The following is a 57,061-nucleotide window of genomic DNA, read 5'->3' as shown; positions in this document are numbered from 1 at the left end:
GGCACGCTGGACGCATCCGGTCCGCTGGACGATGACGGGCGCTTTGCCTATCGCCTCAACGTCGTGGGTGAGGGTGGCGATACCTTTCGCGATCACGTTGAAACCGAACGCTACGGTGTGGCGCCGGTCCTGAGCTGGCAGGTCAATGACGCCACTCGCATCACCTTCGAAGGCGACTTCATGCGCAACAATGCGCCGCTGGACCGTGGCCTGACGCGTTATCCCGCGCAGACCCGCACGGCCTCCCGTGACACGTTCTTCGGCGAGAAAGACGTGGGCAAGCTGCACAATGACAACAATATGGCGCAGATCCGCTTCGACCACGACCTGAGCGCCGACTGGAAACTGGGCGGTGGCATCCAGATCCTCGACGGCTCGCTCAAGGGGGATGCCATCGAAGCCAACGGTCTGGCAGCTGACGGGCGCACGCTGGGACGCAATTTCAACTACCGCAAGCTTGAGTGGACTGACCGTGACGTGCAGTTGAACGTTACCGGGCATTTCGCCACTGGCGCGTTCGACCACACGTTGCTGGCAGGCGTCGAGTACGAAGACTACGACTATAAGTCGATCATCCGACGTTCCAGTGGCGCGGTTAACGCGTACACCATCGACATTTTCGATCCGGTTTACGGAAAGGTCCGTCCTGCGCTGACCCGAACCACGACTGACGATAAGGAAAACCTCAAGACCTACGCGGCCTTCGTACAGGATCAGGTGGCGCTGACCGAGCGCATGAAGTTGCTCGCCGGCGTGCGCTTCGAGCGGTTCGAGCATGACTACGACACCTTTGGCGTCGGCGTGCCGTTCACCAACAGCGATAACGCCGTGACCCCGCGTCTCGGCCTGACCTATGACCTGACCGATACCGTGGCGGTCTACGCCAACACCGCGCGCTCCTTCAAGCCCAATACCGGCGCGAGCCGTCTGGGTGGCGGCTTCAAGTCGGAAGAAGGCAAATCCTATGAGGTGGGCGTCAAGTGGGAAGCCCTGGATCGCCGGTTGAGCGTCGATGCCGCCCTGTATCAGATCGAGAAGCAGAATGTGCTGACCACCGACCCGATCGATTCCACCTTCAGCGTGGCGGCGGGAGAAGTGCGCAGTCGCGGCCTGGACCTGAATGTGGTTGGCAATCTGACCCCTGAATGGCGTGTCATGGGCAGCTATGCCTACGTCGATGCGCAGGTCACCAAGGACAACACCCTGCGCTCCGGCACCCGTCTGCTGAATATCCCGGAGCAGACATTCAGCCTGCTGAACGTCTATGAGTTCCAGGATGGCGTGCTGCGTGGTCTGGGCCTGGGGGCAGGCGGTCGTTATGTCGATCAGCGTGCGGGACAGACCGCCAATACCGCGTTCTCGATGGACAGCTACACGGTGTTCGATCTGCTGGCCTTCTATAAGGTCAACGAGCACGTGAAGCTCAATCTCGATGTGAAGAACGTCTTCGACAAGGATTATGAAGAAGGTGCTTTCGGCAACGTGTATGCCTATCCGGGTGCCCCGCGGACGGTGCAGGTCGGAATCGCCTACACCCTTTAAGCATCAGGCAGTCGCGATCAGGGGAACACCCGGATCGGCGACCCCGCGTGCCAGGCCTGGATGTTTTCGATCATCCGGTCATAGAAGGTCTGGTAGTTGTTCTCGGTGACGTAGCCGATATGCGGGGTCGCCAGCACGTTGTCCAGCGTGCGGAACGGGTGGTTTTCCGGCAGTGGCTCGACATCGAACACGTCAAGAGCGGCACCGGCAATCCTGCGCTGTTGCAAGGTCTCGATCATCGCCGCTTCGTCGATGATGGGGCCGCGCGACGTGTTGACGATGAACGCGCCGGGCTTCATCCGGCCCAGCGCTTCAGCATCCACCAGCCCTCGGCTGCGATCGCTGAGCACAAGATGCACCGACAGCACATCGGACTGCTCGAACAGCGCCTGTTTACTGACATAAGTCACCCCACATTCGGCGGCCGCCTCGGGTGTCAGATTCTGGCTCCAGGCGATGACCTTCATGCCGAACGCCTGACCGTAGCGGGCAATCCACTTGCCGATACTGCCCAGCCCCAGAATGCCCAGCGTCTTGCCGTGCAGGTCGTTGCCCAGCCCGACTTGCCAGTGACCGGCGCGCAATGAATTGGCTTCGGCCACCAGATTGCGAGTGATGCCCATGATCAGCGCCCAGGTCAATTCCGGCGCTGCATGTTTATAGCTGTCGGTGCCGCACACCGTGATGTTCAATCGTTTGGCCGCCGCGACATCGATGGCGGCATTGCGCATGCCGCCGGTGGTCAACAGTTTCAGGCGTGGCAACTGGCTGAGCAGTGCTTCGTCGAACAGGGTTCGTTCGCGCATCACGCAGATCACATCGAAGTCCCGGAGGCGCTGGACCATGACGGCGGTATCGGCAGGGAACTCATGCAGGAAGCTGACTTCGCCAATAGAGCGTAGCGGCGACCAGTCCACAACATTGCTGGCCACGTTCTGCCAGTCATCAAGCACTGCAATGGTCGATCGAGTCATGGGTAAGGGTCTCTCTGGGCAGATTCGGGGAAAGAAAGCGGCTAGTCGAACAGGCTGGCCGCGATATTGATCGAGAACCCCAGAATAGCCGTGTTGAACACAAAACAGATCAGCGACTGGGACAGCACGATCCGGCGCATCTGGCGGGTCGCTACGCCCACATCCGATGTCTGTACCGCGACGCTCAAGGTGAACGAGAAATACAGAAAGTCCCAGTAATCCGGGTGCTTTTCTCCGCCAGCGAACAAGAGGGCAGGCTCTTTCCCGGTGGACGTATAAAACAGGCGCGCATAGTGCAGGCTGAACACCACTCCGATCATCAGCCATGAACCAATGACGGTGACCCCGGTGAAGGCGTGGTGCAGCAATTGTGCGTGAGGCGAAAGGCCTTTGGTGCCTGCTATCTCAACAATAATGGCAGCCAGGCTGGCGAGCGCTGCGATGGACACGGTCATCAGGATCGTGCCAGCGTTCTCATCCTCCATCATCGCGATGCGCTGCACATCACTTGCGTTACTGTGCAGGGTGCGGATGAACATCAGGATCAGATAGAGCCAGACGCCCAGATCCCAGCCAATGAGCAGGTTCTGGGTCAGCGTGGTATCGGGCAGTGCCCAGGCGGAAGCGGTTCCGCAGAATAAGCCCGCCAACGCGGCAATGGTCAGGCGAGGGTGGGTATGAACGATATGGCGCATGCGGGCTAGTCGTTACTGATTGTTGCAAGACAGTATCACGAGGCAATGCGAAGCGAGAAAAAACGGCGCGCAAGGGGGTTGCGCGCCGTGTGCCAACGGTGTGGCGAGTGTTCTCGAAGCAGGCGAGCGCGGCTTAGCGCACCAGGCAAGGCTGCTTGTTGTTGAACGTCCAGTCCGGAATCAGGAACTGCATGGCGACGGCGTCGTTGCGCGCACCCAGGCCCATGCCTTTGTACAGTTCGTGTGCCTTGGCCAGTTGATCCATGTCCAGTTCCACACCCAGCCCCGGTTTTTTCGGTACGTCGACTTTGCCCCCGACAATCTGCAGCGGTGCCTTGGTCAGTCGCTGGCCGTCCTGCCAGATCCAGTGAGTGTCGATGGCTGTGATGTTGCCCGGCGCAGCCGCGGCCACATGGGTGAACATCGCCAGCGAAATGTCGAAGTGGTTGTTGGAATGCGAGCCCCAGGTCAGGCCCCATTCATTGCACATCTGCGCGACGCGCACCGAACCCTGCATGGTCCAGAAGTGCGGATCGGCCAGCGGGATGTCCACCGACTGCAACTGAATCGCGTGACCCATCTCGCGCCAATCGGTGGCGATCATGTTGGTGGCCGTCTTCAGGCCCGTGGCACGTCGAAATTCGGCCATCACTTCGCGACCGGAGAAACCGTTCTCCGCACCGCATGGGTCTTCGGCGTACGCCAGCACATGATGCTGATCGCGGCACAGGCGGATGGCTTCCTTGAGCGACCAGGCGCCGTTCGGGTCCAGGGTGATGCGGGCGTCGGGGAAGCGTTCGGCCAGAGCCGTGACCGCTTCGATTTCCTCGTCGCCACGCAGTACGCCGCCCTTGAGTTTGAAGTCCTGAAAACCATAACGCTGGTGCGCGGCTTCAGCCAGGCGTACCACAGCATCAGGGGTCAAAGCGACTTCGTGGCGCAGGCGGAACCAGTCGTTATCGGCATCCGGTTCGCTGCGATAGGCCAGAATGGTCTTGTGCTGATCGCCCACGTAGAACAGATAACCCAGCATTTCCACCTGATCGCGCTGCTGACCCTCACCCAGCAAGGCGGCGACGGGCACGTCTAGATGTTGGCCGAGCAGGTCGAGCAGGGCGGCTTCCAGTGCGGTAACCGCGTGAATGGTGATACGCAGGTCGAAGGTCTGCTGACCACGGCCACCCGAGTCACGTTCGGCGAAGGCCTTGCGCACGTCATTGAGGATCTTCTGATACGTGCCGATGCTGCTGCCGACCACCAGCGCACGGGCGTCTTCCAGAGTCTGGCGGATCAGGTCGCCGCCCGGCACTTCGCCGACGCCGGTGTTTCCGGCGTTGTCCTTGAGAATGACGATGTTGCGGGTGAAGTAGGGGCCGTGCGCGCCGCTGAGGTTGAGCAGCATGTCGTCATGGCCGGCTACCGGCACGACCTGCATCTCGGTGATGACAGGCGCCTTGGCAGTGACGTTGGCGTGTTGAGCGTTCATGGTGAAATCCTGTGCGAAATTGTTGTTGGAATGAGCGTCAGTGAGTCGCGGGCGTCTGCACGGCGGCGACCGGCGTCGCGCCGGGCTTTGGCTTATTGCGGGCGGCAAAGACGATGACTGCGGCAACCAGCGACGTGACGGTCAAGCCGTACAGGCCGCCCTGAATCGAGCCGGTGTGCTCTTCCAGCAGGCCGAAGGTTGTCGGCGCCACAAAACCACCGAGGTTGCCGACCGAGTTGATCAGCGCGATCACCGCAGCGGCGATTCGGGCATCCAGATAAGCCTGGGGAATCGGCCAGAACAGTGACGAAGCCGACTTGAAGCCCAGCGCCGCAAAGCAGATGGCGACAAACGCAAAGATCGGGCTGCCGGTGGTGGACATGAACATGCCCGCCGCGGCAATCAGCAGTGCTGCAGCAACCCACGCCTGCTGACGCTTCCATTTCGCCGACAGCGTGGCGAAGGCGTACATGCCGATGATCGACAACAGCCAGGGGATCGAGTTGAACATGCCTACTTCGAAATCGGTCAGGCTGCCCATCTTTCTGATGATGCTCGGCAGCCAGAAGGTCGCTGCGTAGATGGTCAGTTGAATAAAGAAGTAGATCAGGCAGAACAGGATGATCTGGCCGTCCTTGAGCAGTTTGCCGATGGACGCCTTGACCGGCGTGGCGGCTTCGCGAGCGGCCTGTTCGGCGTCGATGGCGTTGACCAGTGCGTCCTGTTCTTCACGGGTCAGCCACTTGGCATCGTGCGGTTTGGAATCCAGCCAGAACCAGACGAAGAAACACAGGCCCACCGAGAACATGCCTTCGATGAAGTACATCCACTGCCAACCTTTCATGCCGAACCCGGTGATCTGCAACAGCAGGCCGGACAAGGGGCCTGAAATCAGTGAAGCGATGGCCGAACCGCTGAGGAAGATGGCAATCGCCTTGCCACGCTCAACGCCCGGCAGCCAGCGGGTGAAGTAGTAGATCACGCCCGGAAAGAAGCCGGCCTCGGCCACGCCCAGCAGAAAGCGCAGGATATAGAAGTGGGTTTCGTTCTGGATGAAAGCCATGCCGGCAGCGACCAGGCCCCAGGTGAGCATGATCCGCGTCAGCCAGATTCGGGCGCCGACTTTTTGCAGCAGGATGTTGGAAGGCACTTCGAACAACGCGTAACCGATGAAGAACAGCCCGGCGCCCAGGCCGTAGGCCGCAGCACCGATGCCCAGATCGTGCTCCATGTGCGAACGCACGAAGCCGATGTTCACCCGGTCGATGTAGTTGACGATAAACATGATGACGAAAAGCGGCAGGACATGACGTTTGACTTTCGATACGGCTGAACTCAAGACCGAATCTGCGCCGTTGGCCATCCCGGAATTGGATGTGCTCACAGTTGAATCTCCCACTCGTTGTTTTTATGCGGGTATGTGCGAGGTGTGTCCCTCGCATTGTCGGTCATCATACAAGTTGGGTGCGCTTGCGCAAGCCCCTACGATAGTCTGATTACGATTAATTCTTGCGTTCGACCACGAAAGGTTTCCGTCGTTTGTCGTCGATTTTATTCAGCCTTTCCTGAGTAAAAGCCAGGTAAATAAAGGGTTTTACGCGAAGGGTGAGTGCCGGTGGCCGTTACTGGGCAGTATTTTTCTCGCGGATCGCTTCATAAAAAGGCGGACAGAATGACAGGCGAAACTTTGACAAGATCGATTCACTTGTAATACAAGTCAGACAAGTTCTGTTGGTCCTGAAACTCAAGCCCCATGCGCCTTTGTCGGCCATGCCGCTGCGTTACGGGTTCACCAGGCGGCGCACAATCAGACAAGCGACAGACAACTTCAGGACAACCTTCATGCAAGAGCCCGCCAGCACCGCGCCCAAACGCCGTCAGCACAGCCTGGCCACCGATCTGGTCACCGAACTGAGTCAGCGCATTCTGCTGGGCAAGATTGCGCCGGGTGAGAAGCTGCCATCGGAAAACCGGATTGTCCGTGAGCACGGGGTCAGTCGTACCGTGGTCCGCGAGGCGATTTCCAAGTTGCAGGCGTCGGGGCTGGTGGTCACTCACCATGGTATCGGCACCTTTGTGCTGGAGCGCGGCGACCAGACGGGGTTACGCCTGAAAGTCGAAACCGTGTCACGGGTGCGCGACATCATCGAGTTGCGCATCGGTCTTGAAACCCAAGCCGTGGCGCTGGCAGCAGTGCGCCGTACGGAAGAGCAACTGGCAGCCATGCGTCAGGCACTGGACGATTATCAGGACCTGCTGGCCAACGACGACAGTTGCGTCGAGGCGGACAAGCGCTTTCACATGCTGATTGCCGAAGCGACCGGCAATCCGTATTTCATGGAAATCATGCAGCATCTGGGCAGTGCGATCATTCCGCGCAGCCGCATTGCCTCAAGCGAGCGGGCTGGCAATAATCTGGCGCATCAGGGCTATCTGGCCAATCTGGAACACGAAGCGCTGCTCAGCGCCATCCGCCGCAAGGACCCGGACGCGGCGCGTGCAGCGATGTGGACCCATTTGAGCAACAGCCGCGAGCGTCTGGTGCCGCAGGATTAGTCCTCGTCTGCATGCCTGAGCACGCGCAGCATCAGTTGCGTCTGCCACTCGAAATAGGGATTGAAGGTCAGTCGCGAGTGGATCTTGCCCGGCTCACGGTATCCCCAATCCGAGTACCAGACCGGCTCGCCTGCCATGCATTTCGCGGTGTTCTCGTCGGTCTGGCCATTCCAGCAGATCCGCTGCGTGCCGTTGACGCCGTACAGCGGGTTGTCCGGGGAAAACAGCAGGCCCATGTGCGAGAAACGGCTGATGCGGTATTCCGGCAGGTAATCGCTACGCACCTCGACCCGTGAAGTGCGCGCAGCCTTGGCGGGCAGGTCGCCGTACCAGATCAGGCGGCTGTCCGGGTGGCTGAAGCGTTCGTTGAAGGTGTCCAGTACGTAGGCGGTGTCCAGCACCGAGTCGTGCTGGGCGATGGCAATGAATACCGGTTTGTCGTATTTACGTTTGAGCAGGCGATTCTGGGCCAGTGCGCTGCTGCGGTAAAACTGGGCGAACCCGTTGGTAGGCACGTTCATGTAACGCAGCGGCGTCTGCATCGGCCGCAGACCCTCCTTGGGGGCTGCAAGCAGCCATGGCCTTGCCCAGCCGATCCAGGGGGTCAGCCAGGCGTAACCGCTGTCGGAGCGAAAGGCGGGGGAGAACAGCAACAGTCCGGCAATGTCATCATGGTCGTAGGCATAGTCCAGCACCAGATTGGCGCCAGTGGAAAAACCGCCCAGATACACGTTGGGCACTTCCTTGCCGAGCAGGTTTGCCTGCTCGCGAACCACCTGCTGCCATTGCTCCAGCGTCACGTCGAGCATGTCTTCGGGTTTGGTCCCGTGACCGGGCAGCAGCACGGTGCGGACGATAAATCCCTGATCGGCGAGTCGCTGGCCTACGTCGTGAAATGACCAGGGTGAGTCACCCAGGCCGTGCACCATCAGCACCCCGCCTTTGAGAGCGCCGCTCGGTGTCCACTGCTGTGGCGCATTCCAGTTCAGTTCGGCCTCATGGTCTGACGTCTGGAAGGTGCGCTGGGAGCGGATCAGCTCGCGGGTCTGCTGACGGTAATCCTCGAAGCGTCTGGTGGGGTCCTCACTCTCGGCCATTGATGTGCAGGCTGAAAGCGTGAGCAGGGACAGCAGGCTGGCGAGTCGCGATCTGATCAAGTTCTGGAAGCCTTCTTGCGGGGTTGATTGGGGCATGCAGCTTTGATGAGGAGGATGCTCAGCGCTCACCGTTATACACACGTCTGCCAAACACTGATCGTGCCCACCGCTCTGCGTGGGCATGCATCGCGTGACGCTCTGCGTCACCTTCGAGCGCGGACGGCGTTCCCACGCCGCAGCGTGGGAACGATCAAAAAGCTTACCCGTGGGAGGGCGGCGGCTGGCTGCCTGGGCACTATGCCATGCGCATCGCGCTCATCAGCCGTTTCAGGCACACTCGCTGCCTCAATAACTTCAACAAAATGTATCTGCATGCCTACTCACTCCAAGCCCTTCGTGGCACCGGGAGTTCTTCATGTTTGCGCTTGATCGGGACCTGGCTCAGGACATCGTCGACCGCGCCATGGCGATTCTGCCCTATAACGTCAATGTCATGGACTATCTGGGGATCATCATTGGCAGCGGTGATGCCGAGCGTCTGTGCACTCGACACGAAGGCGCTCAACGGGTGCTCGCCAACAGCCAGGTCTTCGAAATCGATTCCCGGGCTGCCCTGCACCTGGGCGGAGTGAAGCCTGGCGTCAATCTGCCGCTGATGCTCGATCATAAACTGGTCGGCGTGCTCGGTATCACTGGCGAGCCGGACGACGTCCGCGTCTACGGCGAATTGGTGAAGATGACCGCTGAAATGCTCATGGAGCAACGTCGTCAACAGGCTGACCGCCAATGGCGCCTGCAGCGAAGCGAGGATCTGCTGGCGCGGCTGTTGCTGCCCGATTGCCCCGAAAGCCTGGTCGACGAAGCCCGTCAACTGGGACTGCAGCCGCAATTGCCCCGCCAGGCGGTGCTGATTCAGTTGGGGGTGCAGGCCTCTGCGGCCAGCCAGATTGCCGGATGGCTGGGCTCACGCTATGCCGACAGTTGGCTCGTGCTGCGTGAGCCGACCTTGCTTTACTGGTGCCGCGCGGTAGGCAAGGATCGCGACGATGCCGCTTTACTCAAGCAATTCGAGGAGCATCACTGGCCAGTCATGCGCATGGCCACGGTAGAGCCTTCGACGGACCTGCCCGAGTTGCGCCACGCCTGCGCGGCAGCGCGAGACCTGCTGGATTATGCTGCTCAGGCCCACCCGAAACAGCGCCTGGTGCGGCTGGCGGATCATCGTCTGCCCGTGCTGTTCTGGCGTCATCGGCATGACTGGCTGGCGTCCGAAGTCGCCGAGCCCGTGGGCCGTTTGCATAATCAGGGGCAGTTGCTCGAAACCCTGTGCAGTTGGTTCGATCACAGCGGCGAAAGCCAGGCCTGCGCCGATGCGTTGGGTATCCATCGCAACAGCCTGCGCTACCGATTGGAAAAGATCGCTGAGCTGACCGGCTGCGACCCCTACAAGACCGTTGACCTGCTGCGTCTTTATCTAGGGGTGCAGATGACTCCGCGACAGGGCTGAAACCAGGTTTTGTTCAAATGCCCGATCAGCACGCCGAATCGTTGTGCGCCGGGCAGGCGGCAAAGCGGGGCAGGGATGAGAACATCCGGTCACGGACATGGAGAACAACAATGAAAATAGTCATCGCCCCCGATTCCTTCAAAGACAGTCTCAGTGCCCAGGCCGTCGCCAACGCAATCGCCAGTGGCCTGGCTGAAGTCTGGCCCGATGCCGAACTCGTCAAGTGCCCCATGGCCGATGGTGGTGAAGGCACCATTGAAGCCTTGCTGGACGCCTGCAAGGGTCAATGGATGAGCGCACAGGTCAGCGGCCCGTTGGGCGACCGCGTCGAGGCTCACTGGGGCTGGTTGGCGCAGAGCCGCACCGCGATTATCGAGATGGCCATGGCCAGCGGTCTGCAACTGCTTACCCTCACGCAACGCGATGCCTGCCTGACCAGCACCGCAGGTACTGGTCAGTTGATCTCGGCCGCACTGGACGCCGGTGCGCAGCGGGTCATTCTGGCCATCGGTGGCAGTGCAACCAACGATGGCGGCAGCGGCATGATCTCGGCATTGGGGGCGCGTTTTCTCGACCGTGACGATCGGCCATTGCCGGGCGGCGGCCTGGCCCTGGCCGATCTGGCGCGTATCGACCTGAGCGGTCTGGACCCAAGGCTGGCAGGCGTGCACGTTGAAATTGCAGCCGACGTCGATAACCCGCTCTGCGGTCCCAATGGCGCATCGCATATCTTCGGTCCGCAAAAGGGGGCGTCGCCCGATCAGGTGCTGGCGCTGGATGCCGCGCTGGCGCATTTTGCCGACCATTCGGCCCGAACGTTGGGGCACGACCTGCGTGACAGTCCCGGCAGCGGTGCGGCGGGCGGCATGGGTTTCGCCGCCAAGGCCTATCTGAATGCATCGTTTCGTGCCGGGGTCGAGGTGGTGGCAGACCTGACGGGTCTTGAGCAGGCACTGCGCGGTGCCGATCTGGCGATCACGGGCGAAGGCCGTTTCGACGCCCAGACCTTGCGCGGCAAGACGCCTCTGGGCGTTGCCCGGGTTGCCCAACGCCAACAAGTGCCGGTCATCGTGCTGGCCGGAACGCTGGGCGAAGGCTACGAGCAGCTTTATCAGCACGGCATCAGCGCCGCATTCGCGTTGACCAGCGGCCCCATGGACCTCGAAAAGGCCTGCCGCGAAGCGCCTCGCCTGCTGCATGAGCGGGCGCGGGACGTGGCGCGGGTGTGGCAGTTGGCGGCCTCGAAATGACGCTTGGCGTCAGTGCAACTGCCCACCACGTCTTCGACGTAGCGCTGTCGCGCGTCAGACACCGGGCGTCGTGGAAGCGAACCGGGCGGCAATCCGACGATTGAATCGACGTGTGGGTTGTGCAAGTCGGTATCAAGTGCATGGAAGCAGGCAGGCATCCCGCCGTGTCGAGCGTGTTCATCCGTCGGACCGGAAGTAGAAAATGAAATGATGGCCGATGACCTAAAGAACTGTCCGACAATGTCGATATGCTTGGCGGTTGTCTGACAACCAATGATGCCCACACTGCCTTTCCAAATATAAAGAGCCCTGGCCATGAATTTACGCAAACTCACGATCGCCCGCCGTGCGGGTCTGGGTTTTACCCTGATATCCCTGTTGGTCGCGTTGCTGGGCTGGTTTGCACTGGTGCAGATGTCTGCCATCCGTGAGAGCGAGGTGGCCGTTGAAACCAACTGGGTGCCGAGCATGCGGGTGGTCAACGAAGTGCGGGAAATCATGCTGCGCATTCGCACCATCTCCCTGCGTATGGCACTGGACACAGACCCTGCAAGCATCTCCACCTACCGTGGCCAGATGGACGTGCGCCTGGGCGACTTGGCCAAGAAACTCGATATTCTCAACGGTTTTGTCGACACGCCGGAAGAGAAGGTCCTCGCCGATCAGTTTCTGGTCACCATGGGCCAATACCGTACCGCGCTGGATCAATCTTTCGTGCTGGCTTCTCAAGGCGACAGCAAGGGACTGAACAAGCTGTTGCTGGCCGACATGAAGCAGATCGTCGACGGTTCCGGGAAGCAACTCAATGACCTGGCTGATTTTTATGTCACCAAGGTCGATGCGGAGGGCAAGGCGGCCGAGGCTCAGTACAAGGCGTCGCGCAGCATCGTTCTGGCGTTTGTCGTACTCGCCGCGCTGGGTACCATTGGTCTGGCGCTGTGGTTGACCCGTAGCATCGTCGGCCCGCTGCAGCGCGCCGTCAGTGCCGCCGAGCATGTGGCTCAGGGCGATCTGACCCAGAACATCGCGGTCGATGGCAACGATGAGGTCACTCGCTTGCTGCGGGCACTGGAGCAGATGCAGGGCAATCTGCGCGAAGCGCTGCGCCACATCGGCAGCTCCGCCGGTCAACTGGCGTCCGCCGCCACCGAACTGAACTCGGTCACCGAGGACAGCTATCGCGGGTTGAACCAGCAAAACGCCGAAATCGATCAGGCCGCCACCGCCATCAACGAAATGACGTCGGCAGTTGAAGAAGTGGCCCGCAATGCAGTGTCCACCTCAGACGCGTCCAGCCACTCCAGTTCGTCGGCGCAGGCCGGGCAGAGCCGGGTGATCGAGACGGTTCAGTCGATCCAGACCCTGACCGAAAACGTCCAGGCCACGTCGGTTCTGGTGCAGAACCTGGCGGATCAGTCTCAGGACATCGGCAAGGTGCTGGATGTGATCCGTTCGATCGCCGAGCAAACCAACCTGCTGGCGCTCAACGCCGCCATCGAAGCGGCGCGCGCCGGGGAATCGGGTCGTGGTTTCGCCGTGGTGGCGGATGAAGTGCGGGCGCTGGCGCATCGTACCCAGCAGTCGACGCTGGAAATCGACTCCATGGTCAACGCCATGCGCAGCGGCTCGGCCCAGGCGCTGGAGTCCATGAACACCAGCCGCGACCGCGCCAGCTCCACGCTGTCGCTGGCCAAGGGGGCAGGCGAATCGTTGAGCGAAATCACCTCGTCCATTAACCAGATCTCGGAGCGCAACCTGGTGATTGCCAGCGCCGCCGAAGAACAGGCCCAGGTCTCGCGTGAAGTGGACCGCAACATCGTCAACATCCGTGACCTGTCCATGCAGTCGACCCAGGGCGCCAATCAGATCAGTGCTTCGAGCCACGAACTGTCGCGTCTGGCCGCTGATCTGAACCAGGTGGTGGCTCGCTTCAAGGTCTGAAAAGCCGACATCGACAAGGCCTGAGCGCGCTTGCCGCCAACCGGCCGGGCGCGCATTATTGCACCCGGTCGCGAAGACCACCGTGCAGGTATGTCTATCGATGGAGGCTGCTCAGCGTCATGAACAATAACAAACAAACCTTCAGCAGTTGGCTGCGCTCGCCAGCCCATCATCAATGGCTGTCCCAGGAAGGCAGTCGCCTGCTGGCCTTTGCCAAGGCTGCGAAACTGCAGAACGGTTTCGGCAGCCTTGATGACTACGGCCGTCTGATGGTGGGAGCCACCGCCGAAACCATGAACACCGCACGCATGACGCACTGCTTCTCCATGGCCCACGTGCAGGGCATTCCCGGTTGCGCCGCACTGGTGGATCACGGCGTCGCTGCGCTCAGCGGTTCATTGCGCGACGCCGAGCATGGCGGCTGGTTCAGCGCGGCGCTCGAAGACGGTGGAACCACCGACAAGCAAGCCTATCTGCATGCTTTCGTCGCACTGGCGGCCAGTTCGGCGGTGGTGGCCGGAAGGCCCGGTGCGCAGGCACTGCTGTCGGATGCGATTCAGATCATCAACACGTATTTCTGGGACGAGGCCGAGGGCGCGATGCGCGAGTCCTTCGCCCGTGACTGGAGCGGCGAAGAAGCGTACCGCGGCGCCAACAGCAACATGCACAGCACCGAGGCGTTTCTTGCCCTGGCCGACGTGACGGGTGACGCGCTCTGGCTGGATCGTGCATTGAGCATCGTGGAGCGTGTGATTCATCAGCACGCAGGCGCCAACGACTTTCAGGTCATTGAACACTTCACTCAGGACTGGACGCCACTGCCGGATTACAACCGTGAGAATCCTGCCGATGGCTTCCGTCCTTTCGGCACCACGCCGGGCCACGCGTTCGAATGGGCGCGTCTGGTGCTGCACCTTGAGTCAGCGCGCCGTGATGCCGGGCGCTCCAGTCCCGAGTGGATGCTCGAGGACGCCCGTCAGTTGTTCGCCAACGCCTGTCGCTATGGCTGGGACGTCGACGGTGCGCCGGGTATCGTCTATACGCTGGACTGGGAGAACAGGCCGGTGGTTCGCCATCGTCTGCACTGGACGCACTGCGAAGCGGCTGCGGCTGCCGCGTCATTGCTGCAACGGACCGGCGAGCAGCAGTACGAAGACTGGTATCGGGTTTTCTGGGAATTCAACGAAACGCTGTTCATCGATTACGAACACGGCAGCTGGCGTCATGAGTTGAATGAACAGAATATTCCCAGCGAAGACATCTGGCCCGGCAAGCCCGACCTGTATCACGCGTATCAGGCCACGCTGCTGCCGGTATTGCCGTTGTCGCCAAGCCTGGCCAGTGCACTGGCGGGGCTGGACTGAGGCCGCGTCTGAAACCTCAGTGTAACGCTGCGCGCTTGTCGGTCAGGCGGATGATCTGTCTGGCCAGAAAGCTGCCGGTGAGGATCACGCCGAACAGGCGCAAGGTCTGCATGGCCAGCACGAAGCCGACATCGGCGTGGGTGTCGATGGCGATGATCGCCATGGTGTCCAGGCCGCCGGGGCTGGTGGCCAGGTAAACCGAAAGGTAGTCCTTGCCCATCATCATGGCGATCAACCACGCGGACAGGGCGCACAGTACGATCAGCACCAGCGAGGCCAGAATCATCATCGGCATACGCCGCCAGACATACAGTACGGTGGGGCGGTCGAAACGCAGGCCGACGTAGCAGCCAATTGCTCCGTAGCCCAGTGGCAGCAGCCATTGCGGGATGGTGATCTGCAGCATGCCACTCAATTGCAGCGCGCCGCCCAGTATCAAGGGCATCAGCAAGGCACCGGCAGGCAACTTCGAGCCCAGCAGGACGCCGACCACGATGACCGCAAGACTCAGGCCCAGATCCAGCACGCTGGAGCCTTGCAGCAACACTTGGTTGCCGTGCGCCTCAGTGCCGCTGCTCGATGCGCCCATGAAATGGCTGACCAGCGCGCCGATCACGACCACACAGACCACCCGCACATACTGCATCGTCGCGACGACCCGCGAATCGGCACCGTAGTCCTCGGACATGGCGACCATTGCCGAAGCGGCGCCCGGCGATGTGCCCCAGGCTGCTGTGCTGCTCGGTATGCCGGCGAAACGCACCAGCAACAGGCCGACGGCGGCGCTCAGCACGACGGTCAGCAGCGTGGCCAGCAACATCACATGCCAGGACTCGAGGGCGGTCATCAGCACGCTGACGGACATGGCGTGCGCAATCAACACACCCACTGTGCCCTGGCCGAATTGAAAGAGTCGTTTGTTCATGCGAATCGTGGCGCCCGACACACCGAAACCGATAGCGACCAGCATCGGCCCGAGAAACATCGCCGCAGGCATGTTGATCAGTTTCAGCAGTTGGCCGGCACTGCCAGCGAGAAGGATCAGACCCAGCCACTGAGCCGGCGGGGAAAGGGCGGGAAGAGACAGACTGTAAGCACGTTGCAAGAAGATTCTCCCTGTTGTTGCGAGTGTTGCGGGTTGATCTACAGGCACGCTGCCCTGATCAAGTACGACAAGTATCGACATCACAACCCATCAAGTCTATTTTCTAATAATCATGAATTGATAACTTTGGTTGATAGATATGGACCTGCGCGATCTGACGTATTTCGAAACCATCGCCGAACTGGGCCACTTGGGCCGGGCGGCTGAAAAGCTCAACCGCAGCCAGCCCGCGCTGACCAAAAGCATTCAGCGACTGGAAGAGTCGTTCGGCACCAGACTGTTTCAGCGAGACGGTCGGCGTATCAAACTGACCCCGGTGGGCGAACTGCTACAGGCGCGGGGCAAGGAGCTGCAACAGAGCATCGCCCAGACCCAGCGCGAGGTACGGGATTTTGCCAGCGGCATGGTGGGCAACATCCGCGTCGGCTGCGCGGCCACCATGGCTGAACACCTGATGCCGAAGCTAACCTCGGCCTTGTTGCAACGCACGCCGGACGTGACCTTCAAACTGGTGATCGGTCAGGACGACCTGCTGCGCGAATCGCTACGTTCGGGGCAGTTGGACATGATCATCTGCGCGCTGGCGCCGGACAGCGAAGGCGTCACCAGCTTTGCGGTGCTTGAGGACGAAGCGGTGGTCATCGCCAGCAAACAGCACCCGATCTTCAAGAGCACACCTCTGCAAATGAGCGACCTGTGCGCCTTTCGCTGGGTGTTGCCACCGGTCAGCGTGTCGTCGCGCAAATGGCTGGATGCGACCTTTGCCGCGCACGGCTTGCCGTTGCCCACGGTGCAGATCGAAGCGAATTCGATCTCGCTGTTGCCCAACCTCATCGCCCAGAGCAACCTGTTGAGCTTCGTCGCCCGTGAGTCGCTGGAGTTCGGCAAGACCATGCAGCACCTGCGCGAGGTGCCGCTGGAACAGACCACCATGAAGCGCACCATCGGCGTCACCCTGCGCAGCGGTGGCTACCTGTCGCCGGCCGCGCAGGGCATGCTGCAGATGCTGCGCGACAATGGCGGAGACTTTCTGGTGTGGGCCTGAATATCTCGGCTTCGGGTGCTGGTTTTTGGACGCCGCTGGGTTAGTCTTTGGTGATGCGGACACCTGGAGTGTGTCCGATTCGTTGACGACTCACAGGAGCATCCAGATGATACAGACGTCTTCACATGCACAGATTTACGCGACACGAGACACCCATCACTTCGGCGGCGACCAGTCACCCCTGAACGACGCAGACGCCGATGAAGACAGCGATCCCGAGGCCTATCTCGATCTGGACATCCTCGGTCTGGACGACTTCGTCGACGCAGACAAGCTCGACCCGATCGTGACGGGTGATATCGGATCTTCCACATTGGGATGAATGGTTCGGTGCTGGCCGGACGATGTAGGCGAATGTGACGCGTGGCGTCACGGGCGGCATGCCTGCGCTCCAGAAACACCGCCGATCCCCGTTACCGCTTGCTCAAATACAACGCCAGCGCCTCAGCCCCAAGCTCCACCGTTGAGCTGCTTCCGGCCCAGCTGCAGGCGAGCATCAGGTTGCGGGGCAAGGCGAAGTCCTCCACTGAAAAGCCGTTATCGTCGAATCCGTGCTTGTCGTGCGGCACCAGATCCCGCAGCGAATCCACCGGCTCGAAATACGCCCACACCGGCTTGTCGAGCGCCACCGCCATCCCCACTTCGAAGGCGGTGCCTGAATCCGGCTCCAGACCTCGAAACACGTTCAGATTGGCGAGCACGGCAGTGCAGCGCTGAATCATCGCCACATTCATCGCATAGATCTGCTGCGCGGTTTCATGAGGAGACAGGCCGGGCGTCACTTCGTTATCGAACGGAAACAAACCCTCCAGGCCATGTGCGGTACACAGCGCTTTCAGGTAACGGCCGTGCTCGATGGCGTCCGGACGGAACACGTCGAAACCTGCGAGATAAACCAGAGGTGCCTGCATTACGGTCGCTCCGCCATTGGGAAAATCGCATTGATTCTACGGTGGGCAGTACGCTGAATGAAGAGCGCCATTGATCGGCCCGCATGTAGACAGTGGCTTTTTGGGCTGGCATCTGTACGGATAGCCAGTATCCTTGACCAGTCTGTTCACCGAACCTGTGACCGTTGGCCTTGAATACTTCACCTCTCGACAATCCGTTTTATTACCTGGAAAACTTTCGCCAGGTGCTGGACTGGATCGCGCAGCGTTACGACGACCTGCTCGACGAATCGGAGCGCCAGTTCATCGAGGCGTTTGCCGGGCTGCCGGTGGCCGCTCAGGGCTTGCTGGTGCGAATGGTCATGCGCAAGGGCACCTTGTTTCGGGCGAGCAAGCTGAGCTACGACGAAATAGGTGACCCGATCGAAAGTGCAGGCCCGCTGATTGAATTGGGATGGGTCGATGACCGTCCTGCGCTGGGTCTGGATGAGCTCTTCCAGTTGCTGCGCAAGGATGAGTTGAGCCAGTGCTTCAAGGCGCACGGCGTGAAGAGTGCCGAGCGCAAGGAGCTATGGTTCGACCGCCTGCAGCCACTCTATACAGAGTCCCGATCCCTTGATCTGTGGCATGCCTCGTTACCGGACGCCGTGTTTTCTCTGAAGGTCATGCCGTTGTGCGACCGTCTGCGATTGTTGTATTTCGGCAATCTCTATCAGGAATGGTCCGAATTCGTGCTGGCCGATCTGGGTATCTATCGCTACGAGAAAGTCGAGTTTTCCATGGATTCCCGGGCAATCACGACGCGGGAAGATATCGAGGTCTGCCTGCAATTGCATGCTTGCCGCGAAGCACTGGAAACCAGTCTTGCGCTGCATGATCTGGCTGAGCAGACCATTGCCATTCACTGCCGCAGTCCCTGGCTGCAGATACGTCGCGCCAAGCTGCTGTTTCGCATCGGTCAACAGGCCGAGCGACTGCAGGACTGGCTGCTGGCGCTGTCTGTTTACCGGCAGTCCAGCTACCCTGGTGCCCGCTCGCGACAGATCCGGGTGCTGGAGCGTAATGAACAATACGCCGAGGCCATGGCGCTGTTGCAACAGGCCCGGCTGGCGCCGGAAAACGATGCTGAGGTTCAGCATCTGGCGCGTGTGTTGCCACGCCTGCAGCGCAAGCTGGGCCTGGCAGCCGAACGCCGTCGTGCGGCGAGGGTGGTCGAGCGCATGGACGTGCAAGTCACGCCGTTGCCTGGCTGCAGTGTCGAATACCTGATCCGCGAACACTTGCAGCAAGAGGGCGGCGAGGTGCATTACGTCGAGAACACGCTGATCAATTCCCTCTTCGGACTGTTGTGCTGGTCGGCGATTTTCTCACCCTTGCCGGGTGCTTTTTTCCATCCGTTTCACAGCGCCCCGAGCGATCTTTACAGCCCGGATTTCTACGAGCGCCGTGCCCACCTGTTCGACGGCTGTCTAGCCCAGCTCGAATCCGATGCATACCGCGCCACCATCCTTGAGAACTTCCTCGGCAAACATGGCTTGCAATCGCCCTTCGTGTTCTGGGGCGCGCTGACGCCCGACTTGCTGGAGCAGGCGCTGGCTTGCCTGCCCGCCGAGCATCTACGCCACTGGTTTCGTCGTCTGCTGCAGGATATCAAGGCCAATCGCACAGGAATGCCGGACCTTATCCAGTTTTTCCCTGAGCAGCGCGGTTACCGGATGATCGAAGTGAAAGGGCCCGGGGACCGCTTGCAGGACAATCAGTTGCGTTGGCTGGATTTCTGTGCGGAGCATGGGATGCCGGTGCATGTGTGCTATGTGAAATGGACGCTGGAAAGGGCCGAGGGAGGAGATGAGACGCAGGGGATGTTGCAGGAAAGCTGTATTCAAGCCTGAAAAAAAGAGGAGGCGAGGCGGTCCTTGAGGGTGCTTGGGACGGGCCGCCGCGCTGCGCTTATGTGTTCTCGATCAAGATCGGAATCACGGTGCGCTGTCGTCGTCATCGTCCTGATCGTCACCATCGGTATCCATCCCGGCCTTACCGGAATCATTCGTCTTGTCGCGCATGCCGCTGTTGTTGCCTGGCTGAGGATCCATGCCTTTGGTGCCCGGGCTGGTGCCCTGAGTGCCTGGGGTCGTGCCGTCAGTATTCTTTTCCATTCCCGTGCCCGGCACTTTTGGGCCGCTGCTGTCAGGATTGGTCGGCCCGGTCGAGCCTGCGAGTACGCCTGCACTGACGCTGCCCAGCAGCGCTGCAAGGGTCAATGCGCCTACTGTTTTCAGGTTCATTTCTGCGATTTCCTGTGAGTGTGGTCCGTACATTGATTGAGCGCGCGACGAGGGCGCTGGTGCCAGTCGGCCGACCAGTGGCAGGGGAGATTCCCGGCCACTGTCATTCGGATAATCAGTTGACCTTTGGCTTCTCGGTCACGCCGCTCTTGTCGTGCGTACCGTGGGTGCCTTTGTCATGGGTCATGGTGCCAGAGCCGTTTTTCATCGACTTGTTGGTCTGCTCACCTTGTTGTGTGCCTTTGGTGTTGGACGAGTTGCGATCTGCCGGCGCCGAATTGGTACCTGGCAGCTTGGTCGCGTTGTCGTTGACGGGATTGGCAGGCGTTGGCGAGGTTTCAGCAAAGGCAGCACCCGATGCAACGGCCATCAGGCCAGCGAGGGTCAGGGCAGTCAGTTTGGTCTTGATCATGATGCGTACTCCAATTTTTTTAAGATACCCCTGTTGGTCATTGGCCACTTGCCATAGGTGCCAGCGATCCCGACGAACGGTAGCACAATGATTATGCCCAGATTTAATACCACCCCTTTATTAATGTCTCCGAATTGTTCTCCAATGGGTGGGAGAGAAGCGAGTAAACAGGGAGTGAAGTACGCAGTTTTCAGTCGATCTGGTTATAAGCATTCGCCGCTCGGAAAACCTGAGCTTCTAAAACGGCACATTTTTTTACACTTTTATAACGGTGATAGCTTTGAGCCATATTGTGATGAGTGGCACATGGCTAGCCATTGAATCAGCCCCTTTGAGGCCCGGAAACATTGAGCGCGGAGAATTTTCAATAAAAAAAGAGTGTAGGAAATTGACCATAAAAAGCGACGTCATTCGAGGCTGCTCGACGGATTGTCATTAAACAGAAACATTTGAGCGTTTAAATCCGCCTCGGGCCTCCTCAAGTGGGCCACCACACAATCCCCTGGACTGAGGTATTACCGTGATTCTGCTGACTAAAAAACGCTTGTCGCTTCTGATCGCTTCGCTGTGCCTGAGCGGTGTAGCGCACGCGACTGATGTAACCGGCGCTGGTTCGAGTTTCGTCTTCCCGGTCATTTCCAAATGGTCCCAGGACTACAGCAAAACTGCCGACAACCGCATCAACTACCAGTCGATCGGTTCGGGCGGCGGTATTGCCCAGATCAAGGCTGCTACCGTCGATTTCGGTGCTTCTGACGCCCCGATGTCCGCCGAAGACCTGCAGGCTGCCGGCCTGGGCCAATTCCCCAGCGTCATTGGCGGTATTGTGCCGATCATCAACGTGGAAGGCATCGAAAGCGGCAAGCTGAAACTGGATGGCGAAACCCTGGCCAAGATCTTCATGGGCACGGTCAAGAAGTGGAACGACCCTGCAATCGTCGCTCTGAACCCTGGCGTGACGCTGCCTGACACCGCAATCACGGTCGTTCACCGTTCGGACGGCTCGGGCACCACTTACAACTTCACCAACTACCTCAGCAAAGCCAGCGCCGAGTGGAACGAGAAGCTGAAGTTCGGTTCGACTGTGCAGTGGCCAGCAGGCGTGGGCGGCAAGGGTAACGAAGGTGTTTCGGCTTACGTGAAGCAGATCAAAGGTTCGATCGGCTACGTTGAATACTCCTACGCTGTAACCAACAAGTTGTCCTACACCCAGCTGAAAAACGCTGCCGGCAAGTTCATCGCGCCGACCGCCAAGTCGTTCGCTGCTGCTGCCGACACCGCTGACTGGGCAAACGCCAAGGACTTCGGTCTGATCATGACCAACGCTCCTGGTGAAGAAGCATGGCCGATCACTGCCACTACCTGGATCATCATGTACAAGAAGGCCAAGAACGCAGAGAAGAGCGCAGCGGCTTTCGACTTCTTCAAGTGGTCTCTCGAAAACGGTCAGAAGCAGGCTGCAGAGCTGGATTACGTTGCCTTGCCGAAATCGCTGGTCGATCGCGTAGAAAACTACTGGAAAGCTGAATTCACCAAGTAAGTGATTCAAGCTTGTACGACCCCTGTCATCGGCCGCGATATCGGTCTGATGGCGGGGGCTTTTCCTTGCGAGTGGACTCAACATGACTGAAAACACCCAATACCTGTCCGCTGCCGTCAAAGCTGTCGAGACCGAAGGCGAGAAACGCGCCAGACGGGATCATCGCCATGACCTGTGGTTCAAGCGTTCATTGCAGGCCGCAGCCATGCTGGTGCTTGCTTTGCTGGGTTGTATTGCCCTGTCGACCCTCTGGGGTGGCAGTCTGGCATTCCAGACTTTCGGGTTTGGCTTTCTGACCAGTACCGAGTGGGATGTGAACGCCGGCAAGTTCGGCGCGCTGGTTCCGATCTACGGCACGCTGGTGACCTCTTTTCTGGCTTTGCTGATCGCCGTTCCGGTGAGTTTCGGCATTGCAATTTTTCTGACCGAAGTAGCGCCGCCGTGGCTTCGGATGCCCATCGCCTCGGCCATCGAGCTGTTGGCAGGTATTCCGTCGATCATCTACGGCATGTGGGGGCTGTTCGTGTTCGGGCCGTTCATGGCTGAGCACATGTCACCCTGGATTACCGAAAACCTGGGCGCGCTGCCGGTGATCGGCCCGATGTTCCAAGGCCCGCCGCTGGGTATCGGCATGCTGACGGCCGGTATCGTGCTGGCAATCATGATCACGCCTTTCATCACCTCGGTGATGCAGGAAGTTTTCCGCACCGTACCTGTCGCGCTCAAGGAGTCCGCCTACGCGTTGGGTGGCACGACCTGGGAAGTGGTCTGGGACATCGTGCTGCCCTACACCCGCTCGGCGGTGGTAGGCGGTGTGTTCCTGGGGCTGGGCCGTGCACTGGGTGAAACCATGGCGGTGACCTTCGTACTGGGCAACGCTCACCAGTTCTCGGCGTCGCTGATGATGCCGAGCAGTTCCATCGCTTCGGTCATCGCCAACGAGTTCAACGAGGCCTACACCGATATTCACCGTTCCGCGCTGATCGCTCTGGGCTTCCTGTTGTTTGTGGTCACCTTCATCGTGCTGGCCCTCGCACGTCTGATGTTGTCGCGTCTGTCGCGTAAGGAGGGGTTATGAGTCAGGACCTGACGGGCAGCGAGCGCATTTACCGTGTTCGCAATATCAAGAACAAGATAGCCATGGTGCTCAGTTGCGGCGCCACGGCGTTCGGTCTGTTGTGGCTGGTCTGGATCCTGCTGACCACCATTATCAAGGGCATCGACGCCCTGAACCTGCAACTGTTTACCGGTATGACGCCTCCGCCAGGCACCGAAGGCGGTCTGGCCAATGCTTTCTACGGCAGCGTGCTGATGTCCGGCATCGGGCTGCTCATCGGTACACCAATCGGCCTGATGGCGGGTATCTGGCTGGCAGAGTTTGCGCGCTACACCAAATTGGGCAATGCGGTGCGTTTCATCAACGACATTCTGCTGTCGGCGCCGTCCATCGTGCTGGGCCTGTTCGTGTACACCGTCGTCGTTCTGCCGCTCAATGCGGTGACTGGCCATCAGGTCGGCTTCTCGGCGATTGCCGGTGCGCTGGCGCTGGCGTTGCTGGTGATCCCGGTGGTGGTGCGTACCACCGACGAAATGATGCAACTGCAGCCCTCGACCATGCGCGAAGCCGCGCTGGCGCTGGGTGTACCTCAATGGAAGCTGACCCTGCAGATCGTTCTGCGCGCCGCCAAGGCAGGTGTCGTGACCGGCGTATTGCTGGCTCTGGCACGTATCACTGGCGAAACCGCGCCGCTGCTGTTCACCGCATTCGGCAACCAGTTCTGGAGCAGCGATCTGCTCAAGCCAATCGCCAGTGTTCCGGTGGTGGTGTTCCAGTACGCAATGAGCCCGTTCGACGACTGGCACTCTCTGGCATGGGCCGGTGCGCTGGTCATGACGCTGTTCGTACTGATACTGAGTCTGCTTTCTCGCTTAATTCTTCTGCGCAATAGGGCGTCCTGATGAACAACCTTTCCCTGGCCAACGAAAAGACCAAGATTCAAGTGCGCGGTCTGGAGTTTTTCTACAACAACCAGAAGTCGCTGAAGTCCATCGACATGACCATTCCCGAGAAGCGCATCACTGCGATCATCGGCCCCTCGGGTTGCGGCAAGTCGACCCTGTTGCGTGTGTTCAACCGTATTTACGCGATGTACCCGAAACAGGAAGCGCGCGGCGAAGTGCTGCTCAATGGCGAAAACATTCTGGCGCCTGGCTACTCGATGAACCGCCTGCGCAGCCATGTCGGCATGGTGTTCCAGAAGCCGGTGCCGTTCCCGATGTCGATCTACGACAACATCGCCTACGCCATCAAACACCATGAAAAACTGTCGCGTCGTGAAATGGAGGATCGCGTCGAGCAGGCACTGCGTGGCGCCGCACTCTGGGATGAAGTGAAGGACAAGCTCAAGCAGAGCGCCACCGGTCTGTCCGGCGGTCAGCAACAGCGTCTGTGCATCGCCCGGACCATCGCGCTGCGGCCTCAGGTGCTGTTGCTGGATGAGCCGACTTCCGCCCTGGACCCGATCTCCACCGGCCGTATCGAGCAACTGATCACCGAGCTCAAAGAGCAGTTCACAGTGATCATCGTGACCCACAACATGCAGCAGGCTGCACGCTGTTCGGATTACACCGCGTTCATGTTCATGGGTGAACTGATCGAGCACGGCGACACCGACACCATCTTCACCAAGCCTTCCAAGACCCAGACCGAAGACTACATCACCGGTCGTTTCGGCTGATCAGCCAGCCAGGGCGGGCGCTTCCCGGCGCTCGCCCATGAATTCCTCGATCCTGCTGCGCAACCAGCGTTCGGCAGGGTCGTTGTCCATCACGCTCAGCCATGTCATCGACAGGTCCAGTCCCGGCGTGGGGAAGGGCAACGGTTCGTCGTACACCAGTCCCAATGCACTCATGGCACTCGCCGCGTAATCGGACAGCCCCGAAATCAGGTCGGTACCGGCCATCAGCGCGGGCAGGGTGGTGAATTGCGGCACCGATAGCACCACCTGACGCTTGCGGCCCAGCGCGGTCAGCCACTCATCGGCGAAGCTGCTTACGCTGGCGACATGCGATACCACCACGTGCGGCCGCGAACAGTACTCGTCCATCGACATAGGGCCTGACGGTTTATCGGCCCTGACCAGACGTGGCTGAACATTGCGCAGCGTCTTGCGTTTGGCGTTGGCGGGCAGTTCGCGCGTCAGGCAGACCCCGACCGTGATGTCCCCCGACATCAGGACCTCGGAAATATTCAGGTAATCGACGTGCTTGACCACAATCACTACGCCCGGCGCTTCCTCGCGGATCGCCTTGAGCATGGCGGGGAACAGACCGAATTCGACATCGTCGGACAGGCCGATGCGAAAGGTCATCTTGCTCACCGAAGGATCGAAGTCCGTGGTCAGGCTCAGCGCTGTGGACATGGCGTCCAGAGCCGGCGTCAGGTGCTTGAGGATTTCATGGGCGCGAGCGGTCGGCTCCATGCGATGGCCGACGCGAATGAACAGCGGATCGTTGAGCAGGCCGCGCAGACGGTTGAGCGCCGCGCTGATGGTTGGCTGGCCGAGAAACAGTTTTTCCGCCGCGCGAGTCACATTGCGCTCCTGCATCAGGGTCTCGAAGACCACCATCAGGTTGATATCGGCCTTGCGCAGTTCATTGCGATTCATGTGGGTTCCTTGGCATCAGACAGGTTCATCCGGATGGCGCCTGCAAGAGGATGCGCCAGTCTAGGGACGCGCCGCAGGGGACGTCCAGCATTTTGCCTCGCAGCCCGGAAACGTCTTCTTACGTTTCCGTAGGTAGGAAAAGGGCGAATCTGTTGTGGGATCTGAGGTCTACTTCCGGGGTCGGAACGCCTATGCCTGTGTGTTCCGGCACTCTCTACCCATACCCCACAGGAGGTGCCCCTATGCGGGCTGCAAAGATTGCCGGTCTGTTGATGTCAATGACGCTGCCCTGCGTGGCGCTGGCTGAAACGCCCAGTTATGGTCAGCAACTGGAAGGCTTCACCTATCCCCACCCACTCAAGAAATTCGACTTCCAGTCCCAGGGCCAGGCGTTGGAGATGGGTTACATGGATGTCGCTCCCACCGGCAAGGCCAATGGCCGAACCGCCGTGCTGATGCATGGCAAGAATTTCTGCGCTGCCACTTGGGAAGACACCATCAAGGGCTTGAGCGCCGCAGGTTATCGAGTGATTGCCCCCGACCAGATCGGTTTCTGCACCTCGACCAAGCCTGGCTATTACCAGTACAGCTTCCAGCAACTGTCGGTGAATACTCATGCGCTGCTGGAAAAGCTCGGCATCGACAAGGTGTCGGTCGTTGGTCACTCAACCGGCGGCATGCTGGCCACACGTTATGCATTGATGTACCCGAAGCAGACCGAGAAGCTGGTGATGGTCAACCCGATTGGCCTGGAAGACTGGAAAGCGCTCGGTGTGCCGTACCGCACCGTGGATCAGTGGTATGAGCGGGAACTGAAGACCACCGCCGAAGGCATTCGTGCCTACGAGCAGAAGACCTATTACGACGGGCGCTGGAAGCCTGAGTACGACAAGTGGGTGGATATGTTGGCAGGGCTGAACAAAGGTCCCGGTCAGAAAGCCGTTGCCTGGAACTCGGCGCTGATCTACGACATGATTTTTACCCAGCCGGTGTTCTACGAATTCCCGAAACTGCAGGTGCCGACTGTGCTGATGATCGGTGACGCGGACACCACTGCCATTGGCAGCGACATCGCACCGCCTGACGTGAAGGCCAAAATCGGTCAGTACAAGGTGTTGGGCAAGCAGGTCACTGAGATGATTCCGGGTGCCAGGCTGGTGGCGTTCAAGGGTATGGGCCATGCGCCACAGATGGAAGAACCGGCTGCGTTCAATAAGGCGCTGGTCGAGGCGCTTGAATAATCCCGAAGCGTGCCTGATGGATACCTATCTATGAAAGGCGGCTTGCCGGCGATGGCGTCAGTTCAGTTGCTGATGTGTTGCATCAGCAACGCATCGCCGGCAAGCCGCCTCCCATGATCCCTTGATTGCTTCAGGATCTGCCAGGCGCTTGGCGCAGGGGTCACTGGCGATCAACTCAACAGCTGTGCAAACGCCTTGTCCGCCTCCAGCACCGCAGGCAGTCCGGCGAACAGAGCATCCAGGTCGATGCCTTCCATGATGGGGCCGTCGGACGCTTTCTGCGCTTCAGGTGTGGCGCCGCCGTGGGCTTCCAGTGCATCGGATATCACGATGGCCTGAGCGACGATGCGCGGCAACGGCGCGTCATTGGGGGCTTGCATCGGCTTGGCCTGATATGCGATTGCCTCTTGGATCACTTTGGGCAGTTGCCAGCGCCGCGCCAGTTCGGTGCCCACTTCCGGGTAGCCGAAACCCAGCTGCACGGTTTCATTGGCTGCGCGTCCGGCTGTCCCGGCCTTGGTCGCGCTGTTCAGACGTTCGGCTACTTCTGGCGCGCCGGTCTGGATCAACAGCTCGCCGATGTTGTGCATCACGCCACAGGTGAAGGCGATCTCTGCATCCGCACCGCTTTGCCTGGCCAGCATCCGGCAGATTCCGGCCACCTGGAAACTCTTCAGCCAGAACGCCTTGAGGTCAAAGCTCGGCCCCGCCTTGAACGCGCCGGTCACTGCCGATGCCATCACCAGCGTGCGCAGCGTGTTGAAGCCCAGGCGCATGGCGGCGTCTTCGATACTGGATGATTCACGGGAACCCCGGAAGCGCGCCGAGTTGGCCAGACGCAGGACCTTGGCGGCAATCACCGGGTCTTTCTCGATATTGCGCGCGATGCTTTCCAGGTTGGAGGAGGGGTTGTCGAATTGCAGCATCAGGTCCTGAGCCACTTTGGGAATGCTCGGCAGACTGTGCAAATCGTCAAACAGCTTTTCAATACTCATCATGGCGGGGACCATCCTCTGGAATACGGGATGATTTGACCATAGCCAGTTTTTTCCGCTCTGCACGTTTTGCCATCATTTGTGGGAAGGGTTTCTCACCCGGTTCGAAAATAAAAATAAAAGACTCGTCAAGCCTGGCCGATATACCACCAAGGGGCTGTTCGACTGTTTCGATTCGAGTTCCAGAAACCCCTTCGAAAAAGCGGCACCGTTTCTGAAGATTGTCTGGCGATCACTGGATCGTCCTTATTGTTTATGCCGTGGAAGTACTCGCTATGATGAAAAGCCTGGGTTTCAGCAAGAAAATCCTCTTGGCCGCAGCTTTGATTGTGATTGTCGCGTTCAGTGTGTTCATTGTCATCAATGACTATCGACAGCGTCAGTCGCTGAAGTCCAGTGTTCAGTCTGAGCTGCAACAACTCGGCACGCTGACTACACAGAATATTCAGACCTGGCTGGAAAGCCGCATCCAGTTGCTTCATTCCATGTCCCAGCAGATCGCCATCGACGGCAAGGAACTGCCGCAGTTGCAGCGTGCCGTGGGGCTTTCGGTTTACAGCGATAACTTTCAACTGGGTTATTTCGGCACCACCGAAGGCGTGATGCTCTCCAACCCGTCTGCGACCCGGCCGGCCGACTACGACCCGCGCGCCCGTGGCTGGTACAAGGCGGCTCAGAATGCGACAGGCACCATCGTTACCGAGCCCTACATTGCCGCTTCGTCCGGCAAGCTGGTCATGACCATCGCGACCCCGGTCAAGATCCAGAACCAGTTGGCTGGCGTGGCCGGTGCCGACATCTCGCTGGACAGCGTCAGCAAGATCATCAACTCGTTGAACTTCAACGGTCATGGCTACGCATTTCTGGTCAGCGCCGAAGGCAAGATTCTGGTGCACCCGGACAGCAAACTGGTGTTGAAAAACATCAGCGAAGCGTACCCGACCAATACGCCGAAGATCGCTACGGGCGTCACGGAGATCGATTCCGGCAACAAGCCGGAGATCATCTCGTTTACCCCGGTGCAGGGCGTTTCCACGGCCAACTGGTATGTGGCACTGGTGCTGGAACAGGACGCCGCCTATTCGATGCTCAGCGAATTCCGCGCTTCGGCCATCACGGCGATGGTCGTGGTGGTGGTAGTGATCATACTGCTGCTGGGCCTGCTGATCCGTGTATTGATGCAGCCACTGCACCAGATGGGTCGCGCGATGCGTGATATCGCGGACGGTGAGGGTGACCTGACCAAACGTCTGGCGATCACCTCGCAGGACGAGTTCGGCGCGCTGGCGCAATCGTTCAACCACTTCGTCGAGCGCATCCACGCGTCGATTCGTGAAGTTGCCTCCACGGCCGCTCAGTTGGGTTCGGTCGCGACGCAGGTGGTGAAGGTCTCCAACGCCTCGATGAGTAACTCCGACCAGCAGGCAAACCGCACCGAGAGCGTGGCGGCGGCGATCAACGAACTGGGCGCTGCTGCTCAGGAAATCGCGCAGAACGCAGCGCGCACGTCGCAGCAGTCAAGCGATGCAAGTGGGCTGGCCGGTGACGGTCAGGCGGTCGTGCAGCAGACCATCAAGGCGATGAATGAGTTGTCCGGCAAGATCAGCGAGTCGTGCGTGAACATCGAAAGCCTGAACGACAAGACCGCCAACATCGGGCAGATTCTTGAAGTGATCACCAGCATTTCCCAGCAGACCAACCTGCTGGCACTCAACGCTGCCATTGAAGCGGCACGTGCCGGTGAAGCAGGGCGTGGTTTCGCGGTGGTCGCCGATGAAGTGCGCAACCTGGCTCACCGGACCCAGGACTCGGCGCAACAGGTCCAGAAGATGATCGAAGAGCTGCAGGTCGGTGCCCGTGATGCAGTGATCAACATGACCGAAAGCCAGCGTCAGAGCGAAGACAGCGTGGGCATCGCCAACCGCGCCGGCGAACGTCTGGGCAGCGTCACCCGCCGCATCGACGAGATCAATGGCATGAACCAGTCGGTGGCCGCCGCGACAGAAGAGCAGACCTCGGTGGTGGAATCGATCAACGTCGATATCACCCACATCAACACGCTTAACCAGCTCGGTGTCGACAACCTGCGCCAGACCCTGGAAGCCTGCAATTCGCTGGAAGAACAGGCCGCGCGCCTGCAGCAACTGGTGGGCAGTTTCCGTATCTGATAGCGGCTGGGGCATTCTCACGCTCTTGTGTGGGGATGCCTCCCGGCGTCGGGCCTGACGCGCCTGCAACGCAACCTGCGAAAAACTGTTACGGGTTCGTCATCCCCGCTTCACGTCTCTGCAACACGTCCGGTTCAGTCTGGCTGACAACCGAATACGACCTGCACCGGGTCGTAGGGCAGACCGAGACAGACCATGACTCCAGCTATCCATGTCGAAGGGTTGAACAAGAGTTTTTCCCGTAAAAGCGCGTTGGTTGGCCTTGAGTTGTCTATACAACACGGCGAGATGGTTGCGCTGATCGGAGCTTCCGGATCGGGCAAGTCCACCCTGTTGCGGCATCTGGCCGGGCTGGCGTGCTGTGATCGGGAAAACGGTGGCCGGGTCAAGGTGCTGGATCGCGAGGTACAGGCTTCAGGCCGTCTCAACCGTCATGTACGCCGTCTGCGTGCCGACATCGGTTACATCTTTCAGCAATTCAATCTGGTCAATCGCCTCAGCGTGCTCGACAACGTGCTGCTCGGCTGCCTTGGCCGCATGCCACGCTGGCGCGGCAACCTGGCGCTGTTCAACACCGAGGAAAAGCAGTTCGCGATGACGTCGCTGGAGCGTGTCGGGTTGGCCGACCTTGCCGCTCAGCGCGCTTCGACCCTGTCGGGTGGTCAGCAGCAGCGCGTGGCCATCGCCCGTGCACTGACCCAACGCGCCGAAGTCATTCTGGCTGACGAACCCATCGCCTCGCTCGACCCCGAATCCGCTCGCCGGGTCATGGAAATCCTTGCCGACATCAACCGCCGCGACGGCAAAACCGTCGTCGTCACCCTGCATCAGGTCGACTACGCAATGCGCTACTGCCCGAGAGCTGTAGCGCTGAAAGGCGGGCACATCCATTACGACGGCCAGGCGCAAGGCCTCAGCGCTACCTTTCTCGATGACCTCTACGGCGCCGAACAGGGCAGCAGCCTGATCAGTACCGGGAAAAAGCTTCGCCTCGAAAAGCCTGCGCGTCTGGTGCTGGCCAAAGTCTGAGTCTCTTTTGCCGTCAGTCCCCCTGACATCAACCGCTGTTGCACGAACCTCACTTCAGGAGTGCTTTCATGTTCAACCGTATCGGTCGCGTCCTCGCGTCTGCCGCTCTGCTGGCCACTTGCGCAATGGGCACTGCCCAGGCGGAAGAGAAGGTCATCAATTTCGGCATTATGTCCACGGAATCGTCACAGAACCTCAAAACTATCTGGCAGCCGTTTCTGGATGATATGAGCAAAAAAACCGGGCTCAAGGTCAACGCGACTTTCGCTTCGGACTACGCGGGTTTGATTCAGGGCATGCGTTTCAACAAGGTGGACGTGGCCTGGCTGGGCAACAAGGCAGCCATGGAAGCGGTCGACCGTTCCAATGGCGAAATATTCGCTCAGACCTCCGCAGCCAATGGTGCAGCCGGTTACTGGAGCCTGCTGATCGTGCGCAAGGACAGCCCGATCAATTCCGTTGAAGACATGCTCAAGAACGCCAAGACCCTGACCTTCGGCAACGGCGACCCGAACTCCACCTCCGGCTATCTGGTGCCGGGGTATTACGTATTCGCCAAGAACCATGTCGATGCCTCCACCGCATTCAAGCGCACGCTGAACTCCAGCCACGAAGTCAACGCACTCAGCGTTGCCAAGGGGCAACTGGACGTGGCGACGTTCAATACCGAGAGCTGGGACCGTCTGGCAGTCACGCAACCGGACAAGGTCGAGCAGCTGAAAGTGATCTGGAAGTCGCCGCTGATCCCGGCCGACCCGATGGTGTGGAGCAAGGCCCTGTCGGACGAAAACAAGGCGAAGATTCGCGAGTTCTTCGCCAGCTACGGCGATACCGATGAAGAAAAAACCGTCCTCAAGAACATGCAGCTGGGCAAATTCCTGAAATCCAGTGACGACCAGTTGCTGCCGATCCGCCAGCTGGAACTGTTCAAACAACGCACCGAAGTGGTGGCCAGCACCACGCTCGATGCCAAGGAAAAGGAAACGCGTCTGAAAGAAATCGACGCCGGCCTGAGCAAGCTGCAGGAGCGCATTACCGAGCTGAACCAGCAAACGGCAACCCGCACCGCAGGCTGAACAAGCGGGGCGCGAACCTTCCGTTCGTGCCCCGACGGTCGCTATCAGGACATTGATTGCTATGAATACTCACGTCGCATACGCCCAGGTCGCGGGAAAACGCACCTGGCCTCGCTACCTCGGCTGGGGGCTGTTTCTGGTCGCACTGGCCTGGGCCTGGCAAGGTGCTGAAATGAACCCGATGTCGCTGGTACGAGATTCGGGAAACATGGCGACGTTCGCCTCCGACTTCTTCCCACCGGATTTCCGCGAATGGCGCAGTTACCTCAAGGAAATGCTGGTCACGATCCAGATTGCGGTGTGGGGCACGGTGCTGGCGATCGTCTGTTCCGTTCCGCTGGGCATTCTGTGTTCCGAAAACATTACGCCGTGGTGGATTCACCTGCCGCTGCGCCGTTGCATGGACGCTTTTCGTTCCATCAATGAAATGGTGTTCGCGATGCTGTTCGTGGTCGCCGTGGGCCTTGGACCCTTCGCGGGCGTATTGGCGTTGTGGATCAGCACCACGGGGGTGCTGGCCAAACTGTTCGCCGAGGCCGTGGAAGCCATTGATCCGGGCCCTGTCGAGGGGGTGCGTGCCACCGGCGCCAGCGCATTGCAGGAAGTCATCTATGGGGTGATCCCGCAGGTCATGCCGCTGTGGATCTCCTACGCTCTATACCGTTTCGAGTCCAACGTGCGCTCGGCAACGGTGGTCGGCATGGTCGGTGCAGGGGGAATCGGGGTGATCCTCTGGGAAAACATCCGCGCCTTTGCGTTCGTCCAGACCAGCGCCGTGTTGCTGGTGATTATCGTCGTCGTCAGCGTGATCGACATTGCGTCGCAACGCTTGCGCAAGCAATTCATCTGACCGGAGAGGGGTGTCCCGATGGGCACTTTTTTTAACCATGCAGTTGTCTAGACAAATAGAGCCGTTGTACCGCGAACTGGCCGACACGCTGCGCGCCGAGCTGGGCACTTACCGGCCCGGGGACTACTTGCCTGCCGAGTTTCAACTGGCCGAGCGTTTCAGCGTCAATCGCCACACCGTTCGCCGCGCTGTCGATGAACTGGTGCGCGAAGGCAGCGTATTGCGCCGTCAGGGCAAGGGCACTCAGGTGCTGGAACGTCCGTTGATCTACCCGATGCAGGCCGACAGCGCCTACAGCCAGTCACTGTCGGCGCAGGGCATCGGGGTCGAATCGATCCTGCTGCTGTGCCGCGACTGTCAGGCCAACGCCGAGGACGCCATGCACCTGGGGCTGAGCGAGCAGGCTCCGATGATCGAACTGCGTACGCTGCGCAAACTCGATGGTCAGCCCGTGAGCCTGATTCTGCATCGATTCAGCGCCGACCACCGCGAATTGTTGGCTGATTACCCAGGTGGTTCGCTGCGCCAGTACCTGGCCGAGCGCGAACTGCCGTTGACCCGTAAACAGAGCCTGATCGGCGCCCGACTGCCGACCCGCGAAGAAGCGGCGCAGTTGTTGATGCCACGCCATATGCCCGCGCTGACGGTCTTGACCGTCTCCTGCGACCGGTCCGGTCAGCCGGTGGAACTGTCCCGTTCCACCAGCCGCAGTGACCGCTTCCACTATCAAGTGACCACCTGATGCCGAGGTTATCCATGCAATCGTCTCAGCAATCCCCTCAACCCGATCCTGAAACAGCTGCCCGCCAGCGCTGGATGGGTGTGCTCGCCCGGGCGCATGTCGATGAACACAGTCGCGAGCATATGAAGCGCCACGAAGCAGCCTTGCGCGACATCGACTACCAGATGATCCGTGCGCCGGAAATCGGTATGACGCTGGTGCGCGGGCGCATGGGCGGCACCGGTGCAGCATTCAATCTGGGCGAAATGAGTGTGACCCGTTGTGTGATCCGCTTGGCGGACGGGCGCACCGGCTATAGCTACCTGGCCGGACGCGACAAGCACCATGCTGAACTTGCCGCGCTGGCCGACGCCCATTTGCAAGGCCCTCAGCAGGCATCGTGGCTGGCTGAACTGATCGAACCCCTTGCACAGGCACACGCCCGGCGCAAGGCCGACAAAGACGCAGAAACCGCCGCGACCAAAGTGGAATTCTTTACTCTGGTCCGAGGAGAAGACTGATGAACGCCGTCCTGTTGCAACCTGCTTTCACCGACCCGGTACTCGACGCTCAGCGCAGTTTTCGCGCCGCCCTCAAGGCGCTCGCCGGCCCCGGCATTGCCCAGACCTTGAACGCTGCGCATCAGCCACCCGCGCTGTCGGGACTCGACAGCGCCAGCCACGCGCTGTGCCTGGCGCTGCTGGACCTGGACACGCCGGTCTGGCTGGCGCCGGCCTTCGACACGCCGGCGATTCGCGCCAACCTGTCATTCCACTGCGGCTGCCCGATTGTCAGCGAGCGGCAGAACGCCCGCTTCGCTCTGCTTGATGCCACGGTCGCACAGGACCTGGCCGGGTTCGACCTGGGCAACGATCGCTATCCGGATCAGTCCTGCACGCTGCTGATCCAGTTGCCAGCCCTTGAGGGCGGAGCCCCGCTGGACTGGAGTGGCCCCGGCATCGAGCACTGCAATCGGGTGGCCTTGCCGCTGGAAAAGGCATTCTGGACCGAACGGTCGGCGCGCAACGACTTCCCGCGCGGGCTCGACGTATTCTTCCTGTCGGGCAGCCGGATGCTCGGCCTGCCACGCAGCACCCGCGTGCAGGAGTGTGCCTGATGTATGTCGCCGTCAAGGGTGGCGAACAGGCCATCGATAACGCCCACCGCCTGCTCGCAAACAGGCGTCGTGGTGATACCGCCGTTGCCGAGCTGGACGTCGAGCAGATCCGCCAGCAATTGCCGCTGGCCGTGGCCCGAGTCATGACCGAAGGCTCGTTGTACGACGAGCAACTGGCCGCGCTGGCGATCAAGCAATCGGCGGGGGACCTGGTCGAAGCGATCTTCCTGCTGCGCGCCTATCGCACGACCCTCACACGTTTCTGCGCCAGTCTGCCCATCGATACTTCGAACATGCAGCTCAATCGCCGCCTGTCCGCCACGTTCAAGGACGTACCGGGCGGGCAATTGCTGGGGCCGACCTTTGATTACACCCATCGTCTGCTGGACTTCACGCTGCTGGCCGAAGGGGAGCATCCGGGGCCGAGCGTAACGCCTGACGCCGCCCTCCAGCCGTGCCCTCGGGTACTGGGTCTGTTGGCGAAAGAAGGCCTGATGAAGCCTGAAGTTGACAACGACGAGCCGATCGCCGACATCACCCGCGAGCCGCTGGAATATCCTTCCAGCCGCGCCGAACGCCTGCAGGCTCTGGCCCGGGGCGACGAGGGTTTTCTGCTGGCGCTGGGGTACTCGACCCAGCGGGGCTACGGCCGCAACCATCCGTTCGCAGGTGAGATTCGGATCGGCGAAGTGGAAGTCTGGATCGAGCCCGAGGAGCTGGGCTTTCCCATCCTCATTGGCGACATCGAAATCACCGAGTGCGAAATGATCAACCAATTCGTCGGTTCGGCCACTGTGCCTGCGCAGTTCACACGCGGTTACGGTCTGGCCTTCGGCAATGCCGAGCGCAAGGCGATGGGCATGGCGCTGGTGGATCGCTCGTTGCGTGCCCACGAGTACAACGAGGAAATCCGCTCGCCGGCCCAGCAGGAAGAGTTCGTGCTGGCCCACTGCGACAACGTCGAGGCGGCCGGTTTCGTTTCGCACTTGAAGCTGCCGCATTACGTGGACTTCCAGTCCGAGCTGGAACTGATCCGCAAACTGCGCAAACCCACCGCGCCCGGGGAGAACGAGCAATGAGCACCCTAAACCCGCCCGTCGAGCGGGACACCGCGTACAACTTCGCTTATCTGGACGAACAGACCAAGCGCATGATCCGCCGCGGCCTGCTCAAGGCCGTCGCCATTCCCGGTTATCAGGTGCCGTTTGGCGGCCGCGAAATGCCGTTGCCTTATGGCTGGGGTACTGGTGGCATGCAACTGACTGCCGCGATTCTGGGTGCCGAAGACGTGCTCAAGGTCATCGACCAAGGGGCGGACGACACCACCAACGCGGTCTCGATACGGCGCTTCTTCGCCCGTACCGCAGGCGTTGCCACCACCGAGCGCACGCCCGAAGCGACGGTGATCCAGACCCGGCACCGTATCCCTGAAACCCAGCTGCACGCCGACCAGATCATGGTCTATCAGGTACCGATTCCCGAGCCGCTGCGCTTCATCGAACCGTCCGAAACCGAGACCCGGACCATGCATGCGCTGGACGATTACGGGGTCATGCACGTCAAGCTCTACGAAGACATCGCCACCTTCGGCCACATCGCCACCAGCTACGCCTATCCGGTGATGGTCGATGAGCGCTACGTGATGGACCCGTCGCCGATTCCCAAATTCGACAACCCCAAGCTGGACATGAGCCCGGCGCTGATGCTGTTCGGTGCCGGTCGCGAGAAGCGCCTGTACGCAGTACCGCCGTTCACCCGCGTGGTGAGTCTGGACTTCGAGGACCATCCGTTCGAAGTGCAGCGTTGGGAGCATTGCTGCGCGATCTGCGGCAGCCATGATTCCTTTCTCGATGAACTGATTCTCGACGACGCGGGCACCCAGCGCTTCGTCTGCTCCGACACCGATTATTGCGCCCAGCAGGCCAGCCAGCAGGAGAACGCCCGATGATCAGTGCCATGTCGGTCAATCCGACCAACGCGCCACGCCCCGAGTTGGACGAAGCACTGCTCAGGGTCCGCGGTCTGACCCGGCTGTACGGGCCGGAAAAGGGCTGTCAGAACGTCAGTTTCGACCTGTATCCCGGTGAGGTATTGGGCATCGTCGGCGAGTCCGGCTCGGGCAAGTCTACGTTGCTGTCGGTGCTCAGCGGCCGCTCCGCACCGGAGAGTGGCGGCATCGACTATCGCAGCCAGGACGGCACATGGCTCGATCTGTACAGCGCCAGCGAGGCGCAACGGCGCACCTTGCTGCGCACAGAATGGGGCTTTGTCGAGCAGAACCCGCGTGACGGCCTGCGTATGGGCGTGTCGGCGGGGGCCAACATTGGCGAGCGTCTGATGGCTCAGGGCGTGCGTAACTACCAGCAGTTGCGCGGTGCTGCGCTGGACTGGCTGAGTCAGGTGGAAATCGATCCGCTGCGTATCGACGATCTGCCGCGCACCTTTTCCGGCGGCATGCAGCAGCGTCTGCAGATTGCTCGCAATCTGGTCTCTGGTCCCCGGCTGGTGTTCATGGACGAACCCACGGGCGGGCTGGATGTGTCGGTGCAGGCGCGCCTGCTGGACCTGCTGCGCGGTCTGGTGCGCGAGCTGGATCTGGCGGTGGTGATCGTTACCCACGATCTGGCCGTGGCCCGATTGCTGGCAGACCGGCTGATGGTGATGCGCCGCTCGCACGTGGTCGAGGCGGGGCTCACCGATCAGATCCTCGATGACCCGCAGCATCCGTATTCACAGCTGCTGGTTTCCTCGGTATTGCAGCCATGATCCGCACACAGAGATAAGCCTGATGACTACCTTGATCGAGGTCCGTGACCTCTCGAAAACCTTCACGCTGCATCAACACAACGGCGTGGTGCTTAATGTGCTTTGCGGCCTGAACTTCTCGGTGCGCAGCGGCGAGTGTCTGGTGCTGGGTGGGGCGTCCGGCACGGGCAAGAGCACCTTGTTGCGTACCTTGTATGGAAATTACCTGCCCGCCGCAGGCAGCATTCGCGTGCAGCACGACGGTGAGTGGACCGAACTGGTTGGTGCCACGCCGCGTCAGGTGCTGGAAGTGCGGCGCAGGACGCTGGGCTATGTGAGCCAGTTTCTGCGCGTCATCCCGCGCGTGTCGAGCCTTGACGTGGTCATGGAACCCGCGCTGGCCCGCGGCTGGCCGCGCGAACAGGCGAGGGCGCGAGCCGAATTGCTGCTGAGCCGTCTGAACATCGCGCCGCGTCTGTGGCCGCTGGCACCCAGTACGTTTTCCGGTGGCGAACAGCAACGCATCAACATCGCTCGCGCGTTCATGGTGCCCTGGCCAGTGCTGTTACTGGACGAGCCGACAGCTTCGCTGGATGAAGCCAATCGTCAGGTGGTGCTGGAACTGATCGACGAAGCCAAGCGCGAAGGTGCCGCGCTGATCGGTATTTTCCATGACCGCGACGCCCGCGAATCGGTGGCCAGCCGTCAACTGGACATGACCCCGGTGGACCTGACTGCCAAGGAGTTGTTGCAATGTTGAACGAACAGATTTTCACCAACGCCCGTGTGGTCACCGGTGATGCGTTGTTCTCCGGAACGGTGGTCGTGCGCGACGGCCTGATCGCCGAGGTCGATTCGGGCCGCAGTCCGTTGAGTCAGGCGCAGGACCTGCAGGGTGACTACCTGCTGCCGGGGCTGATCGAACTGCACACCGACAACCTGGAAAAGCACCTTTCGCCGCGTCCCGGTGTGGACTGGCCTTCAACGTCGGCGGTGATCAGCCACGATGCGCAGATTGTCGCGGCAGGCATCACCACGGTGTTCGACGCACTGTCGATTGGCGACATCAATCCCAAGGGCAAGCGCATGCAGCAACTGCCTTCGATGCTTGCCGCCATTGCGGCGGCAAGCGATGCAGGCCTGACCCGCGCCGAGCATCTGCTGCATTTGCGCTGCGAAGTGAGTCACCCGGACACCCTGAGCGTGTTTCGCGATCTGGTGGATCAGCCGCTGGTTAAACTGGTGTCGGTCATGGACCACGCGCCCGGCCAGCGTCAGTTCGCGCTGGAGTCCAAGTACCGCGAGTACTACATGGGCAAATACCACATGAGCAGTCAGGAGATGGACGGCTTCATCGTCGAGCAAGTGGCCAATTCCATTGAGTACGCTGATCGATATCGGCGCGCGATTGTCGAACTGTGTCTGGCGCGCGGGTTGTCCATCGCCAGTCACGATGACGCTACCATGGCGCACGTCGAGGAATCGGCGGGCTTCGGCATGAACATCGCCGAGTTCCCGACCACGCTGGAAGCGGCCCGTGGCTGTCGGCGCCTGGGCATGAGTGTGCTGATGGGTGCGCCGAACATCGTGCGCGGCGGCTCGCACTCCGGTAACGTGGCGGCCGCGTCGCTGGCCAAAGAAGGGCTACTGGATATTCTCTCCAGCGACTACTATCCGGCGAGTCTTCTGCAGTCGGCGTTCATGCTGGCCGGACAGGACAACGACTGCGGGTTGCCGCAAGCCGTGAACATGGTCAGCCGCACACCGGCACTGGCGGCCGGGCTGGCTGATCGCGGTGAAATTCGTATAGGTCTGCGTGCCGACCTGATTCAGGCGCGCAGTCACGGCAATCTGCCGGTAATCGACAAGGTCTGGCGACAAGGCAAGAGGGTATTCTGATGGCAGGCAGGTTGATCTATCTCATCGGGCCGTCCGGTTCAGGCAAGGACAGTCTGATGGACGCAGCTCGCGACACCCTGGCAGAACGCAACTGCCGGGTGGTACGTCGGGTCATCACCCGTTCCGCCGAGGCCGTGGGCGAAGCGGCGCAGGCGGTGGACGTCGAGCAGTTCGAGCACATGCGCGAGCACGGCGCGTTCGCGCTGAACTGGCAGGCCAACGGCTTGCATTACGGCATCCCGATTGTCATCGATCAGTGGCTGCTGGAAGGCCATGACGTGTTGATCAACGGTTCGAGGGCGCACCTTGAGCGCTCGCAACGCCGCTACCCCAATCTGCTGGCGGTGCTGCTGACGGTGGATCAGGACGTGCTGCGTCAGCGTCTGCTGGCGAGAGGCCGGGAAAGCCTGCCGGAGATCGAGGCGCGGCTGGACCGTAACCAGCAATTTGCCGGTGATCTGCTGGCCAGCCACCCTGGTGTCTATCCGCTGGACAATTCCGGCGAGCTGCAGCAGACGGTTGCTGCGCTGGTTCGCTATCTGGAGAAACACCCGGCGTGCGCCTGACCCTGCTGGGGACCGGCGATGCGCGGCAAGTGCCGGTTTATGGCTGTCAGTGTCCGGCCTGTCTGGCGGCACTGAGCGACAGCACATTGCGTCGTCTGCCGTGCAGCGCGCTGATTGAATTCGACGACCAGCGCTGGCTGATCGACAGCGGTTTGACCGACCTCACCGAGCGTTTCCCGCCGCGCAGCCTCAGCGGCATCCTGCAGACCCACTACCATGCCGATCACGCTCAGGGCTTATTGCACCTGCGCTGGGGGCAGGGGCTGGTGATTCCAGTGCACGGTCCGATGGACCCGGAAGGGTTGGCGGATCTGTACAAACATCCGGGCATCCTGGATTTCAGTCAGCCGTTTGCCGCTTTCGAATGCCGTTCTCTGGGCGCTTTGCATGTCACCGCAGTGCCGCTGCAGCATTCCCGGCCGACATTGGGTTACCTGCTTGAAGGTGGCGGACGACGGATTGCCTACCTTACCGACACGGTGGGTCTGCCCGAAGCAACTCACGAGTACCTGCAACGCCTGCCGCTGGACGCCCTGATCCTCGACTGCTCCCTGCCTCCGCAACCCCAGCCCCCGCGCAACCACAACGACCTGACCCTGGCGCTGCACATCATCGAACAGCTGACCCCGGCCAAAGCCGTACTGACCCACATAGGCCACACCCTGGACGCCTGGTTGTCGGAGCAGCCTCGTTCATTGCTGGACAACATTGTGATCGCTCGTGACGGGATGGTGGTTTGACTCGTTTGTGGTTTGTCTCCGGACTCGGCGCAATCTTGCTGTGAGCGCCGGGCTGTGGGAGGTGGCTTGCCAGCGATAGCGTGGGTTCAGTCACTGAATTTTCGCCTGATAAGCTGCATCGCCGGCGAGCCGCCTCCCACAGGGATTGTGTTCGTTCGTTGCTACAGGTGTCGAAAAAACCTGCCCCTTCACTTAAGAAACGATATTTAGCGTCTGCCAAGTCAGAAGCAGCGTGCGTCGGCCAAATGCATCACATTTCGTTCGCTGATCGCCCACAAATTCAACGCCATACCGTTCCAAGCCTGCAGGCGCATTTTTATCCGCTTAAAGTCTGATTTCGAGCTGAAACAGTCTGCGACAATTTGTCATTATGAACCAGTTAGTACATTCTGCGCGGCTGTAAAAATCCGACAGGTTTGAAACATGACTAGCAAACAATGCACAGGGGCGGGCGGCAGATTCTGGCTGCTCGCATTGGGGGGGCTCATCGCGCTGATCGGGCTTGGCCTGGCAGGCGGGGGTGGTTATCTGGTGGCACTGGGTGGGAGTTGGTTCTTCCTGCTCATGGGCCTGGCGATGCTGATCAGCGGTGTGTTGATTGCGAGGCGGCAGCCCAAAGGCGCGCTGATCTATGGCGCGGCGCTGATCCTGACTGCCATCTGGGCAGTCTGGGATGCCGGTCTTCATTACTGGCCGCTGGTGTCCAGGGTGCTGACTTTTGCCGTGATCGGCCTGGTGGTTGCGCTGATCTACCCGTCACTGGTTCGCGCTTCCGGCGCTCAGGCCGGACGCGGTGCTTACGGCCTGGCAGGCATTCTGGCCATGGGCGTCGTGGCGACCATCGGCTACATGTTCGTGCCGACCCACGTGGTCAGCGCCAGCAGCGTGCCGGACATTGTGCCGGTTGCTCCGGGCAGTGAGCAGAAGGACTGGGCGCACTGGGGCAATACCCCGGCGGGCAATCGTTTCGCGGCACTGGATCAGATCAACAAAGGCAACATCGACAAGCTGCAGGTCGCCTGGACCTTCCACACCGGCGATATCCCACAGAGCACCGGCGCAGGAGCCGAAGACCAGAACACGCCGTTGCAGATCGGTGACACCGTCTACACCTGCACCGCCTACGGCAAGGTCTTCGCGCTGGATGCCGACACCGGCGAGCAGCGCTGGAAATTCGATCCCAAGGGCAGTGCGCCCAACTGGCAGCGCTGCCGTGGCCTGGGCTACTTCGCAACCCCCACAGCCGAGGCGAGCGCTCAACCTGCAGCCTGCGCCAGCCGTATTTTCCTGCCGACCGGCGATGCACGCCTGATCGCGCTGGATGCCAGAACCGGCGAGGCCTGCACGGACTTCGGCACCCAAGGCGTGGTTGACTTGAAGACCGACATGGGTGAGGTCAAGGAAGGTTATTACCAGCAAACCTCGACGCCTCTGGTTGCTGGCAACGTCGTGGTGGTGGGCGGCCGTGTCGCCGATAACTTCTCCACGGGCGAACCTCCGGGCGTGGTGCGCGCCTTTGACGTGCACAGCGGTGAACTGGTCTGGGCCTGGGATCCGGGTAACCCGAATACCAGCAAGCGTCCACCGGCAGGCGAGACCTACACGCGCGGCACGCCGAACGTCTGGTCGGCCATGTCCTACGACGCAAAACTGGGCCTGATCTACCTGCCGACCGGCAACGCCACACCGGATTTCTTCGGTGGCACGCGTACCGCGGCCGATGACAAGTGGTCCTCCTCGGTCGTCGCCGTTGACGTCAATACCGGTCAGGTGCGCTGGCATTTCCAGATGACTCACCATGATCTGTGGGACTTCGATATTCCGGCTCAGCCGCTACTTTACGACATCCCGGACGGCAAGGGCGGCACTCAGCCCGCTCTGGCTCAGGTCACCAAGCAGGGCGAGATTTTCCTGTTGAACCGCGAAACCGGCGTGCCGATTTCCCGAGTCGAAGAGCGTCCGGTGCCGCAGGGCAATGTGCCGGGCGAGCGTTATTCGCCGACCCAGCCGTTCTCGGTGGACATGCCGTCGATTGGCAACCAGACCTTGAAAGAGTCCGACATGTGGGGCGCCACGGCGTTTGACCAGTTGATGTGCCGCATTGCCTTCAAAGGCATGCGCCATGAAGGGGTTTACACGCCACCCGGCATGGACCATGCGCTGCAGTTTCCAGGCTCGCTGGGCGGCATGAACTGGGGCAGCGTGTCGGTCGATCCGACCAACAGTTACATGTTCGTCAACGACATGCGCCTGGGGCTGGCCAACTACATGATCCCGCGTGACAAGATCGCTGCCGGTGCCAGCGGCATCGAGATGGGCGTCGTACCGCAGACCGGCACGCCATTTGGCGCCATGCGTCAGCGCTTCCTGTCGGCGGTGGGTATTCCGTGTCAGGCGCCGCCGTTCGGCACCATGTCGGCGATTGACCTGAAGACCAAAAAGCTGGTCTGGCAGGTGCCGGTCGGCACGGTCAAGGACACAGGACCGATGGGTATTCGTATGGGGCTGCCCATTCCGATCGGCATGCCGACCCTGGGCGCTTCGTTGTCCACGCAGTCGGGTCTGCTGTTCTTCGCGGGTACTCAGGATTTCTACCTGCGCGCCTTCGACAGTGGTAACGGCGATGAGATATGGAAGGCCCGCCTGCCAGTGGGCAGCCAGTCGGGTCCGATGACCTACGTGTCGCCGAAGACCGGCAGGCAGTACATCCTGCTCACCGCCGGTGGAGCCCGTCAGTCGCCTGATCGTGGCGATTATGTGATTGCCTACGCGTTGCCCAAGTAACCTGTGGCAGGCCCGAGAAGCCGTGGCTGCTTCTCGGGCCTTATCCGATCAAGCTCACCAGCCACATCCATAACGGCAGTGTCGCGGCCGACAGCACCGTGGTCAGGCAAATCGCCGAGCTGGTTTTCTGCACATGCGGCACGCTGCGGGCAAAGCCCAGCACGTTCACCCCGGCAGGACCTGCGGCCATCAGCACCAGTACGCCTCGCGACAAACCTTCGATACCCAGCAGCATGCACGCCAGCAATACCAGCAGCGGCATCAGGAACAGCTTGCCGACGGTAATGCCCAACGCCTGCGGGCTGGGCGTCAGTTTGAAGCTGGACAGGTTGGAGCCCAGCACAATCAAGGCGCAGGGCAGCGCCGCCTGGGCGAGCCAGGTGGTCAGGTGATCGGCCCATTCGGGCAGCGCAAGGTTCGACAGGTTGACCACGATCCCCAACAACAGGCCAATGATCAGCGGGTTGGCCAGACTGGCAAACAGTGAGCGGGAGTTGAATGGCTGATCACCGGCCATGCTGTCGTACAGGCTCTGGAAGGTGAACAGGGTCAGGCTGTGCACGGCGATGACCGTGAACAGCAACACCAGCCCTTGGTCACCGAACACACCGACCACCAATGGAATGCCGATCAGGATGTTATTGGAAAAGCTGGCGGTCAGGCCGAATGGCGTCGAGTGGGTGCCGGAGCGGTGCATGATCAGGTTGATCAGCACAAACACGATCAGGGCAGGAATGAAATACGCTGCCAGCACCCGCAGGTCGAGGCCGTCGTGCAGCGGGGCCTTGACCATCCCGGTGAACAGCACCATCGGCAGGAACAGTTTGAAGGCCAGCACGCTCAAGGCCTTGGTGCTCTCGACGGTCAGTGTCTTGCGTTTGCCCAGCACATAGCCGAGCACGATCAACAGGAAAACGGGCAGGATGGCTTGCAGAACGGCCACGGGCTCTGGCTCCTTGAGAACATGGCCGCGCAGTATGAACGAGGGTTGCAACTTTACCTATGTTCCGCTGCGGCACACATCGCCCTTCACCTGGCTCTTTACATAGATAGCCCCTTACATCGCACCGATCTCCGGCCTGGCTGTCTGCGAGCCTTCGTAGACCGGCGGGTGGGTCACGATGTGCGTCAGGTCGACAGCCGAAGCCAGCAGTTTCTGCAGATCGGGACGCGGGCGACACACGCGTGAATCTGCCGAGGTGGCCTGCTCCAGTGCATGAGCGCAGGCCATCAACGCGGCATCGCCACGGAAGCTGCCGATCAGTTGCAGGCCGAACGGCATGCCCTTGTGATCGGTACCGCAGGGCAGCGACAGCGCCGGGTTGGTGGTCAGGGTGATGGTGTAGCAGAGCGCCAGCCAGCGGTAATAGTTGTCCAGGTGCACGCCGTTGACTTCACGCAGGTACAGCTCGCTCCACGGAAATGGCGACACCGGCGTGGTGGGCGCCAGGATCAGGTCGTAACGCTCGAACTGCTTCTGAAAGCTGCGAAACAGACGACTCTGCTCGGCATGTGCCTTCACGCAATCCTGCAGCGACATGGCCGCACCCATGTCGAAATTGGCGCGGGTATTGGGGCCGAGCGCGTCGGGATCCTTGTCGTGGGCGTCCTGCAAACCGGCGACGAAGGCCTCGGCGCGCAATACGTCAAAGGTGCGATGGGCGCTGCTCAGGTTCAGATCAATGGGCTCGCAGGATTTGAACAGTGATTTCAGGGCCCCGATCTTTTCCCGGAACACTGCACGAATCTGCTCGTCCACCGCGCAGGTGCCGAAGTCTTCGCTGTAGCCAACCCGCAATTGGCTCAGATCGATGGTGCGCGATGCGAATTCATTGTCTGCCACCGCATAGCTCAGCGGATCGGAGTGCGCCAGACCGGCGCTGGCGCGCAGTTGCAGCAGCGTGTCTGCGACGTTGCGCCCCATGGGGCCGACCACCGACAGCGGCGTCCAGCCAAGCTTTTTGCGCTCGCTCGGCACCAGGCCAGGAGAAGGGCGCAGGCCGACGATGCCGCACAGTGCGGCGGGGATGCGCAATGAACCGCCGGTGTCCGAGCCGCTGCACAACGGCACCATGTCCACCGCCAGGGCTGCGGCGGAACCGCCGGACGAGCCGCCTGCATTCAGTTCGGGGTTGAACGGGTTGCCAGTCGCGCCCCACACCACGTTCCGCGTGTTTGCGCCTGCGCCCAGTTCCGGGACGTTGGTCTTGCCGACCATGATCGCCCCGGCGCTGCGCAAACGCGCTACCAACAGATTGTCCTGGCTTGGGATATTGTCGCGAAACAATTGCGAGCCGTAAGTGGTAAGGACGCCTGCGGTTTCTTCCAGGTCCTTGATGCCAATCGGCAGACCATGCAACAAGCCCAGCGGCTTGCCGTGCATCACCGCCTGTTCGGCCTGCACCGCTTCCTGCCTCGCCCGCTCGAAGCAGGTTGCGGCGAAGGCGTTGATCTTCGGGTTGAGGGCTTCGATGCGCTCGATGCTGGCGTTCAACAATTCGACCGGCGATAGCTGCTTGTTGCCGATCAGGGCACGCAGTTCGGTGGCGGATTTTTTCAGCAGGTCGGATGAGGCAGGCATGGGGTTTCCTCAAGTAATCAGGGGCGGCTCAGGGCTCGTAATGATCGTCTTCGTGCTTCGTATTCAGCGCGTATTGTTAAACCCTGCAGCGACATCGGACAGTGGGAGGCGGCTTGCCGGCGATGACGGCAGTCCATTCACTGCGATGGCGCGTCGGAAATCGCGTCGCCGGCAAGCCGCCTCCCACAGGTTATGCATCTAATCAGGTACGTCCACATCCTCAATCCGCCAGCGCCACGATGGTGGCCACCAGCGCCTGGCCGCGTGGCACGAGGGTGTCAAGTTCCAGGTATTCGCGGTCTGTATGCACTTTGCCGCCCACCGGCCCCAGTCCGCACAGGGTGGGGATGCCCAGGCTTGCGGTGAAACCCGAGTCTGCGCAGCCACCGGTGAATTCGCCGTCCACGCTGAAACCCAGCTCCGTCGCGACGCTTTGGTAGCGCCGCAACAGGTCGGTGCTGTGCTGCGCCTCCATCGGCAGGAAGGTCGTGGCCTCCAGCAGTCTGGCCGAGGTGCCGGGCAGTTCCTCTGCATCGACGATGGCCCGAATGGCTGTGAGTATGTTGTCCCACTGGCGCAGTTCGATAAAGCGTACGTCGAGTCTGGCTGTAGCGGTCGGTGCCACGGTATTGCTGGAGGTTCCGCCCGATATCAGCCCGACGTTGGTGGTGATGCCCGCCGCGTAATCGGTCAGGGCGTGCAGCTTGATCACCTTGTGTGCCAGCGCCTCAATGGCGCTGGCACCGTCGGCATGGTTGACGCCAGCGTGCGCAGCCCGGCCGCTGACTTCGATGACCAGCGTCGCGCCGCCTTTTCGGGCGCTCACCACATTACCGCTGGCCCGGCCCGGCTCGGGATTGAGCACGGCGCGGGCAGCACTGGCATGACGTTCGATGTGCTCGCGTGCACTGCCTGAGCCGATCTCTTCGTCGCCGGTATACAGAATCTGCACCGGGAACGGCAACGGACCGGCGCGCTTGAGTGCCTTGAGCGCAAAGCAGTTCAGCACCAGACCGCCTTTCATGTCGGCAACGCCGGGTCCGTAGGCCAGCTTATCGTCACGCGTATAGCCACGGGTCGCGGTCGTGCCCTTGGGGAATACCGTGTCTCGATGCCCCAGCAACAGGACCGGCTTGCCCGGCCCACCCGGCAGCTCAGCCAGCAACACATCGCCGAAACCCTCGACCGCGATGCGTTCCACGTGTATCGCGTCGGCCTGTAACTGGGCCGCAAGCAGGTCGCCGACGGCATCGACACCGGCCTTGTCGTAGCTGTTGGAGTCGGTGTCGACCAGTTGTTGCAGCAACGCCTCCATGGCGTCGAATTGCCCGGCCAGCCATTGTGTCGCCTTGAGTTGTGCCTGATTCATTGGCCTGTTTCCTGTGCCTGATGTTCGCGGGCCAGGCGTGCGCCGTCATTGCCCAGGTCCCAGAATAGCCCGGCCATGATCTGCAGGCTTTCTTTCACGACCGGGGCCAGCAAATGCTCATCGGGCGCATGTTGCGAGCACGCCGGATAGGAATGCGGAACCCACACGGTCGGCAGGCCGAGTACCTCGGCGAATACATCGTTGGGCAATGAGCCGCCCAGGTTGGGCAGCAGCGCAGGTTTTTTGCCAGTGGTTCTGCTCAGCGACTCCAGCGCCCAGCCGACCCAGGGGCTGTCCGGGGACAGGCGCGTGGCGTGCATCACGTCCATGCGTGTCTGCTTCACCTCCACCTGAGTGAAACCCTGTGCATCCAGGTGCGCCCGTACAGCCGGAATGAACGTTGTGTAGTCGCTGTCGACCACGAAGCGCATGTGGCACAGCGCGTGTGCCTTGCCGGGAATGGCATGGACCGGAGCATCTGGATTGCCGGTCTTGAAGGCCAGAACGTCCAGTGTGTTCCAGCCGAAGACTTTCTCGCTCAATGAAAGCCCCGGCTCGCCCCAGTGCGGATCGATGACCGGATCGCCCGGGCCGCCGCCGACTTCGATATCTGCCAGTGCCGTGCGTACGGCGTCGGGAATGGCAGTCGGCATCAGCCCCGCGACTTTGACCCGACCGTGTTCGTCCACGAGGCTGGCAATGGCGTTGGCCAGAATGATGCCTGGGTTGGCCAGCAATCCACCCCAGTTGCCGGAGTGATGCGCGCCGTCGCGCAAGTGCACGCTCAGCTCGAAGTTGAAAACACCACGCGAGCCGAGAAACAGTGTCGGTCGTGCCGCTGCCAGACGCGGTCCGTCAGAGGCAATGAAAATGTCGGCGGCCAGATCTTGCGCGTGCTGCTGACAAAACAGGCTCAAGCCTGGCGAACCATCTTCCTCGCCCATTTCCAGCAGCAGCTTGACGTTGAAACCCAGCCTGCCGTCCCGCGCCTTGAGCGTCTGTTCAAGCGCCGTCAGGTTAATCAGGTGCTGGCCCTTGTTGTCCGCCGTGCCCCGGCCATACCAGCGCTCGCCGCGCTCGACCACCTGCCAGGGCGACAGGCCCGGCTGCCATTGCGCATCGTAGCCGCGCACCACGTCGCCATGCCCATAGCTGAGCAGGGTGGGCAGGGATGGGTCTTCGATCCGCGTGGCAATCATCAGCGGGCCGCGCCCGGCTACCGGGTTGTCGTGAAGGCTGGCGGTGAAGCCCAGCCGCTCGACCTGCGGCGTGATGAAGTCGGTGAGGTAGCGGTACAGCTCGGACAGGCTTTCCGGTTCCTGACTCTGCGTCGGATAGGCGACGCTCTCGCCGAGCAGAGCGAAGAATGCGCCGTTGTCGAACTGTTCGGTGACGTTGTCGATGGCGTGCGAGCGGCTAGTCATGAGGGAATCAGCTCCAGGGTTTTCGGGGTGTCACGCAGATGGCAACGGACGGTTCCGCCTTCCATGCTGTCCACTGCGGGGTAATGGTTCTGACAGACGTTCATGCAACTTGGGCAGCGCGGATGAAATGCACAGCCGGAAGGCGGCGACACGGGATTGGGAAACGCACCCTGCAGACCCAGCTCGGGAATGCCCAGATGCGGGTCAGGTGTGAGCACCGAGTCCAGCAGCGCCTGGGTGTAGGGATGACCGGGCCGGGCGAACAGCGATTCGCGGCTGCGCTCTTCGACGATCCTGCCCAGGTACATCACGGCCACCCGGTCGGCCAAATGTTCGATGACCGCCAGGTTATGGCTGATCAGCAGATAGGTCAGGCCGAACTCCTGCTTGAGGTCCTGCAACAGATTCAGAATCTGCGCCTGGACCGACACGTCCAGCGCCGAGGTGGGTTCGTCGCAGATCAGCACGTCCGGGCGCATCACCAGCGCCCGCGCTATGGCTACACGCTGGCGCTGACCACCGGACAGCTGGCTGGGGTAACTGTCGATGACCCGCTTTGGCAGGCCGACCACATCCATCATGTCTTCGGTGCGTTTGCGGCGTTCTGCGGTGCTGCCGATGTCGTGCACGATCAACGGCAGTGTGACGATCTCGCGCAGGGTCTTGCGCGGGTTGAGTGACGAGTAGGGGTCCTGAAAGATAGGCTGGATGCGCCGCGCCATCTCTTTGCGATCCGTTCCCGCCAGATGCTTGCCATTGACCAGCACGTCGCCACTGCTGGGCGCCAGCAACCCCAGCAGCATCTTGGCCAGGGTGCTTTTACCACAGCCGGACTCGCCGACCAGCCCCAGGGTTTCACCGCGCATCAGGCGCAGCGAAACACCATCGACGGCCTTGAGCGTGGCCGTCGGTTTGAAGAAGCCCCGGCTGATGGTGAACTCGCGGCGGATGTCACACAGCTCCAGGGCGATGTCTTTTTTTACGCCGGTTTTCAGTGCCTGATTCATGACCGTACGCCCTCGCGATGAAACACCGGCTCTTCGCCTGATTCCGCAAACAGACAGCGGGTCATGTGGTCGTGGCCGTTGACGGCCGGGACGTCGTCGGCGCAGGCAGGAATCGCTTGCGGGCAGCGGTTGCGAAACGCACAGCCGTGCTGCTCGCCAACGAGGCTGGGCACCAGACCGGGAATCGAGCCCAGCGGCTGGCCTGGCCGAGTGCGGCCCGGAATCGGAATGCTCGCCAGCAAACCGCGTGTGTAAGGATGCTGTGGGTTTTCGAACAGTTCGACGGCCGGTGCGGTCTCGACGATCTGCCCGGCGTACATCACCGCCACCCGGTCGGCGATGCGCGCCACCAGTCCCAGATCGTGGGTGATGAAAATCACCGCCAGCCCCAGTTCCTTCTGGATATCGCGGATCAACCGCAGGATCTGCGCCTGAATGGTTACGTCCAGCGCCGTGGTGGGTTCGTCGGCGATGATCACGTCCGGCTCGCACATCAGTGCCATGGCGATGATCACCCGTTGGCGCAGACCGCCCGAAAGCTGATGCGGATACTGGCGCAAACGCTCTCCGGCGTTGCTGATGCCGACCTTTTCCAGCATCTGCGCAGCCCGCAGCAGGGCTTCCTTGCGTGACACCTTGCGATGCCGGGTCAGCACTTCGCTGAGCTGATCGCCAATGCTGTAGGCCGGATTGAGCGAGGTCATGGGTTCCTGAAAGATCATCGCCAGCCGGTTGCCGCGCAGGTCACACATCTGGCGTTCGCTCTGGCCCAGCATGTCGATGCCGTCCAGGCTCAGCCGGGTCGCGGTGCGCCGGGCCTTGCGTGGCAGCAGGTCCATGAGCGCAAGCGACGTCAGGGATTTGCCGCAGCCCGACTCGCCGACGATGCACAGCATTTCGCCGCGTTCGACCTGAAAGTCCAGACCGCGTACCGCGTGCAGCGTGTCCTGCCCCAAGGGGATATCGACACGCAGGTTTTCAACATGCAACAGCGCCATGTCCGAATCTCCTCTGTCAGTTGCGCCCGTCGGGCAGGATCAGATCACGCAGGCCGTCGCCGACCAGATTGATGCCCAGTACCAGCACCATCAGCGCGACGCCGGGAATGGCGATGACCCAGGGGGAAAAGAACATGTACGGCTTGCCTTCGGCGATCATCAGGCCCCAGGACGGAATCGGCGGTTGCACGCCGACACCAAGGAACGACAGTGCCGACTCCAGCAGGATGGCGTGGGCCATTTCCAGCGTGGCGACGACGATCAGCGCACCGACCAGGTTGGGCAGGATTTCACTGGCCAGAATGCGCAGTGTCGAGCAGCCGAGGGCCTGTGCCGAAGCGACGTATTCGGCATCGCGAATCTGCTGCACGGCGGCACGCACGACGACGGCGAAGCGGTCCCACAACAGGCAGCCGAGCAGGATGATCACCACCTTCAGCGAACCACCGATCAGTGAGGCCGAAGCCAGGGCGATCATGACCACCGGCATCGCCAGACGTGTCGTGATCAGGTAGCTGATTACAGCATCCACCTTGCCGCCGAAGTAACCGGCGAGCAGGCCCAGGATGGTGCCGATGACGCCGGAAATCAGCGCCGCCGAGAAACCGATGAACAAGGAAATACGCGCGCCATACAGCAGCCGGGACAGGTAATCGCGCCCCAGCTTGTCGGTGCCGAGTACATAGTCCCAAGTGCCGTTGGCCATCCACACCGGGGGTTTCATGCGCAGCATCACATCCTGCGTGTAAGGGTCGTAAGGCGCGAGCCACGGCGCGAACAGCGCGCCCAGCACGATGAACGTCAGCAGTACGGCACCGATGGCAAATCCACGATGGCCGAAGCTCAGGCGTAACGTGCGAAATACGCTTCTGGCGGGCGGCTGGTAATCGTTGATCACCAGTGGCGATGCGGTGGTTGTGCTCATGGAACCTCCTATCTGACGCGGATGCGCGGGTCGAGCAGTGCGTTGAGCACATCGGCCAGCAGGGTGAGGACGATGTAGATCACGGCGATCAACAGCACGACCGCTTGCACCACCGGGAAGTCGTCACGGGCAATCGCGTCCCAGGCCAGTTGGCCGATGCCTTGCAGCGAAAATACGGTTTCGATGACCACCGAGCCGCCGAGCATGAAACCGAATTCGACGGCAGCCAGCGCGACGACAGGAATCAAGGCATTGCGCAGCGCATGCTTGAACAGAACCGTGCCGGGGCGCAGGCCCTTGGCGCGTGCCGTACGGATGTAGTCGGAATTGAGCACGTCGAGCATGCCGGCGCGGGTCAGGCGCATGATGGCCGGGGTGGCGTAATAGCCCAGCGCAATGGCCGGCATCACGAAGTGCGCCCAGGTTGAATTGCCCGAGACCGGCAGCCACTTGAGCGTCACGGAGAACACCACAATCAGCATCAGCGCGAACCAGAAACTGGGCATCGCCTGACCCAGCACGGCGATGCTCAGTGCCAGCCGGTCAATCCAGGTGTCGCGTTTCACCGCCGCCAGCACGCCCAGTGGAATGGCGATCAACAGCGCGATGCTCAACGCCATGGCACCCAGCCCCAGAGTAATCGACAGGCGCGAGGCGATCAGGTTGTAGACCGATTCCTGAAAGAAGAACGAATCGCCCAGATCAAGGCGCAATACATCGCTCAGCCACTCGAAATACTGGGTGACCAGCGGCTTGTTGAGGCCGTATTGCACGCGGATCTGTTCGATCTGCTCGCTGGTGGCTTCCGGGCCGCCAATGGCAGTGGCCAGGTCGCCTGACAGGTGCAGCAGGGAAAAGCTGATCACCGAGACGGTAATCGCGACGCACAGGGCAATTCCCAGGCGGCGCAGCAGAAATCCAGACATGGCACGTGACCTTGTATCCATGGGATGACGGGGTGAGCCGCGTCAGGCGCGGTCACCCATTCAGGACGTTACTTCCAGCTCGACAAGACGAAGCGCGGCAGCTCGTCCGGGTACGGCTTGAAGTTCAGGTCCGAGACATAGGCGTAGTTCATCGAGTAGTTGAACAGCGGTGCCCAGTACGCCTGTTCGCTGATGCGCTGCAACGCCTTGCGGTAGTTGTCCTTGCGCACTTGCGGGTCCAGCGCGTTGTCGGCGGTTTGCAGCCAGCCCTGGACTTGCGGGTCCTTGATGTTGTCGTCGGGGTTGCCCTTGAACCAGGTGCCCGCCGAGGCCGACGTGTCGAGGATCGAAAACGAGCCCCAGGCCTGGAAAGACATCGGTACCTTGCCGCCGCGTTGCTGGTCACGCAGGGCGGCGTATTTCAGATAGCGCAGCTTGGCGTTGATACCGACGGCACGCAGGTTGCCGATGATTGCCTCGACATAATCACGGTCTCGGTAAGCAAAAATCTCGGTTTCAAACCCGTTTGGATAACCCGCTTCGGCCAACAGGGCCTTTGCCTTGGCCGGGTCATAGTTGTAGACCGTGGCCGCCGTGGTGTCGCAACCGAACTGGCCTGGATAGCAGGCCACCTGCAGCGGTTTGCTTTCACCGCCCACCAGTTGGGTGGCCAGACCTTCGCGGTTGATGGCGTGATTGATCGCCTGCCGTACCTTCAAGTGCTTCATTGGCGAGTCGGCCGTCGACGTACCACGTGCATCGAGGATCAGAAAACCGATGCGCATCGTGGCGCCGCTGGTGACCACCAGATTGGGCATGGCCTTGAGGTTTTCTGCCTGATCCGGCGCGACACGCCAGGTCCAGTCGATGCCGCCAGTCATCAGTTCGGCAAGTCGGGTTTCGGCATCGGCGATCACGCGAAAGTTGATATGGCTGATCTTCGGCTGACCTTGCGGGCTGTCCTTGAAGTAGTCCGGGTTCTTGTCCATTTTCACACCTTCGCCGGTGGCAATGGCGGTGACCTTGTACGGCCCGGTGCCGATGGGGTTGCGGCTGAAGCCGGCGAGACCGACCTGTTCGAAGTACTTTTTCGGAAACATCGGCACCGCGTTGGACAGGTACTCCAGTGCAGGCGGGAAGGGCTTCTTCAGGTGCAGACGGACGCTGTAGTCACCGAGTTTTTCGGCACTCTTGATCCAGTCGACGTTCTGCACCGTCACCACCTTGGATTCGGGAGACACCACGTAATTGAGGGTGAACACCACATCATCAGCGGTGAATGGATCGCCGTTGTGAAACTTCACGCCTTCGCGCAGTTGAAAATCGATGGTGGTGTCATCGACCTGTTTCCAACTGGTCGCCAGCATCGGTTCGTACTGACCGCTGTCGGGGTTGCGATAGACCAGGTTGTCCCAGATCAGGCGTCCGAGGATCACGCCTTCGCGCAAGTCGTTGTGGTAGGGACTGATATTTTCCGGCTCGCTGTCGGAGGCATAAACCAGTGTGTCGTCGGCCTTGCCGGCGAAGGCGGAAAAGCTGCTGAACAGGCCCAACAGCGCGATGCTGCGAGCGAAACCCTTGATGCCCATGCCGTCGTCTCCCTAAGGCAAAGTGATTGGATCAAAGGGCAGTTGGGTCGCAAATGCGAGAAGAGGGGGTATGTCTTGAGCGGCCATGATTTTCTTTTGGTCTAGCCGATGGCCTCGACACGACTCTAGGCAAAGCGTATCAATGCCACAAGTACAATATTTCGAACCTTTCATTGCCGAAAAGGCAACACAGGAGTCGCGATGCAACTTTACGGCGTTCAATCCACGGCCCTGCGCTATTTTCTGGAGGTGGCCAGGTGCGGCTCGATCAGTGAGGCATCAACCCGGCTCAATGTTGCGTCCTCGGCGGTCAGTCGACAGATCAGCAAGCTGGAGCGCGAACTGGACGCCGTCCTGTTCGAGCGTCAGGCGCGGGGCATGGTGCTCAGCGAAGCGGGCACACGGCTGGCGGCCTATGCGCGCAAGTCGCAGCTGGAAGCCGAGCAGGTGGTGCTGGAAATTACCGAGTTGCAGGGGCTGCAGCGAGGTCATGTGCGACTGGCCTGTTCCGAGGGATTTGCCCTGGATTTCCTGCCGCAGTGCATTGCCCGTTTCAGGCAGGTCTATGAAGGCATCCATTTTTCAATGGAGGTCTGTGCGCCCGCGCAGGCCACCGAACGGGTGCGTTCGGGCGATGCGGATCTGTGCCTGACGTTCAGCCTCACGCCGCAGAATGAGATCAAGGTCGAGCACGTGCACAGCGGCGCGATCTGTGCGGTGGTCAGCCCCAACCATCCGCTGGCGTCACGCAAGGAAGTGGCGCTCGCCGAGTTGCAACCCTATGTCATTGCCCTGACCAACACCGATACCACGCTGCGACAACTGTTCGACATCTGTTGTGGCGTGCAGGGCCTGATGTTCGATCCGGTGCTGACCAGCAACTACATCGGGGCGCTGCTGCGCTTTGTGCGCGAGGAGGGTGGAATCAGTCTGTCCAGCGAAATGACCCTGGACAAGCGCGTGCAGGAAAAACAACTCGTTTCCGTACCGATCAGCGATGAGGGCATGAAGGCGCGACGCATCGAACTGCAGAGCATGGCAGGGCGCAACCTGCCGGCGGCCGTATCGGCATTCCGGGACTTTCTGATCGAGGAACTGGTGAAGACCTGAAACCTGTTGCCGGATTGTTCTTCGAGTGCGTCCGCAGGGTCAGGACGGACCCTGTGTTCGGTTGATGCCGTTGGTGTTGATGATGTTATAGTGTAACGAATTTGTGCGGGGCGGATAGACGCCCCATGACATCAGGCGTCGCGTCCAAGCGAGGCCAGCCAACGAGACGACCGACTTACATGAACAACTCTCTCCCTGATGTTGCCCTGACGGAAGCGTCCTCGGCCCTGATCGCCCTCGACTGGGTCGGCATGCAAGCCATCGAAGTGCCGATACGCTTGAGCGAGGAGGGGGTCAGCCATTCGGTGCATGCCTACGTTGACTTGCACGTTGACCTCGCCGATCCGAGTGTCAAAGGCATTCACATGTCGCGGCTGTACCGCTTGCTCGACCGGTTTGCCGAAGAGCGCGAGCTCAATGTCGCGTCCCTGTCGGACCTGCTGGAGGCCATGGTTGAAAGCCACGCCGGTTGCCGTTCGACCCGCTCGCGTATCAGGCTGAACTTCAACCTGCTGTGTCGCCGTCCCGCGCTGGTCACCGAAGGACTCAGCGGCTGGAAATCCTATCCGGTTACCCTTGAAGGCCTGTGGGAAGCGGGGCGTCTGTGCCTGGATCTGTCGGTGGGCATTACCTATTCCTCTACTTGCCCATGCTCGGCGGCGTTGTCCCGACAGTTGCTGGAAAGCGCGTTCATCGCCCATTTCGACCGCCAGACCTTTGTCGACACCATGCAGGTCGCGAACTGGCTGCGCACCAACGGCTCGATGGCCACGCCGCACAGCCAGCGCAGCGTGGCGACGGTCCAGGTGCGTATTGCAGAAGACGCCACCGGGCTCGGTTTGATGGCGCTGATTGAGGCCACCGAACGTGCTCTCGGGACGCCAGTTCAGACCGCCGTCAAGCGCGCCGATGAGCAGGCATTCGCCCGGCTCAACGGCCAGAACCTGATGTATGTCGAAGACGCTGCTCGCAAGATCCAGCAGGCGCTGGAAGGCCTGTACACCGCTTCCAGCGTCGGCGTTCGCCATTTTGAAAGCCTGCACCCACATGACGCCGCTGCACAAACGTCCAACTACCCGACCTGAGGTTTGCCACCGTGATCCGTAAAAACCCGTCCGGCCATTTGCCGGTGATCGCCGAATCTGCCTACATCGACAAGACCGCGATCATCTGCGGCAAGGTCATCATCAAGGACAATGTTTTCGTCGGGCCCTATGCGGTGATCCGTGCCGATGAAGTCGACGCCTCGGGCGACATGGAGCCCATCGTGATCGGCGCCAACTCCAACATCCAGGACGGTGTGGTGATCCACTCCAAATCCGGTGCTGCAGTGACCATCGGCGAGTTCACGTCGATTGCCCACCGCTCCATCGTGCACGGACCGTGTCAGGTCGGTGACCGGGTATTCATCGGCTTCAACAGCGTGCTGTTCAACTGTCAGGTCGGCAACGGCAGCGTGGTGCGCCATAACTCGGTGGTCGACGGCCGCGACCTGCCGGAAAACTTTTACGTGCCGTCCACCACCCGGATCGGGCCTAATACCGACCTGTCGCAATACCCGCCGGTAAGCATCTCGGCTTCGGAGTTCTCCGAGGACGTGGCACACACCAATATCGATCTGGTGCGCGGCTACAAGGCGCTGCAGAACGAGTTTTAACCGGTGTCGAAGGGCTTCCCGTTCTGGATCGGGAAGCCTGCAACATCCAGGACAATCGACACTGCCCAACCTAACCACGGACTTCTATCTTTCATGACGACAGCTGTTCATCCCTCCCGCGCGCCGACTTCCCGGCTGCGTTCCATCGACGCTCTTCGCGGGCTGATCATTCTTTTCATGCTGCTGG

Annotated in this window: 53 protein-coding genes and 2 pseudogenes (2 of these 55 cut by a window edge); 35 read left to right on the top strand and 20 right to left on the bottom strand. The window is 60.8% G+C overall.

The features are described from left to right. Nucleotides 1–1,542: the 3' portion of a TonB-dependent siderophore receptor gene (locus KDX39_RS15190; RefSeq protein WP_231660930.1), read on the top strand. Its footprint begins 582 nt before the window's first position; only the last 1,542 of its 2,124 coding nucleotides appear in the window; its start codon lies beyond the left edge, outside the window; its stop codon occupies nt 1,540–1,542. A gap of 17 nt (nt 1,543–1,559) precedes the next feature. Here KDX39_RS15190 and KDX39_RS15185 read toward each other — a convergent pair whose 3' ends face one another. The 4 genes from KDX39_RS15185 to KDX39_RS15170 all read right to left on the bottom strand — a co-directional run bounded on the left by KDX39_RS15185 (nt 1,560) and on the right by KDX39_RS15170 (nt 6,060). Then, nucleotides 1,560–2,516 (bottom strand): D-2-hydroxyacid dehydrogenase family protein, encoded by a 957-nt coding sequence (locus KDX39_RS15185; protein ID WP_231660929.1) that lies wholly within the window; start codon nt 2,514–2,516, stop codon nt 1,560–1,562. Between the two features lie 41 nt (nt 2,517–2,557). Next, a complete protein-coding gene (locus KDX39_RS15180) occupies nt 2,558–3,211 on the bottom strand; it encodes a DUF1345 domain-containing protein (RefSeq protein ID WP_231660928.1) in 654 nt (217 codons plus the stop codon). A gap of 133 nt (nt 3,212–3,344) precedes the next feature. Next, nucleotides 3,345–4,697, bottom strand: a complete 1,353-nt coding sequence (gene gudD / locus KDX39_RS15175; RefSeq protein ID WP_231660927.1) for a glucarate dehydratase — start codon at nt 4,695–4,697, stop codon at nt 3,345–3,347. Nucleotides 4,698–4,734: 37 nt separating this feature from the next. Further along, nucleotides 4,735–6,060: an MFS transporter gene (locus KDX39_RS15170; protein WP_184323459.1), complete on the bottom strand. Its 1,326-nt coding sequence runs from the start codon at nt 6,058–6,060 to the stop codon at nt 4,735–4,737. Between the two features lie 479 nt (nt 6,061–6,539). Here KDX39_RS15170 and KDX39_RS15165 point away from each other — a divergent pair, with 479 nt between their 5' ends. Next, complete coding sequence (locus KDX39_RS15165; RefSeq protein WP_099227923.1) at nt 6,540–7,253, top strand: FadR/GntR family transcriptional regulator; 714 nt, start codon at nt 6,540–6,542, stop codon at nt 7,251–7,253. Here the strand turns inward: KDX39_RS15165 and KDX39_RS15160 are convergent. Beyond that, nucleotides 7,250–8,410 carry an alpha/beta hydrolase gene (locus tag KDX39_RS15160; protein ID WP_231660998.1) on the bottom strand — a complete coding sequence of 387 codons (1,161 nt, stop codon included), beginning with the start codon at nt 8,408–8,410 and terminating at the stop codon, nt 7,250–7,252. The two genes, KDX39_RS15165 and KDX39_RS15160, sit on opposite strands and share 4 nt — an antisense overlap. 355 nt (nt 8,411–8,765) lie before the next feature. Here KDX39_RS15160 and KDX39_RS15155 point away from each other — a divergent pair, with 355 nt between their 5' ends. The 5 genes and pseudogenes from KDX39_RS15155 to KDX39_RS15140 all read left to right on the top strand — a co-directional run bounded on the left by KDX39_RS15155 (nt 8,766) and on the right by KDX39_RS15140 (nt 14,412). Then, nucleotides 8,766–9,857: a sugar diacid recognition domain-containing protein gene (locus tag KDX39_RS15155; RefSeq protein ID WP_231660926.1), complete on the top strand. Its 1,092-nt coding sequence runs from the start codon at nt 8,766–8,768 to the stop codon at nt 9,855–9,857. A gap of 110 nt (nt 9,858–9,967) precedes the next feature. Then, entirely contained in the window at nt 9,968–11,107 is a 1,140-nt protein-coding gene (locus KDX39_RS15150; protein WP_231660925.1) for a glycerate kinase, read from the top strand. Nucleotides 11,108–11,422: 315 nt separating this feature from the next. Further along, nucleotides 11,423–12,193, top strand: a pseudogene (locus KDX39_RS26635) (HAMP domain-containing protein); the annotation flags it as partial. Then, nucleotides 12,185–13,048: a methyl-accepting chemotaxis protein gene (locus KDX39_RS26630; protein ID WP_408004591.1), complete on the top strand. Its 864-nt coding sequence runs from the start codon at nt 12,185–12,187 to the stop codon at nt 13,046–13,048. The pseudogene KDX39_RS26635 and the gene KDX39_RS26630, both read left to right, overlap by 9 nt. Before the next feature lie 119 nt (nt 13,049–13,167). Further along, complete coding sequence (locus tag KDX39_RS15140; RefSeq protein WP_231660923.1) at nt 13,168–14,412, top strand: D-mannose isomerase; 1,245 nt, start codon at nt 13,168–13,170, stop codon at nt 14,410–14,412. A 16-nt stretch (nt 14,413–14,428) separates the two neighbouring features. On the opposite strand, the gene KDX39_RS15135 is transcribed toward KDX39_RS15140, so the two are convergent. Beyond that, nucleotides 14,429–15,517: an AbrB family transcriptional regulator gene (locus KDX39_RS15135; RefSeq protein WP_231660922.1), complete on the bottom strand. Its 1,089-nt coding sequence runs from the start codon at nt 15,515–15,517 to the stop codon at nt 14,429–14,431. A gap of 139 nt (nt 15,518–15,656) precedes the next feature. Between KDX39_RS15135 and KDX39_RS15130 the strand changes: the two genes are divergently transcribed. Both KDX39_RS15130 and KDX39_RS15125 read left to right on the top strand, forming a co-directional pair. After that, nucleotides 15,657–16,562 (top strand): LysR family transcriptional regulator, encoded by a 906-nt coding sequence (locus KDX39_RS15130; protein ID WP_184323390.1) that lies wholly within the window; start codon nt 15,657–15,659, stop codon nt 16,560–16,562. Between the two features lie 106 nt (nt 16,563–16,668). Continuing rightward, complete coding sequence (locus tag KDX39_RS15125; protein ID WP_231660921.1) at nt 16,669–16,884, top strand: hypothetical protein; 216 nt, start codon at nt 16,669–16,671, stop codon at nt 16,882–16,884. 91 nt (nt 16,885–16,975) lie between these two features. On the opposite strand, the gene KDX39_RS15120 is transcribed toward KDX39_RS15125, so the two are convergent. Then, nucleotides 16,976–17,473, bottom strand: coding sequence for a nucleoside 2-deoxyribosyltransferase (locus KDX39_RS15120; protein ID WP_231660920.1), 498 nt, complete (start codon nt 17,471–17,473; stop codon nt 16,976–16,978). 170 nt (nt 17,474–17,643) lie between these two features. On the opposite strand from KDX39_RS15120, the gene KDX39_RS15115 reads away from it, so the two are divergent. Next, complete coding sequence (locus KDX39_RS15115) at nt 17,644–19,344, top strand: VRR-NUC domain-containing protein (RefSeq protein ID WP_231660919.1); 1,701 nt, start codon at nt 17,644–17,646, stop codon at nt 19,342–19,344. An 84-nt stretch (nt 19,345–19,428) separates the two neighbouring features. On the opposite strand, the gene KDX39_RS15110 is transcribed toward KDX39_RS15115, so the two are convergent. Together KDX39_RS15110 and KDX39_RS15105 are read right to left on the bottom strand one after the other, a co-directional pair. Next, nucleotides 19,429–19,737, bottom strand: a complete 309-nt coding sequence (locus KDX39_RS15110; protein WP_099227913.1) for a hypothetical protein — start codon at nt 19,735–19,737, stop codon at nt 19,429–19,431. 115 nt (nt 19,738–19,852) lie between these two features. Next, a complete protein-coding gene (locus KDX39_RS15105; protein ID WP_099227912.1) occupies nt 19,853–20,149 on the bottom strand; it encodes a hypothetical protein in 297 nt (98 codons plus the stop codon). Nucleotides 20,150–20,669: 520 nt separating this feature from the next. Here KDX39_RS15105 and pstS point away from each other — a divergent pair. The 4 genes from pstS to pstB all read left to right on the top strand — a co-directional run bounded on the left by pstS (nt 20,670) and on the right by pstB (nt 24,427). After that, nucleotides 20,670–21,689: a phosphate ABC transporter substrate-binding protein PstS gene (pstS, locus tag KDX39_RS15100; protein WP_099227911.1), complete on the top strand. Its 1,020-nt coding sequence runs from the start codon at nt 20,670–20,672 to the stop codon at nt 21,687–21,689. Nucleotides 21,690–21,771: 82 nt separating this feature from the next. Beyond that, nucleotides 21,772–22,767, top strand: a complete 996-nt coding sequence (gene pstC / locus KDX39_RS15095) for a phosphate ABC transporter permease subunit PstC (RefSeq protein WP_231660918.1) — start codon at nt 21,772–21,774, stop codon at nt 22,765–22,767. Then, nucleotides 22,764–23,648, top strand: a complete 885-nt coding sequence (gene pstA, locus KDX39_RS15090) for a phosphate ABC transporter permease PstA (protein WP_099227909.1) — start codon at nt 22,764–22,766, stop codon at nt 23,646–23,648. Before pstC ends, pstA begins: the two co-directional genes overlap by 4 nt. Beyond that, nucleotides 23,648–24,427: a phosphate ABC transporter ATP-binding protein PstB gene (gene pstB, locus KDX39_RS15085; protein ID WP_004883964.1), complete on the top strand. Its 780-nt coding sequence runs from the start codon at nt 23,648–23,650 to the stop codon at nt 24,425–24,427. The genes pstA and pstB overlap by 1 nt, the downstream gene beginning before the upstream one ends. Here the strand turns inward: pstB and KDX39_RS15080 are convergent, their stop codons facing one another. After that, nucleotides 24,428–25,357 carry a LysR family transcriptional regulator gene (locus tag KDX39_RS15080; protein WP_231660917.1) on the bottom strand — a complete coding sequence of 310 codons (930 nt, stop codon included), beginning with the start codon at nt 25,355–25,357 and terminating at the stop codon, nt 24,428–24,430. 242 nt (nt 25,358–25,599) lie between these two features. Between KDX39_RS15080 and KDX39_RS15075 the strand changes: the two genes are divergently transcribed. Next, nucleotides 25,600–26,598 carry an alpha/beta fold hydrolase gene (locus tag KDX39_RS15075; RefSeq protein WP_210041749.1) on the top strand — a complete coding sequence of 333 codons (999 nt, stop codon included), beginning with the start codon at nt 25,600–25,602 and terminating at the stop codon, nt 26,596–26,598. Between the two features lie 170 nt (nt 26,599–26,768). Here KDX39_RS15075 and KDX39_RS15070 read toward each other — a convergent pair whose 3' ends face one another. Continuing rightward, the gene (locus KDX39_RS15070) at nt 26,769–27,596 is read right to left on the bottom strand and encodes an HDOD domain-containing protein (protein ID WP_210041747.1); all 828 of its coding nucleotides are present in this window, start codon (nt 27,594–27,596) and stop codon (nt 26,769–26,771) included. 272 nt (nt 27,597–27,868) lie between these two features. Here KDX39_RS15070 and KDX39_RS26625 point away from each other — a divergent pair. The 16 genes and pseudogenes from KDX39_RS26625 to KDX39_RS14995 all read left to right on the top strand — a co-directional run. After that, nucleotides 27,869–28,906 (top strand): annotated as a pseudogene (locus KDX39_RS26625) (HAMP domain-containing protein); the annotation flags it as partial. Nucleotides 28,907–28,996: 90 nt separating this feature from the next. After that, nucleotides 28,997–29,761 (top strand): methyl-accepting chemotaxis protein, encoded by a 765-nt coding sequence (locus KDX39_RS26620; RefSeq protein ID WP_414813347.1) that lies wholly within the window; start codon nt 28,997–28,999, stop codon nt 29,759–29,761. A gap of 195 nt (nt 29,762–29,956) precedes the next feature. Further along, a complete protein-coding gene (phnC, locus tag KDX39_RS15060; RefSeq protein WP_231660915.1) occupies nt 29,957–30,790 on the top strand; it encodes a phosphonate ABC transporter ATP-binding protein in 834 nt (277 codons plus the stop codon). A gap of 68 nt (nt 30,791–30,858) precedes the next feature. Next, nucleotides 30,859–31,866, top strand: a complete 1,008-nt coding sequence (phnD, locus tag KDX39_RS15055; RefSeq protein ID WP_231660914.1) for a phosphonate ABC transporter substrate-binding protein — start codon at nt 30,859–30,861, stop codon at nt 31,864–31,866. Nucleotides 31,867–31,927: 61 nt separating this feature from the next. Continuing rightward, on the top strand, nt 31,928–32,716 hold the full coding sequence (gene phnE, locus KDX39_RS15050) for a phosphonate ABC transporter, permease protein PhnE (protein ID WP_099227903.1): 789 nt from the start codon (nt 31,928–31,930) through the stop codon (nt 32,714–32,716). Between the two features lie 37 nt (nt 32,717–32,753). Then, complete coding sequence (gene phnF / locus KDX39_RS15045) at nt 32,754–33,458, top strand: phosphonate metabolism transcriptional regulator PhnF (protein WP_231660913.1); 705 nt, start codon at nt 32,754–32,756, stop codon at nt 33,456–33,458. A gap of 14 nt (nt 33,459–33,472) precedes the next feature. Further along, on the top strand, nt 33,473–33,958 hold the full coding sequence (gene phnG / locus KDX39_RS15040; protein ID WP_231660912.1) for a phosphonate C-P lyase system protein PhnG: 486 nt from the start codon (nt 33,473–33,475) through the stop codon (nt 33,956–33,958). Continuing rightward, nucleotides 33,958–34,554, top strand: a complete 597-nt coding sequence (gene phnH / locus KDX39_RS15035) for a phosphonate C-P lyase system protein PhnH (RefSeq protein ID WP_231660911.1) — start codon at nt 33,958–33,960, stop codon at nt 34,552–34,554. The genes phnG and phnH overlap by 1 nt, the downstream gene beginning before the upstream one ends. Then, nucleotides 34,554–35,633: a carbon-phosphorus lyase complex subunit PhnI gene (locus tag KDX39_RS15030; protein WP_231660910.1), complete on the top strand. Its 1,080-nt coding sequence runs from the start codon at nt 34,554–34,556 to the stop codon at nt 35,631–35,633. The genes phnH and KDX39_RS15030 overlap by 1 nt, the downstream gene beginning before the upstream one ends. Further along, nucleotides 35,630–36,502, top strand: a complete 873-nt coding sequence (locus tag KDX39_RS15025) for an alpha-D-ribose 1-methylphosphonate 5-phosphate C-P-lyase PhnJ (RefSeq protein ID WP_184323404.1) — start codon at nt 35,630–35,632, stop codon at nt 36,500–36,502. The genes KDX39_RS15030 and KDX39_RS15025 overlap by 4 nt, the downstream gene beginning before the upstream one ends. Before the next feature lie 8 nt (nt 36,503–36,510). After that, nucleotides 36,511–37,320, top strand: a complete 810-nt coding sequence (gene phnK / locus KDX39_RS15020) for a phosphonate C-P lyase system protein PhnK (RefSeq protein WP_184323461.1) — start codon at nt 36,511–36,513, stop codon at nt 37,318–37,320. A 22-nt stretch (nt 37,321–37,342) separates the two neighbouring features. After that, nucleotides 37,343–38,059: a phosphonate C-P lyase system protein PhnL gene (phnL, locus tag KDX39_RS15015; RefSeq protein ID WP_231660909.1), complete on the top strand. Its 717-nt coding sequence runs from the start codon at nt 37,343–37,345 to the stop codon at nt 38,057–38,059. Beyond that, nucleotides 38,053–39,198, top strand: a complete 1,146-nt coding sequence (locus KDX39_RS15010; RefSeq protein ID WP_231660908.1) for an alpha-D-ribose 1-methylphosphonate 5-triphosphate diphosphatase — start codon at nt 38,053–38,055, stop codon at nt 39,196–39,198. Before phnL ends, KDX39_RS15010 begins: the two co-directional genes overlap by 7 nt. Further along, on the top strand, nt 39,198–39,764 hold the full coding sequence (gene phnN / locus KDX39_RS15005; RefSeq protein WP_004888387.1) for a phosphonate metabolism protein/1,5-bisphosphokinase (PRPP-forming) PhnN: 567 nt from the start codon (nt 39,198–39,200) through the stop codon (nt 39,762–39,764). Before KDX39_RS15010 ends, phnN begins: the two co-directional genes overlap by 1 nt. Further along, nucleotides 39,755–40,504 (top strand): phosphonate metabolism protein PhnP, encoded by a 750-nt coding sequence (gene phnP / locus KDX39_RS15000; protein WP_231660907.1) that lies wholly within the window; start codon nt 39,755–39,757, stop codon nt 40,502–40,504. Before phnN ends, phnP begins: the two co-directional genes overlap by 10 nt. Before the next feature lie 423 nt (nt 40,505–40,927). Further along, entirely contained in the window at nt 40,928–43,288 is a 2,361-nt protein-coding gene (locus KDX39_RS14995; RefSeq protein ID WP_231660906.1) for a glucose/quinate/shikimate family membrane-bound PQQ-dependent dehydrogenase, read from the top strand. A gap of 40 nt (nt 43,289–43,328) precedes the next feature. On the opposite strand, the gene KDX39_RS14990 is transcribed toward KDX39_RS14995, so the two are convergent. From KDX39_RS14990 to KDX39_RS14950, 9 genes are all read right to left on the bottom strand, one after another. Then, on the bottom strand, nt 43,329–44,231 hold the full coding sequence (locus KDX39_RS14990; protein ID WP_184323407.1) for an AEC family transporter: 903 nt from the start codon (nt 44,229–44,231) through the stop codon (nt 43,329–43,331). Between the two features lie 114 nt (nt 44,232–44,345). Beyond that, entirely contained in the window at nt 44,346–45,869 is a 1,524-nt protein-coding gene (locus KDX39_RS14985; protein WP_231660905.1) for an amidase, read from the bottom strand. 220 nt (nt 45,870–46,089) lie between these two features. Further along, nucleotides 46,090–47,238, bottom strand: a complete 1,149-nt coding sequence (locus tag KDX39_RS14980) for a M20 family metallopeptidase (protein WP_231660904.1) — start codon at nt 47,236–47,238, stop codon at nt 46,090–46,092. Beyond that, the gene (locus tag KDX39_RS14975) at nt 47,235–48,662 is read right to left on the bottom strand and encodes a M20 family metallopeptidase (protein ID WP_210075266.1); all 1,428 of its coding nucleotides are present in this window, start codon (nt 48,660–48,662) and stop codon (nt 47,235–47,237) included. The genes KDX39_RS14980 and KDX39_RS14975 overlap by 4 nt, the downstream gene beginning before the upstream one ends. Continuing rightward, nucleotides 48,659–49,669, bottom strand: a complete 1,011-nt coding sequence (locus KDX39_RS14970; protein WP_099227889.1) for an ABC transporter ATP-binding protein — start codon at nt 49,667–49,669, stop codon at nt 48,659–48,661. The genes KDX39_RS14975 and KDX39_RS14970 overlap by 4 nt, the downstream gene beginning before the upstream one ends. Further along, nucleotides 49,666–50,667, bottom strand: coding sequence for an ABC transporter ATP-binding protein (locus KDX39_RS14965; RefSeq protein ID WP_184323411.1), 1,002 nt, complete (start codon nt 50,665–50,667; stop codon nt 49,666–49,668). The genes KDX39_RS14970 and KDX39_RS14965 overlap by 4 nt, the downstream gene beginning before the upstream one ends. A 16-nt stretch (nt 50,668–50,683) precedes the next feature. Further along, entirely contained in the window at nt 50,684–51,592 is a 909-nt protein-coding gene (locus tag KDX39_RS14960; protein WP_231660903.1) for an ABC transporter permease, read from the bottom strand. A gap of 8 nt (nt 51,593–51,600) precedes the next feature. Next, complete coding sequence (locus KDX39_RS14955) at nt 51,601–52,518, bottom strand: ABC transporter permease (protein WP_184323413.1); 918 nt, start codon at nt 52,516–52,518, stop codon at nt 51,601–51,603. A 68-nt stretch (nt 52,519–52,586) separates the two neighbouring features. Then, nucleotides 52,587–54,107 (bottom strand): ABC transporter substrate-binding protein, encoded by a 1,521-nt coding sequence (locus KDX39_RS14950; RefSeq protein ID WP_231660902.1) that lies wholly within the window; start codon nt 54,105–54,107, stop codon nt 52,587–52,589. A gap of 201 nt (nt 54,108–54,308) precedes the next feature. Here KDX39_RS14950 and KDX39_RS14945 point away from each other — a divergent pair, with 201 nt between their 5' ends. The 4 genes from KDX39_RS14945 to KDX39_RS14930 all read left to right on the top strand — a co-directional run. Next, nucleotides 54,309–55,217, top strand: coding sequence for a LysR substrate-binding domain-containing protein (locus KDX39_RS14945; protein WP_099227884.1), 909 nt, complete (start codon nt 54,309–54,311; stop codon nt 55,215–55,217). Between the two features lie 179 nt (nt 55,218–55,396). Further along, the gene (folE2, locus tag KDX39_RS14940; RefSeq protein ID WP_231660901.1) at nt 55,397–56,302 is read left to right on the top strand and encodes a GTP cyclohydrolase FolE2; all 906 of its coding nucleotides are present in this window, start codon (nt 55,397–55,399) and stop codon (nt 56,300–56,302) included. An 11-nt stretch (nt 56,303–56,313) separates the two neighbouring features. After that, nucleotides 56,314–56,874 (top strand): gamma carbonic anhydrase family protein, encoded by a 561-nt coding sequence (locus KDX39_RS14935; protein WP_231660900.1) that lies wholly within the window; start codon nt 56,314–56,316, stop codon nt 56,872–56,874. A 93-nt stretch (nt 56,875–56,967) separates the two neighbouring features. After that, nucleotides 56,968–57,061, top strand: the start of a protein-coding gene (locus KDX39_RS14930) for a DUF1624 domain-containing protein (protein WP_231660899.1). It continues 1,073 nt past the right edge of the window; the window shows 94 of its 1,167 coding nt (coding positions 1–94); it begins with the start codon at nt 56,968–56,970; the stop codon falls past the right edge of the window.

Source organism: Pseudomonas sp. CDFA 610, assembly GCF_021147865.1.
GTDB lineage: Bacteria > Pseudomonadota > Gammaproteobacteria > Pseudomonadales > Pseudomonadaceae > Aquipseudomonas > Aquipseudomonas alliivorans.
This window is presented reverse-complemented; position numbering and strand designations above follow the sequence as displayed.

Coding starts and splice junctions, on each gene's coding strand:
- KDX39_RS15185 (WP_231660929.1), bottom strand. CDS start 2,516: ATGACTCGATCGACCATTGCAGTGCTTGATGACTGGCAGAACGTGGCC.
- KDX39_RS15180 (WP_231660928.1), bottom strand. CDS start 3,211: ATGCGCCATATCGTTCATACCCACCCTCGCCTGACCATTGCCGCGTTG.
- gudD (WP_231660927.1), bottom strand. CDS start 4,697: ATGAACGCTCAACACGCCAACGTCACTGCCAAGGCGCCTGTCATCACC.
- KDX39_RS15170 (WP_184323459.1), bottom strand. CDS start 6,060: ATGGCCAACGGCGCAGATTCGGTCTTGAGTTCAGCCGTATCGAAAGTC.
- KDX39_RS15165 (WP_099227923.1), top strand. CDS start 6,540: ATGCAAGAGCCCGCCAGCACCGCGCCCAAACGCCGTCAGCACAGCCTG.
- KDX39_RS15155 (WP_231660926.1), top strand. CDS start 8,766: ATGTTTGCGCTTGATCGGGACCTGGCTCAGGACATCGTCGACCGCGCC.
- KDX39_RS15150 (WP_231660925.1), top strand. CDS start 9,968: ATGAAAATAGTCATCGCCCCCGATTCCTTCAAAGACAGTCTCAGTGCC.
- KDX39_RS26630 (WP_408004591.1), top strand. CDS start 12,185: ATGCAGGGCAATCTGCGCGAAGCGCTGCGCCACATCGGCAGCTCCGCC.
- KDX39_RS15140 (WP_231660923.1), top strand. CDS start 13,168: ATGAACAATAACAAACAAACCTTCAGCAGTTGGCTGCGCTCGCCAGCC.
- KDX39_RS15130 (WP_184323390.1), top strand. CDS start 15,657: ATGGACCTGCGCGATCTGACGTATTTCGAAACCATCGCCGAACTGGGC.
- KDX39_RS15125 (WP_231660921.1), top strand. CDS start 16,669: ATGATACAGACGTCTTCACATGCACAGATTTACGCGACACGAGACACC.
- KDX39_RS15120 (WP_231660920.1), bottom strand. CDS start 17,473: ATGCAGGCACCTCTGGTTTATCTCGCAGGTTTCGACGTGTTCCGTCCG.
- KDX39_RS15110 (WP_099227913.1), bottom strand. CDS start 19,737: ATGAACCTGAAAACAGTAGGCGCATTGACCCTTGCAGCGCTGCTGGGC.
- KDX39_RS15105 (WP_099227912.1), bottom strand. CDS start 20,149: ATGATCAAGACCAAACTGACTGCCCTGACCCTCGCTGGCCTGATGGCC.
- pstC (WP_231660918.1), top strand. CDS start 21,772: ATGACTGAAAACACCCAATACCTGTCCGCTGCCGTCAAAGCTGTCGAG.
- pstA (WP_099227909.1), top strand. CDS start 22,764: ATGAGTCAGGACCTGACGGGCAGCGAGCGCATTTACCGTGTTCGCAAT.
- pstB (WP_004883964.1), top strand. CDS start 23,648: ATGAACAACCTTTCCCTGGCCAACGAAAAGACCAAGATTCAAGTGCGC.
- KDX39_RS15080 (WP_231660917.1), bottom strand. CDS start 25,357: ATGAATCGCAATGAACTGCGCAAGGCCGATATCAACCTGATGGTGGTC.
- KDX39_RS15075 (WP_210041749.1), top strand. CDS start 25,600: ATGCGGGCTGCAAAGATTGCCGGTCTGTTGATGTCAATGACGCTGCCC.
- KDX39_RS15070 (WP_210041747.1), bottom strand. CDS start 27,596: ATGATGAGTATTGAAAAGCTGTTTGACGATTTGCACAGTCTGCCGAGC.
- KDX39_RS26620 (WP_414813347.1), top strand. CDS start 28,997: ATGAGTAACTCCGACCAGCAGGCAAACCGCACCGAGAGCGTGGCGGCG.
- phnC (WP_231660915.1), top strand. CDS start 29,957: ATGACTCCAGCTATCCATGTCGAAGGGTTGAACAAGAGTTTTTCCCGT.
- phnD (WP_231660914.1), top strand. CDS start 30,859: ATGTTCAACCGTATCGGTCGCGTCCTCGCGTCTGCCGCTCTGCTGGCC.
- phnE (WP_099227903.1), top strand. CDS start 31,928: ATGAATACTCACGTCGCATACGCCCAGGTCGCGGGAAAACGCACCTGG.
- phnF (WP_231660913.1), top strand. CDS start 32,754: ATGCAGTTGTCTAGACAAATAGAGCCGTTGTACCGCGAACTGGCCGAC.
- phnG (WP_231660912.1), top strand. CDS start 33,473: ATGCAATCGTCTCAGCAATCCCCTCAACCCGATCCTGAAACAGCTGCC.
- phnH (WP_231660911.1), top strand. CDS start 33,958: ATGAACGCCGTCCTGTTGCAACCTGCTTTCACCGACCCGGTACTCGAC.
- KDX39_RS15030 (WP_231660910.1), top strand. CDS start 34,554: ATGTATGTCGCCGTCAAGGGTGGCGAACAGGCCATCGATAACGCCCAC.
- KDX39_RS15025 (WP_184323404.1), top strand. CDS start 35,630: ATGAGCACCCTAAACCCGCCCGTCGAGCGGGACACCGCGTACAACTTC.
- phnK (WP_184323461.1), top strand. CDS start 36,511: ATGTCGGTCAATCCGACCAACGCGCCACGCCCCGAGTTGGACGAAGCA.
- phnL (WP_231660909.1), top strand. CDS start 37,343: ATGACTACCTTGATCGAGGTCCGTGACCTCTCGAAAACCTTCACGCTG.
- KDX39_RS15010 (WP_231660908.1), top strand. CDS start 38,053: ATGTTGAACGAACAGATTTTCACCAACGCCCGTGTGGTCACCGGTGAT.
- phnN (WP_004888387.1), top strand. CDS start 39,198: ATGGCAGGCAGGTTGATCTATCTCATCGGGCCGTCCGGTTCAGGCAAG.
- KDX39_RS14995 (WP_231660906.1), top strand. CDS start 40,928: ATGACTAGCAAACAATGCACAGGGGCGGGCGGCAGATTCTGGCTGCTC.
- KDX39_RS14985 (WP_231660905.1), bottom strand. CDS start 45,869: ATGCCTGCCTCATCCGACCTGCTGAAAAAATCCGCCACCGAACTGCGT.
- KDX39_RS14980 (WP_231660904.1), bottom strand. CDS start 47,238: ATGAATCAGGCACAACTCAAGGCGACACAATGGCTGGCCGGGCAATTC.
- KDX39_RS14975 (WP_210075266.1), bottom strand. CDS start 48,662: ATGACTAGCCGCTCGCACGCCATCGACAACGTCACCGAACAGTTCGAC.
- KDX39_RS14970 (WP_099227889.1), bottom strand. CDS start 49,669: ATGAATCAGGCACTGAAAACCGGCGTAAAAAAAGACATCGCCCTGGAG.
- KDX39_RS14965 (WP_184323411.1), bottom strand. CDS start 50,667: ATGGCGCTGTTGCATGTTGAAAACCTGCGTGTCGATATCCCCTTGGGG.
- KDX39_RS14960 (WP_231660903.1), bottom strand. CDS start 51,592: ATGAGCACAACCACCGCATCGCCACTGGTGATCAACGATTACCAGCCG.
- KDX39_RS14955 (WP_184323413.1), bottom strand. CDS start 52,518: ATGTCTGGATTTCTGCTGCGCCGCCTGGGAATTGCCCTGTGCGTCGCG.
- KDX39_RS14950 (WP_231660902.1), bottom strand. CDS start 54,107: ATGGGCATCAAGGGTTTCGCTCGCAGCATCGCGCTGTTGGGCCTGTTC.
- KDX39_RS14945 (WP_099227884.1), top strand. CDS start 54,309: ATGCAACTTTACGGCGTTCAATCCACGGCCCTGCGCTATTTTCTGGAG.
- folE2 (WP_231660901.1), top strand. CDS start 55,397: ATGAACAACTCTCTCCCTGATGTTGCCCTGACGGAAGCGTCCTCGGCC.